54 protein-coding genes, 1 other RNA gene and 2 pseudogenes (2 of these 57 running past the window's edge) are annotated in these 55840 nt (G+C 59.3%); 27 read left to right on the top strand and 30 right to left on the bottom strand.

Going from position 1 to position 55840, the window contains the following annotated elements:
- Both QE432_RS22470 and QE432_RS22475 read right to left on the bottom strand, forming a co-directional pair.
- Nucleotides 1–587 carry the 5' portion of a TetR/AcrR family transcriptional regulator gene (locus QE432_RS22470; protein ID WP_003513063.1) on the bottom strand. It extends 67 nt beyond the left edge of the window, so only the first 587 of its 654 coding nucleotides appear in the window; its start codon is at nucleotides 585–587; its stop codon lies off the left edge, out of view.
- A 152-nt stretch (nucleotides 588–739) separates the two neighbouring features.
- Nucleotides 740–1648: an AraC family transcriptional regulator gene (locus QE432_RS22475; RefSeq protein ID WP_038491507.1), complete on the bottom strand. Its 909-nt coding sequence runs from the start codon at nucleotides 1646–1648 to the stop codon at nucleotides 740–742.
- 187 nt (nucleotides 1649–1835) lie between these two features.
- Here QE432_RS22475 and QE432_RS22480 point away from each other — a divergent pair, with 187 nt between their 5' ends.
- Nucleotides 1836–2882: an NAD(P)-dependent alcohol dehydrogenase gene (locus QE432_RS22480; RefSeq protein WP_003513067.1), complete on the top strand. Its 1047-nt coding sequence runs from the start codon at nucleotides 1836–1838 to the stop codon at nucleotides 2880–2882.
- 144 nt (nucleotides 2883–3026) lie between these two features.
- Here the strand turns inward: QE432_RS22480 and QE432_RS22485 are convergent, their stop codons facing one another.
- Nucleotides 3027–4292 (bottom strand): NAD(P)/FAD-dependent oxidoreductase, encoded by a 1266-nt coding sequence (locus tag QE432_RS22485; RefSeq protein WP_080798232.1) that lies wholly within the window; start codon nucleotides 4290–4292, stop codon nucleotides 3027–3029.
- 71 nt (nucleotides 4293–4363) lie between these two features.
- Entirely contained in the window at nucleotides 4364–5119 is a 756-nt protein-coding gene (locus QE432_RS22490; RefSeq protein ID WP_003513071.1) for a pyridoxine 5'-phosphate synthase, read from the bottom strand.
- A 233-nt stretch (nucleotides 5120–5352) separates the two neighbouring features.
- Between QE432_RS22490 and QE432_RS22495 the strand changes: the two genes are divergently transcribed.
- Nucleotides 5353–6048, top strand: coding sequence for a MerR family transcriptional regulator (locus QE432_RS22495; RefSeq protein WP_003513073.1), 696 nt, complete (start codon nucleotides 5353–5355; stop codon nucleotides 6046–6048).
- A gap of 107 nt (nucleotides 6049–6155) precedes the next feature.
- On the opposite strand, the gene QE432_RS22500 is transcribed toward QE432_RS22495, so the two are convergent.
- Entirely contained in the window at nucleotides 6156–7283 is a 1128-nt protein-coding gene (locus tag QE432_RS22500) for an ATP-dependent DNA helicase (RefSeq protein WP_003513075.1), read from the bottom strand.
- A 124-nt stretch (nucleotides 7284–7407) separates the two neighbouring features.
- On the opposite strand from QE432_RS22500, the gene QE432_RS22505 reads away from it, so the two are divergent.
- Entirely contained in the window at nucleotides 7408–8694 is a 1287-nt protein-coding gene (locus QE432_RS22505) for an SDR family oxidoreductase (RefSeq protein WP_306625792.1), read from the top strand.
- Entirely contained in the window at nucleotides 8694–9176 is a 483-nt protein-coding gene (locus QE432_RS22510; protein ID WP_003513079.1) for a DUF2269 family protein, read from the top strand. Before QE432_RS22505 ends, QE432_RS22510 begins: the two co-directional genes overlap by 1 nt.
- A 6-nt stretch (nucleotides 9177–9182) precedes the next feature.
- Here the strand turns inward: QE432_RS22510 and QE432_RS22515 are convergent, their stop codons facing one another.
- Nucleotides 9183–9665 carry an SRPBCC family protein gene (locus QE432_RS22515; protein ID WP_306625794.1) on the bottom strand — a complete coding sequence of 161 codons (483 nt, stop codon included), beginning with the start codon at nucleotides 9663–9665 and terminating at the stop codon, nucleotides 9183–9185.
- Nucleotides 9662–10021: an ArsR/SmtB family transcription factor gene (locus QE432_RS22520; RefSeq protein ID WP_025593992.1), complete on the bottom strand. Its 360-nt coding sequence runs from the start codon at nucleotides 10019–10021 to the stop codon at nucleotides 9662–9664. The genes QE432_RS22515 and QE432_RS22520 overlap by 4 nt, the downstream gene beginning before the upstream one ends.
- 133 nt (nucleotides 10022–10154) lie before the next feature.
- On the opposite strand from QE432_RS22520, the gene QE432_RS22525 reads away from it, so the two are divergent.
- From QE432_RS22525 to QE432_RS22535, 3 genes are read left to right on the top strand one after another with little or no spacing between them, the layout of a single operon-like run.
- Nucleotides 10155–10535, top strand: coding sequence for a COG4315 family predicted lipoprotein (locus tag QE432_RS22525; protein ID WP_080580913.1), 381 nt, complete (start codon nucleotides 10155–10157; stop codon nucleotides 10533–10535).
- Nucleotides 10519–11076: an RNA polymerase sigma factor gene (locus QE432_RS22530; protein WP_162693181.1), complete on the top strand. Its 558-nt coding sequence runs from the start codon at nucleotides 10519–10521 to the stop codon at nucleotides 11074–11076. Before QE432_RS22525 ends, QE432_RS22530 begins: the two co-directional genes overlap by 17 nt.
- Entirely contained in the window at nucleotides 11073–11861 is a 789-nt protein-coding gene (locus QE432_RS22535; protein ID WP_019565321.1) for an anti-sigma factor family protein, read from the top strand. The genes QE432_RS22530 and QE432_RS22535 overlap by 4 nt, the downstream gene beginning before the upstream one ends.
- A 62-nt stretch (nucleotides 11862–11923) precedes the next feature.
- Here the strand turns inward: QE432_RS22535 and QE432_RS22540 are convergent, their stop codons facing one another.
- A complete protein-coding gene (locus tag QE432_RS22540; protein WP_013636470.1) occupies nucleotides 11924–12517 on the bottom strand; it encodes a LysE family translocator in 594 nt (197 codons plus the stop codon).
- Nucleotides 12518–12679: 162 nt separating this feature from the next.
- On the opposite strand from QE432_RS22540, the gene QE432_RS22545 reads away from it, so the two are divergent.
- A complete protein-coding gene (locus QE432_RS22545; protein ID WP_306625799.1) occupies nucleotides 12680–13525 on the top strand; it encodes an aldo/keto reductase in 846 nt (281 codons plus the stop codon).
- Nucleotides 13526–13679: 154 nt separating this feature from the next.
- On the opposite strand, the gene QE432_RS22550 is transcribed toward QE432_RS22545, so the two are convergent.
- The 4 genes from QE432_RS22550 to QE432_RS22565 all read right to left on the bottom strand — a co-directional run bounded on the left by QE432_RS22550 (nucleotide 13680) and on the right by QE432_RS22565 (nucleotide 17090).
- A complete protein-coding gene (locus QE432_RS22550; RefSeq protein WP_003513094.1) occupies nucleotides 13680–14210 on the bottom strand; it encodes an SRPBCC family protein in 531 nt (176 codons plus the stop codon).
- On the bottom strand, nucleotides 14203–14571 hold the full coding sequence (locus QE432_RS22555) for an ArsR/SmtB family transcription factor (RefSeq protein WP_003513097.1): 369 nt from the start codon (nucleotides 14569–14571) through the stop codon (nucleotides 14203–14205). Before QE432_RS22555 ends, QE432_RS22550 begins: the two co-directional genes overlap by 8 nt.
- A 133-nt stretch (nucleotides 14572–14704) precedes the next feature.
- Nucleotides 14705–15277, bottom strand: a complete 573-nt coding sequence (ilvN, locus tag QE432_RS22560) for an acetolactate synthase small subunit (RefSeq protein WP_003513099.1) — start codon at nucleotides 15275–15277, stop codon at nucleotides 14705–14707.
- A 19-nt stretch (nucleotides 15278–15296) separates the two neighbouring features.
- Nucleotides 15297–17090, bottom strand: coding sequence for an acetolactate synthase 3 large subunit (locus tag QE432_RS22565; RefSeq protein ID WP_013636474.1), 1794 nt, complete (start codon nucleotides 17088–17090; stop codon nucleotides 15297–15299).
- A 381-nt stretch (nucleotides 17091–17471) separates the two neighbouring features.
- Between QE432_RS22565 and QE432_RS22570 the strand changes: the two genes are divergently transcribed.
- Nucleotides 17472–19478 carry an ATP-binding protein gene (locus QE432_RS22570; protein WP_080580898.1) on the top strand — a complete coding sequence of 669 codons (2007 nt, stop codon included), beginning with the start codon at nucleotides 17472–17474 and terminating at the stop codon, nucleotides 19476–19478.
- A gap of 9 nt (nucleotides 19479–19487) precedes the next feature.
- On the opposite strand, the gene miaA is transcribed toward QE432_RS22570, so the two are convergent.
- Nucleotides 19488–20384: a tRNA (adenosine(37)-N6)-dimethylallyltransferase MiaA gene (gene miaA, locus QE432_RS22575; RefSeq protein WP_111803734.1), complete on the bottom strand. Its 897-nt coding sequence runs from the start codon at nucleotides 20382–20384 to the stop codon at nucleotides 19488–19490.
- Between miaA and serB the strand changes: the two genes are divergently transcribed.
- Nucleotides 20383–21273, top strand: coding sequence for a phosphoserine phosphatase SerB (gene serB / locus QE432_RS22580; protein ID WP_065659214.1), 891 nt, complete (start codon nucleotides 20383–20385; stop codon nucleotides 21271–21273). The genes miaA and serB overlap by 2 nt on opposite strands.
- A pseudogene (locus tag QE432_RS22585) lies at nucleotides 21270–21843 on the top strand (GNAT family N-acetyltransferase). The gene serB and the pseudogene QE432_RS22585 overlap by 4 nt, the downstream one beginning before the upstream one ends.
- A gap of 24 nt (nucleotides 21844–21867) precedes the next feature.
- Here QE432_RS22585 and QE432_RS22590 read toward each other — a convergent pair.
- The 7 genes from QE432_RS22590 to QE432_RS22620 all read right to left on the bottom strand — a co-directional run bounded on the left by QE432_RS22590 (nucleotide 21868) and on the right by QE432_RS22620 (nucleotide 28423).
- A complete protein-coding gene (locus QE432_RS22590) occupies nucleotides 21868–22617 on the bottom strand; it encodes an SDR family oxidoreductase (RefSeq protein ID WP_111790718.1) in 750 nt (249 codons plus the stop codon).
- 89 nt (nucleotides 22618–22706) lie between these two features.
- Nucleotides 22707–24251 (bottom strand): Do family serine endopeptidase, encoded by a 1545-nt coding sequence (locus tag QE432_RS22595; RefSeq protein ID WP_003513113.1) that lies wholly within the window; start codon nucleotides 24249–24251, stop codon nucleotides 22707–22709.
- Between the two features lie 261 nt (nucleotides 24252–24512).
- Complete coding sequence (gene hflC / locus QE432_RS22600; RefSeq protein WP_003513118.1) at nucleotides 24513–25436, bottom strand: protease modulator HflC; 924 nt, start codon at nucleotides 25434–25436, stop codon at nucleotides 24513–24515.
- Nucleotide 25437: 1 nt separating this feature from the next.
- A complete protein-coding gene (gene hflK, locus QE432_RS22605) occupies nucleotides 25438–26559 on the bottom strand; it encodes an FtsH protease activity modulator HflK (protein WP_003513120.1) in 1122 nt (373 codons plus the stop codon).
- Between the two features lie 143 nt (nucleotides 26560–26702).
- Complete coding sequence (locus tag QE432_RS22610; RefSeq protein WP_019565314.1) at nucleotides 26703–27230, bottom strand: dihydrofolate reductase; 528 nt, start codon at nucleotides 27228–27230, stop codon at nucleotides 26703–26705.
- Nucleotides 27227–28021, bottom strand: a complete 795-nt coding sequence (locus tag QE432_RS22615) for a thymidylate synthase (RefSeq protein WP_065687198.1) — start codon at nucleotides 28019–28021, stop codon at nucleotides 27227–27229. The genes QE432_RS22610 and QE432_RS22615 overlap by 4 nt, the downstream gene beginning before the upstream one ends.
- 93 nt (nucleotides 28022–28114) lie before the next feature.
- Nucleotides 28115–28423, bottom strand: coding sequence for a DUF2853 family protein (locus QE432_RS22620; RefSeq protein ID WP_003513125.1), 309 nt, complete (start codon nucleotides 28421–28423; stop codon nucleotides 28115–28117).
- Nucleotides 28424–28564: 141 nt separating this feature from the next.
- Between QE432_RS22620 and ssrA the strand changes: the two genes are divergently transcribed.
- The 5 genes from ssrA (at nucleotide 28565) to QE432_RS22645 (ending at nucleotide 30819) form a co-directional block, all read left to right on the top strand.
- Nucleotides 28565–28937, top strand: a transfer-messenger RNA (tmRNA) gene (gene ssrA / locus QE432_RS22625).
- Nucleotides 28938–29166: 229 nt separating this feature from the next.
- Nucleotides 29167–29679: an SspB family protein gene (locus tag QE432_RS22630; RefSeq protein ID WP_003513127.1), complete on the top strand. Its 513-nt coding sequence runs from the start codon at nucleotides 29167–29169 to the stop codon at nucleotides 29677–29679.
- Between the two features lie 44 nt (nucleotides 29680–29723).
- A complete protein-coding gene (locus QE432_RS22635) occupies nucleotides 29724–29927 on the top strand; it encodes a DUF4169 family protein (protein ID WP_045016936.1) in 204 nt (67 codons plus the stop codon).
- A gap of 116 nt (nucleotides 29928–30043) precedes the next feature.
- Nucleotides 30044–30253: a ribbon-helix-helix domain-containing protein gene (locus QE432_RS22640; protein WP_013636481.1), complete on the top strand. Its 210-nt coding sequence runs from the start codon at nucleotides 30044–30046 to the stop codon at nucleotides 30251–30253.
- Nucleotides 30254–30489: 236 nt separating this feature from the next.
- Nucleotides 30490–30819 carry a hypothetical protein gene (locus QE432_RS22645; protein WP_065659211.1) on the top strand — a complete coding sequence of 110 codons (330 nt, stop codon included), beginning with the start codon at nucleotides 30490–30492 and terminating at the stop codon, nucleotides 30817–30819.
- 119 nt (nucleotides 30820–30938) lie between these two features.
- Here QE432_RS22645 and QE432_RS22650 read toward each other — a convergent pair whose 3' ends face one another.
- From QE432_RS22650 to QE432_RS22665, 4 genes are all read right to left on the bottom strand, one after another.
- Complete coding sequence (locus QE432_RS22650) at nucleotides 30939–34667, bottom strand: AsmA family protein (RefSeq protein WP_306625806.1); 3729 nt, start codon at nucleotides 34665–34667, stop codon at nucleotides 30939–30941.
- Between the two features lie 91 nt (nucleotides 34668–34758).
- The gene (locus QE432_RS22655; protein ID WP_113157308.1) at nucleotides 34759–36171 is read right to left on the bottom strand and encodes an FAD-binding oxidoreductase; all 1413 of its coding nucleotides are present in this window, start codon (nucleotides 36169–36171) and stop codon (nucleotides 34759–34761) included.
- 130 nt (nucleotides 36172–36301) lie between these two features.
- Nucleotides 36302–39451 (bottom strand): efflux RND transporter permease subunit, encoded by a 3150-nt coding sequence (locus QE432_RS22660; RefSeq protein ID WP_003513144.1) that lies wholly within the window; start codon nucleotides 39449–39451, stop codon nucleotides 36302–36304.
- On the bottom strand, nucleotides 39448–40614 hold the full coding sequence (locus QE432_RS22665; RefSeq protein WP_013636486.1) for an efflux RND transporter periplasmic adaptor subunit: 1167 nt from the start codon (nucleotides 40612–40614) through the stop codon (nucleotides 39448–39450). The genes QE432_RS22660 and QE432_RS22665 overlap by 4 nt, the downstream gene beginning before the upstream one ends.
- 225 nt (nucleotides 40615–40839) lie before the next feature.
- Between QE432_RS22665 and QE432_RS22670 the strand changes: the two genes are divergently transcribed.
- The 3 genes and pseudogenes from QE432_RS22670 to QE432_RS22680 all read left to right on the top strand — a co-directional run bounded on the left by QE432_RS22670 (nucleotide 40840) and on the right by QE432_RS22680 (nucleotide 44743).
- A complete protein-coding gene (locus QE432_RS22670) occupies nucleotides 40840–41250 on the top strand; it encodes a carboxymuconolactone decarboxylase family protein (protein WP_013636487.1) in 411 nt (136 codons plus the stop codon).
- Between the two features lie 101 nt (nucleotides 41251–41351).
- A complete protein-coding gene (locus QE432_RS22675; protein WP_306625809.1) occupies nucleotides 41352–43826 on the top strand; it encodes an ATP-dependent helicase in 2475 nt (824 codons plus the stop codon).
- 103 nt (nucleotides 43827–43929) lie between these two features.
- Nucleotides 43930–44743, top strand: a pseudogene (locus tag QE432_RS22680) (glycosyltransferase family 25 protein).
- A gap of 163 nt (nucleotides 44744–44906) precedes the next feature.
- Here QE432_RS22680 and betI read toward each other — a convergent pair.
- Entirely contained in the window at nucleotides 44907–45503 is a 597-nt protein-coding gene (gene betI, locus QE432_RS22685; RefSeq protein ID WP_111783548.1) for a choline-binding transcriptional repressor BetI, read from the bottom strand.
- 101 nt (nucleotides 45504–45604) lie between these two features.
- Between betI and QE432_RS22690 the strand changes: the two genes are divergently transcribed.
- From QE432_RS22690 to QE432_RS22705, 4 genes are all read left to right on the top strand, one after another.
- Entirely contained in the window at nucleotides 45605–46543 is a 939-nt protein-coding gene (locus QE432_RS22690; protein WP_003513158.1) for a choline ABC transporter substrate-binding protein, read from the top strand.
- Nucleotides 46540–47370 (top strand): alpha/beta fold hydrolase, encoded by an 831-nt coding sequence (locus tag QE432_RS22695; protein ID WP_306625813.1) that lies wholly within the window; start codon nucleotides 46540–46542, stop codon nucleotides 47368–47370. The genes QE432_RS22690 and QE432_RS22695 overlap by 4 nt, the downstream gene beginning before the upstream one ends.
- A 110-nt stretch (nucleotides 47371–47480) precedes the next feature.
- A complete protein-coding gene (locus QE432_RS22700; protein WP_162633711.1) occupies nucleotides 47481–47963 on the top strand; it encodes a DMT family transporter in 483 nt (160 codons plus the stop codon).
- Nucleotides 47960–48385 carry a DMT family transporter gene (locus tag QE432_RS22705; RefSeq protein ID WP_003513163.1) on the top strand — a complete coding sequence of 142 codons (426 nt, stop codon included), beginning with the start codon at nucleotides 47960–47962 and terminating at the stop codon, nucleotides 48383–48385. Before QE432_RS22700 ends, QE432_RS22705 begins: the two co-directional genes overlap by 4 nt.
- 52 nt (nucleotides 48386–48437) lie before the next feature.
- Here QE432_RS22705 and QE432_RS22710 read toward each other — a convergent pair whose 3' ends face one another.
- Nucleotides 48438–49724 (bottom strand): DUF2778 domain-containing protein, encoded by a 1287-nt coding sequence (locus QE432_RS22710; RefSeq protein WP_013636492.1) that lies wholly within the window; start codon nucleotides 49722–49724, stop codon nucleotides 48438–48440.
- Between the two features lie 455 nt (nucleotides 49725–50179).
- Here QE432_RS22710 and pncA point away from each other — a divergent pair, with 455 nt between their 5' ends.
- Nucleotides 50180–50806 (top strand): bifunctional nicotinamidase/pyrazinamidase, encoded by a 627-nt coding sequence (gene pncA, locus QE432_RS22715; RefSeq protein ID WP_013636493.1) that lies wholly within the window; start codon nucleotides 50180–50182, stop codon nucleotides 50804–50806.
- Between the two features lie 7 nt (nucleotides 50807–50813).
- Here the strand turns inward: pncA and QE432_RS22720 are convergent, their stop codons facing one another.
- Complete coding sequence (locus QE432_RS22720; RefSeq protein ID WP_025594024.1) at nucleotides 50814–51050, bottom strand: DUF2164 domain-containing protein; 237 nt, start codon at nucleotides 51048–51050, stop codon at nucleotides 50814–50816.
- A 181-nt stretch (nucleotides 51051–51231) separates the two neighbouring features.
- Between QE432_RS22720 and QE432_RS22725 the strand changes: the two genes are divergently transcribed.
- Nucleotides 51232–51951, top strand: a complete 720-nt coding sequence (locus tag QE432_RS22725; protein WP_306625815.1) for an AzlC family ABC transporter permease — start codon at nucleotides 51232–51234, stop codon at nucleotides 51949–51951.
- Nucleotides 51948–52262, top strand: a complete 315-nt coding sequence (locus QE432_RS22730; protein WP_003513172.1) for an AzlD family protein — start codon at nucleotides 51948–51950, stop codon at nucleotides 52260–52262. Before QE432_RS22725 ends, QE432_RS22730 begins: the two co-directional genes overlap by 4 nt.
- Here the strand turns inward: QE432_RS22730 and QE432_RS22735 are convergent.
- Nucleotides 52259–54100, bottom strand: coding sequence for an aminopeptidase P family protein (locus QE432_RS22735; RefSeq protein ID WP_306625817.1), 1842 nt, complete (start codon nucleotides 54098–54100; stop codon nucleotides 52259–52261). The two genes, QE432_RS22730 and QE432_RS22735, sit on opposite strands and share 4 nt — an antisense overlap.
- Before the next feature lie 338 nt (nucleotides 54101–54438).
- Between QE432_RS22735 and QE432_RS22740 the strand changes: the two genes are divergently transcribed.
- The gene (locus tag QE432_RS22740) at nucleotides 54439–54612 is read left to right on the top strand and encodes a hypothetical protein (RefSeq protein ID WP_003513176.1); all 174 of its coding nucleotides are present in this window, start codon (nucleotides 54439–54441) and stop codon (nucleotides 54610–54612) included.
- A 150-nt stretch (nucleotides 54613–54762) separates the two neighbouring features.
- Here the strand turns inward: QE432_RS22740 and QE432_RS22745 are convergent, their stop codons facing one another.
- Both QE432_RS22745 and sco read right to left on the bottom strand, forming a co-directional pair.
- Nucleotides 54763–55641 carry a 50S ribosomal protein L11 methyltransferase gene (locus tag QE432_RS22745; RefSeq protein WP_003513177.1) on the bottom strand — a complete coding sequence of 293 codons (879 nt, stop codon included), beginning with the start codon at nucleotides 55639–55641 and terminating at the stop codon, nucleotides 54763–54765.
- A 95-nt stretch (nucleotides 55642–55736) separates the two neighbouring features.
- Nucleotides 55737–55840, bottom strand: partial view of a cytochrome oxidase assembly protein Sco gene (gene sco / locus QE432_RS22750; RefSeq protein ID WP_003513179.1) — the 3' end only. Its footprint extends 496 nt past the window's final position; the window shows 104 of its 600 coding nt (coding positions 497–600); its start codon lies beyond the right edge, outside the window — the gene reads right to left on this strand; the stop codon is at nucleotides 55737–55739.

The raw sequence follows: 55840 nt of genomic DNA on the forward strand, positions 1-55840 counted from the left end.
ACCGCCTTCTTTGCCCGGGCGGAAAAATCCTTGTCAGGCGCCTCGCCCAGCAGCATGCGCACATGCAGATCCGAAACGATGAGGCCGTAAAAACTGCGATACGCCTCTTCGGCGTCATCGAAACGCAGGTAACCCGAACGGCGACCCGCCTCGATCAACCCGCGGGCGCGGCGGTCGATCTGGCGACGGCCACGTTCCAGAAGAAGATCGCCAAGCTTGGAACCATCACGGCTCGCCTGCCCTATCGCCAGACGGTTGAGCGCCAACGACACATCGCCCGCCAGCACATCAAGCAGATCATGTGCGAAAACCTCGAGATGATCGGCAAGCTGCGGCGCAGACACGCGGTCGCCCGCCTTCTCGAAGGTGCGAACCTTGCTCTGCTGGAAGGTGATCATCGCAGCCAGCAGGCCGTCCCGGTCGCCAAACCATTTGTAGAGGCTTTCCTTGGAACAGTTGGCCGCGCGCGCAAGACCAGAGGTCGTCAGCGCTTTCTCGCCACCCTCGACCAGAAGACGCAATGCCTGATCCAGAACGGCGTTCTGGCGCGGCGAAAATTCCTGCGCTGTGATCGGGTCGGAGGCCACTTATTTCCACTCCAGAGGCTCGATTAATGTACCGTACGGTACGGTTCGAGCGCCATTTAAGCGGAGGCAGCTTGCCCGTCAAGCGCTTTCTTCACAGTGATGTACGAATTGACGCGATGCGGCAGCAGGATGCGCCGCACCATAATGCCGCTTTATCCGGACGCGCTTATCTCACGCGAGGCGTCGACGTCGCGTGAGGGCGACATCCCGTAAAAGCGGCTGTATTCCCGGCTGAACTGCGAAGGGCTCTGGTAACCGACACGATGGCCGGCCGTGCCTGCATCCAAGCGCTCCAGCAGCATCAGCCGGCGCGCCTCATGCAGCCGCAGCTGCTTCTGGTACTGAATGGGGGTCATGGCCGTGATCGTCTTGAAATGGTGATGGAAAGACGACACGCTCATGCCGATATGCTCCGCAAGTTCCTCGATACGCAGCTGGCGCGCGAAATTCTCGCGCAGCCAGGCGATGGCGCGGGCAATCCGATTGCCGTGGCTTCCGGCAGCGACGATGTTCATCAGCTGCCCACCCGCTGGTCCCGTCAGGATTCGATAGAGGATTTCCTGCTCGATCAGCGGAGCCATGGCCGCAATATCCGCCGGGCGGTCAAGCAGGCGCATCAGCCGGATGGCCGCATCAAGCAGCTCCGGTGTGGCGGCGTTCACCACGATGCCGCGCTGGCCGCTTACCGGCTCCTGAGGCCGCTCGATCGGCATGCGGCTCATAAGGTCGAGCAGCTTTTCGCTGTCGATCGCAAGCCCGATGCAAAAATGCGGTACTTCCTCGCTCGCTTCCACCACACGCCAGGCAACCGGCAGGTCGAGCGAGGTCAGAAGATAGTCGCCGGCCCCGTAATTGATGGTGTCCGTTCCCAGCTGAACGCTTTTCGACCCCTGGATCACCATTGCCAAACAGGGACGATAGCTGCCGTGGCACGGCGCGCTGGGTGTGGACCGGCGGCTGATGCCGAGGGTTTCGATTGCCGTCTGGACCTCGCCATCGCGGGTGGCATGCCGTGCGGCGATGGAGGCGATCTCCTGATAGAGATTGAACGGCATGGTCATCTGGGAAACCCTTTAGGGAAGGAAGCAGCGTGTCTGTTTGCATTATCTAGAAAGCCGGGCCAGTTTCCGCAAATAGCCCACCGCAATTTTTTGCAGGATCGTGCAAAAAGCTCGGAGGATCGCTCTAACGCCGCGGCACCCTTCCATTGCATATTCCGCCGTCCCCAACTCCCGAAAGGATATTCAGATGGCCATTGCAAGAGGTTATGCTGCGACCGATGCGTCGAAGCCGCTTACCCCGTTCACCTTCGAACGCCGCGAGCCTAACGATGACGACGTTGTCATCGATATCAAATATGCCGGCATCTGCCACTCGGACATCCACACCGTCCGCAACGAATGGAAGAATGCCGTCTTCCCGATCGTTCCCGGCCATGAGATTGCCGGTGTCGTGAAGGCCGTCGGCTCCAAGGTCACGAAATTCAAGGTCGGCGATCATGTCGGCGTTGGCTGTTTCGTCGATTCCTGCGTCGGCTGCGCCACCCGCGACCTCGACAACGAACACTACATGCCCGGCCTCGTCCAGACCTATAACGATGTTGATCCAAATACGAAGACAGCCACCCATGGCGGTTATTCCGACTCGATCGTCGTCAAGGAAGGTTATGTCCTGTCGATCCCGGACAACCTGCCGCTCGACGCTTCCGCGCCGCTTCTATGCGCAGGCATCACGCTCTACTCGCCGCTGCGCCGCTGGAACGCCGGTCCCGGTCAGAAGGTCGCAATCGTCGGCATGGGTGGTCTTGGCCACATGGGCGTCAAGCTCGGCGCTGCCATGGGCGCGGATGTCACAGTTCTTTCCCAGACCCTGTCGAAGAAGGAAGACGGACTGAAGCTCGGCGCGAAGGAATATTACGCCACCAGCGACGCCTCGACCTTCGAAAAGCTGGCCGGCACCTTCGACCTGATCATCTGCACGGCAGGTGTCGCAATCGACTGGAACGCCTATCTCGGCCTCCTGAAGCCCAAGGGCAGCATGGTCGTGGTCGGTGCACCGGAACATGCGATCCCGGTCCACGCCTTCTCGCTCATCATCGGTGCGAAGAGCCTCTCCGGCTCGATGATCGGCTCGATCAAGGAAACCCAGGAAATGCTGGATTTCTGCGGCGAGCATGACATCGTCTCGGAGATCGAAACGATCAACATCCAGGATGTCAACGAAGCCTATGAGCGCGTGCTGAAGAGCGACGTTCGCTACCGCTTCGTCATCGACATGGCATCGCTCGACGCTTGAGCCCTGGATTGGCACAAGCTCGCCACATCCGCACTCCGTCACCCCGCACTTAATACGGCGTAACGGAGGAATGGTTTGGCGCACTGACCATAAGCAAGCGCGGGAAGCCAATGCTTCCCGCGCTTTCCTTTATCCGCCCTGCCCTCAGGCCTCGTCCTTCAACGTCTCTTTCTGGGTGATCAGCCGCGCGCTGTGCTGGCCGCTGAGGTAAATCCACAGCCAGCTCCACGCCACGGCCAGCCGCGAGCGCGTTCCGATCAGGAAATAGATATGGGCAAGCCCCCAGATCCACCATGCAAGCACGCCCTTGAGCTTGAACTTGCCGAAATCGATCACCGCCGCGCGTTTGCCGATGGTCGCCAGATTACCCTGATGGCTGTAGCGGAACGGCGCGGGCTCCGGCTCTCCGGATAGCCGCGCCTTGATGACCTTTGCCACATGGGCGCCCTGCTGCTTGGCTGCAGGCGCAATGCCCGGCACCGGTTTGCCGTTTTCCTGATTGACGGCGGCCGTATCGCCGATGACGAAGATATTGGGGTCGTCTTCCAGATTGAGATGCGGCCCGACGAGAGCGCGTCCCGCCCTGTCGGCAGCGGCATTCAGCCACTTTGCAGCGGGAGACGCCTGCACGCCGGCGGCCCAGACCACTGTGCGGCACGGATAAAAGGTCTCACCCACCGTCACGCCCTCATCGGTGCAGGCCGTCACCGGTGTGCCGAGCAGAACCTCGACGCCGAGCTTTTCAAGCGCCTGCTTGGCATAGGCCGAAAGATCGTCCGTAAAAACCGGCAGAACGCGCGGACCTGCCTCGACAAGCAGCACGCGGCTCTTTCTGGTATCCACATTGCGGAATTCCGGCGGCAGCGCCTTGTGGGCAAGCTCGGCGATCATGCCCGCCATTTCCACGCCCGTCGGGCCTGCCCCGATGATGACGAAGGTCAGTTGCGCCTGCCGTTCCTCTTCGCTGCTGGCAAGTTCCGCGCGCTCGAAAGCCAGAAGCAGGCGGCGGCGGATCGTCGTTGCATCCTCGAGCGTCTTGAGGCCGGGAGCGGCACGCTCCCATTCGTCACGGCCGAAATAGGCATGACGGGCGCCGGTGGCCAGCACCAGCGTATCGAAGCCGATGACCTGACCGGAACTCAGATGCACGGTGCGCGCGTCACGGTCTACGCCGTTCACTTCCGCAAGCAGCGTCGTCACTTCCTTGCGGTCTCGGTAAAGATGGCGGATCGGCCAGGCGATTTCGGATGTCGCAAGAGCCGTCGTCGCAACCTGATAAAGCAATGGCTGAAATAGATGATGGTTGCGGCGGTCAATCAATGTGATGCGGACAGGGGCCCCCTCCAGCCCGTGTACCATTTGTAAGCCGCCGAAGCCTCCACCCACGACGACAACGTGATGTTCTTGCATGTGTCTCTGCCTTTAAAAGCTCGCGCACGGAGCATGCGCAAGCAGATTATAGGCAAAAAAAATGACTTTGGTTATGAAATAGCCTGACCGCAGGCGCGACAAAAACGCCGGACTGTTTCAGCCATACCATATTCCAGCGCATCCGCCGTCAACCCGTGACCGATGGAGACCTCTGCGAGATAAGGTATGCGTTTCATAAGCTTGGGCAGGTTTGCTACAGTCAGGTCGTGCCCGGCATTGACGGCAAGCCCGAGCGCTGCGGCGTAATCCGCCGTCTGTCCGAGTTTTTCCAGAAGCGCGTCACCCTTTTGCGGATCGTCAAAACAGCCGCCATAGGGACCGGTATAGAGCTCGATGCGGGCAGCACCCGTCTCAGCCGCCAGCTCCACCGCTTCGCGCTCGCCGTCACCATCGGCAAAAAGCGAAACCCGCATACCGCCAGCCTTAAGGCGCCCAACGGCTTCTCTCAGGAAAACCGCGTGCTTGCGGAAATCCCAGCCATGGTCTGATGTCGCCTGCGACGGATCGTCGGGCACCAGCGTCACCTGCTCAGGCTGGGTCTGTTCGCACAGAACGAGAAAATCCTCGGTCGGATAACCTTCGATGTTGAATTCCGCGCTTGGGAAACTGTCATCGATGAGCGCACGCAGCACCGGCAAGTCCGAAAAGCGGATATGGCGCTGGTCCGGCCGAGGGTGTACAGTCAGCCCGCTAGCACCCGCAGCGAGTGCAATATGCCCGAAATGCGCGACATCCGGCCATGGGAGATCGCGACGGTTGCGCAGCATGGCAATTGCGTTCAGATTGACGGAAAGTTTTGCGGGCATGACATCGAGGCTCCGGTTCGGAATTGACATCCTGTTTCACGCAGGTTGACGCCGACCGCAAGGAGGCCGATAAAATTTTTTAAGGATACGGGAACGAAAGCAGGCAATACAGGTTACGGTTCTCATGCAGCATCGGCAAAATGTCTTGATCAGAAGACAGGTCTGCGGTGGGGAACAAGTAACGAATGCCATAAAAAGCAGGCACACTGTCAAAACGCGCGAAGGGGGAAACGATGCAGAATGGCAGGATGCCGTTTGAACACGGCGACGAGGACAAACCCAATCTAAGGATCAGCAGCTTTTTACCGGATATAAGCCTGCCCTCCTCCCTGCCCGCCGAACCGGTTCCCATCGCCGACATGGCCAACATTTTCGGCGTAACGCACCGGACCCTGCATTTCTACGAAGAAAAGGCGCTGCTGACCTCGAAACGCATTGGCCAGATGCGGGTTTATTCCCACCGCAACGTGCAACGCATGGCGGTGATAAATGTCTGTCGCGAAGTCGGCATTTCCGTCGCAGCCATTACAGACATCATGGAAAAACTTGCCCGCTCTCTCTCGCAGGAAGAAGCGGACGAGATATTCCACTCCGCGCTGCGGCAGCGAAAAAGAGAACTGACCGCGGAACGCTCCACGCTTCAGCGCCAGGCCCAGCAGATCGAGGAACTGCTCGCCACCGATAACGATACTGATGGCCTCGACGCCGCTGAGCGGGGACCGGGCAAGGATATCGCGCTGACAGACAACGAGCGAAAATGCCTGGAACTGATGGCGGAGGGGTACGCCCCGGTAAGGCTCGCGCGCGCTCTCGGCCTTTCAGGTAACGACCTCAACGAACTGGAGGCGAAGATTATCGGCAAGTTCAGTGCCAGCAACCGCTTTCAGGCGGTTGCCAAAGCGGTTCTGCTGGGTGTCATCCGCGCCTGACAAGGCATTTCCACGAAAACTTCACAGCGGTTTTCCGTCCGGACAATGCGCAGAAAAAAGAAATGGAGCATTGAAGGTGTCCCGCTATTCACCGGAAATGCTCTATCTCAGCGAACGATTGTGAGTGTTTCTGCGGCGCGGGTGATGGCGGTGTAAAGCCACCGCTCGCGCGAATCGCGGAAGGCATAGCTCTCGTCAAAGAGAACCACATTGTTCCACTGCGAACCCTGCGCCTTGTGCACGGTCAGCGCATAGCCGAAATCGAACTCGTCATAACGCTTGCGGGTGGTCCACGGAATTTCCGTTTCCACATCCTCGAAAGCCGCCTTCAGCAATTTGATCTTGGCCGCGCCGCGATCCATATCGTCGTCTTCAGGCCGGATCATCAGGTTGATGCCGGGTTTCACCGTCTCGCGCGACGAACTCATGACCTGCCAGAGAGAGCCGTTCAGCAGGCCCTTGGCCGGATCGTTCCTCAAGCAAACCAGCTTGTCGCCGGATTGCGGATAATCGGCCGTAAAGCCCTTCAGCTCGCGAAGCCGCTGGTTATAACGGCGGCGCGTGCGATTTGTGCCGACGAGCACCTGATCGGCATCGAGCACGAGCGACTGTGTCACCTCGGACTTGGAAATCACCTGCGCTGCACCGTAATCGCCACGCATGATCTCGCGGCCTTCCCGCACATCCATGGCAAGATGGATGATGGGATTGTCCTTGGCCTGCCGATGGATTTCGGAGAGCAGGTAATCCGGCTCCTGCTCCGTGAAGAAGCCACCGCCTGAAACCGGCGGCAACTGCCCGGGATCGCCGAGTACCAGGATAGGAGTGCCGAAGCTCATCAGATCCTTGCCGAGCTGCTCATCCACCATTGAACATTCATCGATGATGATGAGTGCCGCCTTGGCTAGCGGGCTCTGGCGGTTGATGGAAAACATTGGCGCGACCGAGGTCTTGCCCGTCTCCTCGTCTTCCACGGTCTCTTCGCCGCGCGGGCGGTAGATCAGCGAATGGATGGTGCGGGCATTGGTCGCCCCGCGCGAGCGCAGCACCTGCGCCGCCTTGCCGGTGAAGGCCGCAAACAGCACTTCGCCATCGACATTTTCCGCGAAATGTTTGGCAAGCGTTGTCTTGCCGGTTCCGGCATAACCGAACAACCGAAAAACCGGCGTCCGGCCTTCCTTCAGCCAGCGGGAAACAGCCTTGAGCGCTTCGTCCTGTTGCGGTGAAAATAACATGCGCCCTCATCGCAGGATTCGAGCACCGTGCGCAACAGAAAAAGAACGAAAGATGAATCACACCATCAGAATGCGGCAATAAAACACGGCTGGTTTTTAAACCATGGCGGGTATCATGCCGCGCATGAAGATATTGATTCTGGGCGCAACGGGTTTCATCGGTTCCGAAGTGATCCGCAGCCTTCACGACAAAGGTCACACGGTTACTGGGCTGGCTCGCACCATTGCGCGAGCTAAAGATAAATGGCCTTTCGCCAGCTGGGTTCCGGCCGATCTCTCGCGTATGACCAGCGCTGCCGACTGGGCGGCACTCGTTAGCGACCATGACGCCATCGTCAATTGCGCAGGTGCGCTTCAGGACGGCCTATCGGATGATCTTGCCGCGACGCAGGAAAAAGCGATGCTCGCGCTCTACCAGGCAGCGGTAAATGCGGGCGGCAAGCTGGTGATCCAGATATCGGCCCGCACTTCCGGAGCCGCTTCCCAACTGCCCTTCCTCGCAACCAAACGCCGCGCCGATGTGGCACTTGCCGCAAGCGGTCTGCGCTTTGTCATTCTCCGCCCCGCACTGGTTGTCGGCCGCAACGCCCATGGCGGCACAGCACTCGTGCGCGCGCTTGCAGGCTTCCCTTTCGCTGTGCCGCTCGTAAACGGCAAGATGCCTGTACAGACCGTCGCAGTCGAAGATGTCGCGTTGGCAGTCAGCGCGGCAATAGATGGCGAAATCCCGTCAGGTAGCGATATCGAGCTGGCAGCAAACGAAACGCTGACGTTGCAAGGCGTGGTCGCTGCGCACCGGCAATGGCTCGGCCTCACCCCTGCTCCCGCGTTAAATCTTCCGGCTGCCTTCATGCGCCCCGTCGCCCTCACGGCGGATATTGCGGGAAAGCTCGGCTGGCGGTCGCCGTTGCGCTCAACCGCCATGACGGTGATGTCGGAAGGTATCGTGACGGAGAACAGCGCGCCAAAAGCGACGACGTCGCTCAAGAGCTTGAGGGACACGCTGGCGGCTCACCCTTCCGGCGTGCAGGACCTGTGGTTTGCCAGATCATATCTGCTCAAACCCGTCCTCATTCTCTGCCTGTCGCTGTTCTGGTTATTGTCCGGCCTCGTACCGCTGCTTGATATCGACAGCTCGGCGGCGCATTTCCTGCCCTTCATGCCGCAAGTGCCGGCCGTCGCCCTCACACTCGCCACCTGCCTCATCGATATCGCCCTAGGCGTCACCGTCCTGATAAGACCGCTTGCCAGAAAAGCACTCGTCGCCATGCTCCTGGTCACCGCCGCCTATCTGACTGGTGGCAGTCTGCTGGAGCCGGGTCTGTGGCTCGATCCGCTCGGCCCCCTCGTCAAGGTCCTGCCCTCCATCGCCCTGACACTTGTCACCCTTGCCACATTGGATGAACGCTGATGACACCTGAAGACCTTCTGCGGCTCGCCCATGTCATCGGCGCAACCGTGCTGTTCGGCACCGGGGCTGGCATAGCGTTTTTCATGGTGATGGCGCGGCGGACGGCAAACCCGGCGCTGATCGCCCATGTTTCGGGCACGGTCGTCATCGCCGACACCATCTTCACCGCCACGGCGGCGATCATCCAGCCGGTCACCGGTTATTTTCTGGCGCGCATCATCGGCTGGCCGCTGAGCGAAGGCTGGATCGCCCTTTCGCTCTGCCTTTATGTCTTCACCGGCATTTTCTGGCTGCCGGTGGTGTGGATCCAGATCAAACTGCGCGACATCGCCCGCGATTGTGTCGCTGCGGACGAGGCCCTGCCGCCGCAATGGTTCCGTCTCTACCGCATCTGGTTTGCCTGCGGTTTTCCGGCTTTCTTCGCGGTTCTCGGCATCATCTGGCTGATGCTGACCAAGCCGGATATTGCCCTGTTCGGTTGATGCGCCTCAATTGATCGCCTGTCTTTCGACAAGCTGCGCCAGTTGCTCGGCAACCGTGTTCGAGCCGTCGAAAAATCCCATCTCCGCGTGCTTGTCGCGATCCCCAGGGTTTCTATGCATGGCATAGGCCACATACTCCATGCCTTCAGGATGATCGCGAAAACTCATCACCGCGGTGAGGAATGGGCGCGCGGACGGGCGAAAGCCTGCCGTCAACGCGTCGGTGAAGACCAGACGCTCCTCATGATCCACCGCCAGGAAACAACCGCTTATGTGATCGCCAAATGCCTTCCCGTCTTCGCTGTAGCGGGTCTCGAAAGCGCCGCCGGGGAAAAGCTCCATTTTCTCGACACGGCATTTGCCGGGATGCGGCACCCACCACTGTTCGAGGCTGTTTTTGTCGACCCAGGCGTTCCAGACCAGATGGCGCGGCGCCCTGATGATCCTTGAAATCTTCAGATCGAGATCGGGATTGAAAGTGTCGGTCATTTGTCATTCTCCCCTTTATCGGAGGTTCTGTCCTGTTGCGCCATGACGAACTGTTCAAGCCGGTCCGTCCGGCCTTCCCAGATGGCATGCTGTTGCGAAAGCCAGCCCTCGATCATTGAAAACCGTTGTTTCTCCAGCGAGCAGAACCGCACCCGGCCCTGCTTGCGCGTCACGATCAACCCCGCTCCTTCCAGCTGGCGGATATGTTTCATGAACGACGGCAGGGCCATGGCGAAAGGTTCGGCAAGCGTGCCGACGCTCGCATCCCCGCTGCCCAACCGCAAAAGCACGGCCCGTCGTGTCGGATCGGCAAGGGACTGGAAGATATCGTCAAGTGGCACTGAATAGTTATCCATAAGACTAACTATCACAGCGAAAAACTTAGCTCAACGGATAAGTTTAAAAATCGCACCGGCGGAGGGAATAAAGCAGTGACCTGCGGTGTCTTTTGATGTGCTGGCGGCAGAAGCCGCCCGAACCAAGGAGGATATGTCCATGAAAATCCGCTTTATCGTTCCCGCCCTCGTTCTGGCATTTGCCGGAACGGCCTATGCGGCACCCGCGGTCGAAACGGTCAAGACCGCCAAAGGCAATGTGCTTGCGGGCGAAAAAGGCATGACGCTCTACACTTTCAAGAATGACAAGAAGGGCGTATCCAATTGTTATGACAAGTGCGCCACCAACTGGCCGCCGTTCTTCGCGGCTACTGGCGACAAGGCCGAAGGCGCCTATTCCGTCGTGACGCGCAAGGACGGCAAGATGCAGTGGGCAAAGGACGGCATGCCGCTCTACTACTGGGCCAAGGACATGAAAAAAGGCGATGCAACCGGCGACGGTATGAACGGTGTATGGGATGCCGCAAAACCATGATGGCATGAATGGCAAGACGCGGGGGAGCCTCTCCCCCGCAGCCGGCTCCTTCGAGGCGGAGATGCTGGCGCTGATACCCATGCTGCGGCGTTATTCCCGCAGCCTTTCCCACTCCGACGCCGATGGCGAGGACCTTTTGCAGGACTGCGTGGAAAAGGCGCTGACCAACAAGAGGCAATGGCACGGAACGGCTTTGAAATCATGGGCTTACGCGATAATGACGAATCTTTATCGCAACCGCCACCGCGCCGCGAAACGTCACCCGTCCGAAAGTCTCGACGGCCATGAAAGCTTGGCCGTTGCCGACACACTCGGCGACACGCTGGAAAACGATAGGCTGCACGTCGCGCTCGGGCTGCTTTCGCCAGAGATGCGGGCGGTGCTGATGCTGGTGACTGTGGAAGGCTACAGCTATCAGGAGGCAGCCGAGACATTGTCGATCCCGGTGGGTACCGTCATGTCCAGACTTTCCCGCGCCCGCGAAACCCTGCGCCAGCACCTGGCGGCGGACAATATCATTCCCCTGCGGAGACCACGATGAAAAGGCCCGATGCCATTACCGAAGACGATCTGCACGCTTATGTCGATGGGCTTTTGTCCGACGACGACCGCGCGGCTGTCGAGGCCTGGCTGACCGAAAGGCCGCAGGAGCGGGAGCGTGTGGAAGACTGGAAAAAACAGGCTGAAACCCTGCGAGCCGCATTCGCCGCCTATGCCGCCGAACATCCGCACGACACCGCGATGCTTGCCGAAAGAAAACAGGCACCCGCGTGGCGGCTGAAACCGGTTCTTCTGCGAACGGCAGCTGTGTTGCTGATCTTCGCGGCAGGTGCCGCAGCCGGAAGGCTTGTGCCGCCGCCGCTCGCCACGCCGCAGGACGTGGTTCTGGCATCGCTGACGACTGACATTCCCGCGCAGGCGAAATCGGCCTATCTCATCTATGCAAGCGAGGTGCGCCACCCCGTTGAAGTTGGAGCCGAACAGCAGCAGCACCTTGCAACATGGCTCGGCAAAAGGCTCGGTTATCCCTTCGCCATCCCCGATCTTTCCAAGATCGGATTTGATCTCGTCGGCGGGCGCCTGATCCCCGTCAGCGGCAAGCCAGGGGCGATGCTGATGTATCAGGACAAGACCGGCCGCCGGGTAACGGTGCTGGTCGGCCACAACGAGGAAAACCGCACCACCAGCTTCCGCATGGCGAGCGCCGATGGCGTCGAGACCTTTTACTGGATCGACAACGAACTCGGCTATGCGGTTTCTGCCGAACTGACGCGCGCCGAGGTGCAGAAGATCGCCGAGGAATGTTACCGCCAGTTCCCTGCGTAGAATAACCTATACCCCCACCCCACATCCATGCGACAGGCACAGGGATGACGAAGGGAGAACACCTATTTCAACATCGGCCAGAGGCTGACGACGAGAAGGACGGCCATGGTGATGTTGAACCATTTGAGCCGCACGGGAACGGAAAGCCAGTCGCGCAGGGCCGAGCCGAAGCCCGCCCAGGTCGAAACGCTGGGAAGATTGACTGCGGCGAAAACCACGCCGACGATCAAAACGGTGACGAGATATTGCCGCTCATCCGTATAGGTCGCCATCGCGGTCACGGCCATTACCCAAGCCTTGGGATTGACCCACTGAAAGGCTGCGGCGGCAAGAAAGCTCATCGGCACCGATGCGGCAGCACCCTCATTCAGGCTGCGGGACGTGCCGATCTTCCACGCGATCCAGACGAGATAAAGTCCGCCCGCGAATTTCAGCACGGTATAGAGCAAGGGCACGGAGTGCAGCAGCGCGCCAAGCCCAAATCCGACGCCGATCAGCAATGACAGGAACCCCGCCCCGATGCCCAGCATATGCGGGATCGTGCGGCGGAAACCGAAATTCACGCCGGAGGCAAAAAGCATCATATTGTTCGGGCCGGGCGTAATGGAGGTTGTGAAGGCAAACAGCACCAGCGCAACGAGGGTTTCGACAGTCATGATCTCTCCTGTGAAAAGACCCTATCCGCCGAACCACCATCAAACCAGTCCGATCAACCGATAGGCGTAGTCAAATTTTTTGATGGATCGATCCTTTCCATGCCGGGTTTGAGAAGTCGGAACAAAGGGCTATTCTCCGTCAACAACCGCTGGAGCGAACCGATGTATGACGACATTCCTTCCGTCACCCTGCCATCCGGAAAAGAGATACCAGCCCTTGGCCTCGGCACCTGGAACATGGGCGAGATGAGATCATCGGCTCCGCAGGAAGTCGAGAGCATTCGCAAGGCGATCGATCTCGGCATGACGCTGATCGACACGGCCGAAATGTATGCAGACGGCCGATCCGAAGAGGTGGTGGGCACGGCGATTGCCGGCCGGCGCGACGAGGTGTTTCTGGTCAGCAAGGTCTATCCCTGGAACGCCAGCGCCCGAGGCACGATTGAGGCCTGCGAGCACAGCCTCGCAAGGCTCGGCACCGACCGGCTCGATCTCTATCTGCTGCATTGGCGTGGTGATCACCCGCTGGAAGAAACGGTGGCCGCTTTCGAAAAGCTGAAAAAAGCCGGCAAGATCGGCGACTGGGGCGTCTCGAATTTCGACACCGACGACATGGAGGAGCTTTTCGCTGTTCCCGACGGTAAGAATTGCGCCGCAAATCAGGTGCTCTACAATCTCTCCCGGCGCGGACCGGAATTTTCGCTTCTGCCCTGGTGTCAGTGGCACAGCGTGCCGCTGATGGCCTATTCACCAATCGAACAGGGGCGTATCCTCAACAACCACGAACTCATCCGCATCGCCAAGGCCTATCAGGCTACGCCTGCGCAACTGGCACTGGCCTTTCTTCTGGAAAGAGAAGGCGTTATCGCCATTCCAAAATCCGCCAGCGCCGCACGGGTGGAGGAGAACCGAGGTGCCACCGATCTCGAAATCACCGATGAGGACTGGGCCGCACTGGATGCCGCCTTCCCTCCACCGACACGCAAGACGGCGCTGGAAATGCTGTGATTTAACAAAGCATTAAGATGTTTTTCGGAATCAGGCACTCAAGCAATTGAATCGAAATGTGAGCCCTGCGAACTGATGCTTTGGGCTGCAACATTTCAATACAATAACGGCGCAGCGAACCGCGCCGTCAGTCTCCCAGACATGCTGCACCCAGTTACGGTATGCGGCGCTCATATTCCTCTTTAAGCCCCAGCCAGCTATCCCAGAAAGGCCCCGGCTCCTTTTCCTGAAGACGGGCGGCGAGAATGTCGAGATGCGCATGCCAGCCGGCGCTGACATTGAGCTTGGTCGTGCGATCCGCAAGCCGGCGGTGAACCAGTGTCAGAAGCACATCCTTGCCCAGAGCCTGAAGCTCGATCGACACCTCTGCGCTCTCACCCCAGGTGAAGACGAGGCGATGCGGCGCAACGACGGTGATGATGCGTGAGGTCATCCTGTTCTCTTCGGAAAAACCTTCCGGGCGGCTGCCCGGCGGGTCGGAAAGCTCGTCGTTGCGCCAGACGAGTTCAAATGGTGCGTCGGGCGCGAGCCGCATCTCGCCGGACGCCAGCCACCGGCGGCGAAGTTCGCTCTGTGTCAGATAGGCCCAGACCCGCTCGATTGGTCCCGGCAGGAGCCGTTCTATCTTCAGGGTTGTCGGCTCGACGAGCCGGCCATAGGCGTCAGGCATTGCAATATCAGCCATTGTCATTTCCTCCATCTGCAGGGGATTTTCCCTGATCATCCTCCCTGAGCATCTGCTCAAGAATATCGAGGCGGCTGTTCCAGAACTGCCGGTAGAAATCCAGCCATTCATGCGCCTCTGCCAACCGTTCCGGCGCAAGGCGGCAGACATGGGTACGCCCCCTTACCTCACGGCGGATAAGCCCGGCGTTTTCCAGCGCCTTGATGTGCTTGGATGCCGCAGCCAGCGATATGTCGAACGGCTCGGCCAGCTGGCTCACCGTTCGCTCGCCACGGGATAGATCGCGCAGCATCGTGCGCCGCGTCGCATCGCCAAGGGCATGAAAGACAGTGTCGAGATGTGGAACAGATAATTCAACCATGTTGTTGAATATAGGCCACCAGACTAAAAAGTCAACCATATGGTTGAATATCAATTCGCCGGAGCGCAGCCCATAAAAAAACCCGCGGCGAACCGCGGGCTTGGTATTACAAGGATATTCGAAAGGCGGAGGATCACATCCCCTGCGAACCGCGGTTCATGGCTGCGATACCCGTGCGGCAGATCTCGATCAGGCCGAGCGGTTTGATGATGGCCACGAACTGGTCGATCTTGGACGACTTGCCGGTGATTTCGAAGATGAAATGCTCGACTGTCGCGTCCACCACCTTGGCCTGAAACGCATCCGCAAGACGAAGCGTCTCGGCGCGGGCTTCACCCGAACCGGCGACCTTGATCAGCGCTACTTCACGCTCGATCGGCCGTTCCTGCCCGAGTTCGCGGGCGCGAACGGTAAGATCGAGCACCCGGTGCACAGGAACGATGCGTTCCAGCTGCGCCTTGATCTGCTCCAGCACGATCGGCGTGCCGCGCGTTACGATCGTGATGCGCGACAGATGCGCCTCATGCTCGGTTTCCGAAACCGTCAGGCTTTCGATGTTGTAACCCCGGCCGGAAAACAGGCCGATGACCCGGGCGAGAACGCCCGGCTCGTTGCTGACGAGAACCGACAGCGTGTGATTTTCGACGGCAGCCGTTTCCTTCTGGATGAAATAGGCGGAGCCGGTGGGTTGTAGGTGTGCGTTCATGTCCTTTTCCTCTCCCGGCTCAGACTAGCTGACGGCCCTTGGCATCGATGGCGTTGGCAACAGCTTCATCCGTCGCCTCATCCGGCAACAGCATCTCGTTATGGGCTTTACCAGATGGGATCATCGGGAAGCAATTGGCGAGATTGGCAACGCGGCAATCGAAGATGACCGGCCTGTTGACCGCAATCATCTCGGCGATCTTGTCGTCCAGTTCCTTCGGATCGTCGCAATACATGCCAACCGCGCCATAGGCTTCCGCCAGTTTGACGAAGTCAGGCATGGCTTCGGTATAGGAGTTGGACAGGCGGTTGCCGTGCAGCAACTGCTGCCACTGCCGCACCATGCCCATATACTGGTTGTTGAGAATGAAAATCTTCACCGGCAGACCGTACTGGATGGCGCAGGACATTTCCTGAATGCACATCTGGATCGAGGCATCACCGGCAATGTCGATAACCAGCGCTTCCGGATGCGCGACCTGAACGCCGATAGCTGCCGGCAGGCCGTATCCCATGGTACCGAGACCGCCCGAGGTCATCCAGTGGTTAGGCTCCTCGAAGCCGAAGAACTGCGCCGCCCACATCTGGTGCTGACCAACTTCGGTGGTGATGAAAGTCTCCCGCCCCTTCGATGCCTCGTAAAGACGCTGCAATGCATATTGCGGCATGATGACATCGTTGGAATTCTTGTAGGCAAAGGAGTTGCGGGCGCGCCAGCGCTCGATCTGCAGCCACCAGTCCGCGGTCTGCGCTTTTTCCGGCTTCTTCGGCAAAGCGCGCCACAGGCGAACCATATCTTCCAGAACATGGCTGACGTCGCCAATGATCGGAACGTCGACGCGCACGGTCTTGTTGATCGAGGACGGATCGATATCGACGTGAATCTTCTTGGAATTCGGCGAAAACGCATTCAGGCGTCCGGTAATACGGTCGTCGAAACGTGCGCCGATGCAGACCAGCACGTCGCAATCATGCATTGTCATATTGGCTTCGTACGAACCGTGCATGCCCAGCATGCCGAGCCAGTTCTTGCCGGAAGCCGGATAGGCGCCGAGACCCATCAGCGTCGAGGTGATCGGGAAACCGGTCAGCTCTACCAGTTCGCGCAGCAGCCGTGTCGCTTCCGGGCCGGAGTTGATGACGCCGCCACCGGTGTAGAAAACCGGCTTCTTTGCCTTAGACATCAATTCGATGGCCGCGTGAATGGCGTTGAGATCGCCCTGAACCTTCGGCTTGTAGCTCTTCTGCTGAATGGCAGCGGAAGGCGGCGTATAGGTGCCGGTGGCGAACTGGATGTCCTTCGGAATATCGACGACGACGGGGCCGGGACGACCGGTCTGTGCGATGCGGAAGGCCTCATGGATGATGCCCGCCAGTTCGTTGACGTCCTTTACCAGCCAGTTGTGCTTGGTGCAGGGGCGCGTAATGCCGACGGTATCGCATTCCTGAAATGCGTCGGAGCCGATCAGCGATGTCGGAACCTGGCCAGAAAGGCAGACGAGCGGAATGGAATCCATCAGCGCATCCTGCAGCGGGGTGACCGCATTGGTGGCGCCGGGGCCGGAGGTAACGAGCATGACACCGACCTTGCCGGTGGAGCGGGCATAACCTTCGGCAGCATGGCCGGCACCCTGCTCGTGACGTACGAGAATATGCTGAATGTCTTCCTGCTGGAAAATCTCGTCGTAGATCGGAAGCACGGCACCACCAGGATAACCGAAGATGTGCTCGACGCCGTTGTCCTTCAGCGCCTTCAGAACAATCTCCGCACCTGTCATGCTATTGCTGTTTTCCGTATTATCCTTATCCGTCATTGCCTGTTTCCATCCCGCTTTGGCTTTGGATATCGAGGAGCCCGAGGGCCTGTTTGAAGACATAAAAAAAGGCCCCTAGAGGAGCCTCGTTCAGCGCATGGGTGCTTTCGCCGGATGGTTACACCATCCTGCCCATGCGCCGTCCCACCACGATAAGTACGTTAAGATTTTTCATGGGCCGGAGTGTTAGCCAGAAAAGCGCCAGTCGTCAACGCATATTGCGGAAAAAATCGGCGTCGGCTTCTTTTATTACCCGTAAGGCGCCATGGACGAAATTTTCGAACGCAATAGATACACAGGTTGTTAAATATAATCTTTTACAATCAACGATGCAGATAATGCCCGAACCACCGCGATCATCCGCATGTACCGGGATAAGACGTGAATAGTGACGAGTTTCATAGAGCGTCCCGCATGGACGAAAACGAACGGCGATCCGGCCAGCAGCCGGCTAACCGCATGCTCGGCCGCGTCATCGCCTGTGATGGCGCCCATGCGACAATCGCCGCAGAAACGGAAATCGGCTCAACCGATGTCGCGCAGCTCTGGTCCGTCGGACGCCTGATCTCGATCGAAATGGGAACGAGCCGCGTCGCCGCACTGGTATATGCCATGCGCACGGGCGAAGAACACTGGTCGTCGGACAAGCCGAACAGGCTGCTGATCGACGTGGAACTCGTTGGCGAAGTCTACCGCACCGAAGATGGCAGCGAACGTTTTTCCACCGGCATTTCCCGTTACCCCTACCTGGGCGCGGTCGCGCATCGCATCCGCACGGGAGACCTTTCCAAGATCTATGACAGCGGCAAGCGAGACACATGCGTCATTGGTAAGCTGACGCAGGACGACACTATTGGCGCGGCCATCAACATCCAGCAGATGCTGGCGAAACATTTCGCCGTCGTCGGCTCGACGGGCGTGGGCAAAACCACCGCAGTCTCCCTTCTTCTGAACAAGGCGATCGAGACTGACCCGAAGCTGCGTGTCCTCATTCTCGATCCGCACAATGAATTTGCGGCCGCCTTTCCCGATCATTCTGTCGTCATCGACACCGACACGCTCGACCTTCCCTTCTGGCTGATGCGCCTCGAAGAATTCGCGGAAGTGATTTTCCGCGGACGCAAGCCCGTACCGGAAGAGATGGATGTCCTTCGCGACATCATTCCGGAAGCGAAAAAGGCATTTCGCGGCACAGATGGCTCCGCCGTTCGCCGCACGTCCGACAAGAGCGCGATCACGCCGGATACGCCGGTACCTTACCGCATGGCCGATATTCTCGCCCTCATCGACGAGCGCATCGGGCGGCTGGAAGGGCGCGGCGAAAAGCCGACCCTGCGCTCCCTCAAGGGCCGCATTCTCTCGGCCATCAACGATACGCGCTATAACTTCATGTTCTCCAGCAATACGATCAGCGACACCATTCTGGAAACGGTGGCGCATATCTTCCGTATTCCAGGAGAAGGTAAGCCGATTTCGGTTTTCCAGCTGTCCGGCATCCCCTCGGAAGTAGTGAACTCGGTCGTCTCCGTCCTTTGCCGTATGTCCTTCGAACTCGCGGTGCTGGCGCGCGGCTCGCTGCATATGCTTGTCGTCTGCGAAGAAGCGCACCGTTATGTTCCGGCAGACCCTGAGCGCGGATTTTTCCCGACCCGGCAGGCGATCGCGCAGATCGCCAAGGAAGGCCGCAAATACGGTATTTCGCTTGGCGTCATCAGCCAGCGTCCGAGTGAGCTGGACCAGACCATCCTGTCACAATGCTCGACCGTTTTTGCCATGCGGCTGACGAACGAGATCGACCAGAAGATCATTCTGTCAGCCGTACCGAATGCCTCAACCTCGACCACCAGTTTCCTCTCGTCCATCGGCAATGGCGAGGCAATCGCCTTTGGCGAGGCGGTGGGCGTACCGATGCGCATGCGCTTCGACCGCGTCTCCACGGCAAAATTGCCGAAGGCGAACGGCGCAGTCAGCCATACGCCCCACGAAACGCCCGATACAGTCGATCTGAACACCATCGTCAGCCGCATGCGCGCGGTAGCTAAACCGGTCATCACCGGCTTCCAGCAAAGCGTCGAAGCGGCCTTCTCCGATATGCAGGAACCGATGTCAGCTCCCAGGGAAGCGGACGACGTCGATCGCTGGAAACGCGAACTGGGGACGGCGGCGACAGAGGGATACGAACCTTACCGCCCCGACATGCTGCCCGGACGCACAACCCTCGCGCCACAGTCGCCCGCAACGGCAACGGATACCAGCGCTGTCAACGAATTGCGCAAAGTCGGCTTCCAGATGCAGGCACAGAGTGGCCCGCCTCCATCAGAGACACGCCCTTCGCTGCGGGAGAGCCTGATGAAAAAGCCGCTAGGCAGCCTTTACCGCAAGGACTGAGCGCGGCCCTTACGGCTGGATACGTGCCCAGTCCGGCCCCATCTGGTTGCGGAACCAGGTCATCTGCCGCTTGGCATATTGGCGGGTCGCGGCCGCCGATTTTTCGATGACCTCTGCCTCACTCATACCGCCAGCCAGCATATCGGCGATCTGGGAAACGCCGATCGCCTTCATCGCTGTGGCGTCAGGCGCAAGTTTCAGGGCGAGAAGAGCCTTCACCTCTTCCACAGCACCACTCTCCATCATGGTTTCGAACCGCCGATTGATGCGGTCGTGCAGCACGGGCCGTTCCGGCAGGACCACGAATTTCTCCGCTCGGTCCGGATCAACTATCATCGGACCACTGGCTTTTTGGAACTCCATGATCGACTTTCCGGTCGCCTCCATGACCTCCAGCGCCCGAACGATCCGCTGGCCGTCCCCCGGCTGAAGCCCCTGCGCCATCAAGGGATCGCACCGCGACAGTTCCGCGTGCAGGACCGTTGACCCCTCTTCGATCAGCCGGGCGCGCAGCCTCTCGCGTATGTCGTCAGGAATGGCTGGCATATCGGACAAGCCGCCCGTCAGTGCCTTGAAATAAAGCCCCGTACCGCCAACGATGACCGGAAAACGCTGCTGCCTGCGCAAATCCACAAGCAGGGCGGAAATGTCCCGCAGCCATTCACCCGTTGAGTAGGAACTGCTTGCCGGCACATGGCCGTATAGCAGATGTGGCACGCCTGCCATTTCTTCCTCGGATGGCCGGGCGGTCAGCACCCGCAGCGTGTCATAAACCTGCATGCTGTCGGCATTGATCACGACACCGTTCCGCTCCCGCGCCATACGAAGCGCAAGCGCGGACTTGCCGCTTGCCGTCGGGCCGGTTATCAGGATCGCATCAAAATTCTCATCAAGGTTTTTCATCATGGCTTTCGTTGCCACGCTTATCGCCAATCCGTCAAATCCTGTTCTGACACCGGCCCTCGGCGAAGCGGCCGCCAATGCCGTAAACGCATCCGGTCTCTACTGGCTGGCCGATGGCATCGCCTGCGATATTGCCCTGCCCTCTGGCACCGATGCCGAACAGGCACGTGACGCGATTGCCGGCGTGCTTTCGGGCCAGCCGATCGATATCGTCGTTCAGGAACAGGACAAGCGCCGCAAGAAGCTTCTGATCGCCGATATGGATTCGACCATGATCGGTCAGGAATGCATCGACGAACTGGCCGCCGAAGTAGGATTGAAGGACAAGGTTTCCACGATTACCGCTCGCGCCATGAATGGCGAAATCGCTTTTGAGCCGGCGCTCCGCGAGCGCGTGGCGCTGCTGAAGGGCCTGCCGGTCTCCGTCATCGATGACGTCATCGAAAAGCGCATCACGCTGACATCAGGCGGCAAGGAGCTGATCGCCACCATGAAGGCGAAAGGTTACTATACCGCCCTCGTTTCCGGCGGTTTCACGGTCTTCACCGGCCGGGTGGCTGCCATGCTGGGGTTTGATGAGAACCGCGCCAATCTTCTCGGCGAGGCCGATGGCCAGTTGGATGGCACCGTTGCCGAACCGATCCTCGGCAAACAGGCCAAGGTGGATGCGCTGAACGATATCGCCGCAAAGCTCGGCATCTCGCCGGACGAGGCAATGGCGGTCGGCGATGGCGCCAACGATCTCGGCATGCTGCATCTGGCCGGCGCGGGCGTTGCCCTGCACGCCAAGCCCGCCGTCGCCGCCGAGGCGCAGATGCGCATCGACCATGGCGACCTGACCGCACTCCTTTATATTCAGGGTTACCGCAAGACGGATTTTGTCGTTCCATGATCATCCGCGAAACATCAAGGCTCATTCTGCGCGAGTGGAAGGAGAGCGACCGCAATCTGTTCCGCGAAATCAACGCCGACGAAAAGGTCATGGAATTTTTTCCCTTCCGCCGCAGCCATGCGGAAGCGGATGCGGTTCTCGAAACCATCAATGGCATGATCCGCGGCAGCGGTTACGGCCTTCTACGCCATGGAACTGCGCGAAACCGGCGAGGTTATGGGATTTTGCGGCATATCGCCGGTCATGAACCTCGATCCGCCCTTCCCGCTCGGAACCATGGAAATCGGCTGGCGGCTCGCCACCCGTTTCTGGGGTCACGGCTATGTCACCGAGGCCGCGCAATCGCTGCTCGTCATGGCTTTTGACGAAAAGGAAACGCCGGAAATCGTCTCCTTTGCCGTCCATGACAACCAGCGTTCGACGCGGGTGATGGAACGTATCGGCCTCAAGCGTGACCCGTCACGAGACTTCGACCACCCGCGCGTCCCGGAAGACACCCATCCGCATCTGCGCCCGCATGTGACCTATGCGCTGACGCTCGCGGAGTGGCGGGAACGACAGGCGCAGTAGCAACCTCGCCCGCCAGTTCGGCAATTATTTCACCGCCGCATTTCCGCCGTCGGCAAACAGGGCCGATCCGGCAACAAAGCTCGACATCGGGCTGGAGAGGAAAAGGGCGGCCTGCGCCAGTTCCTCCGGTTCCGCAATGCGCTTCATCGCATGCAGCCCTGCAGCCCACTCCTTCTGGGCCGCATCTCCCGCCATCGGCGTATCGACTCCGCCGGGAAGCAGCGCATTGGCGCGAATTCCCTTGAAGGCGTAGTCGGCAGTAATGCCCTTCACCAGCCCCATCAGCGCCGCCTTGGCGGTGCCATAGGCTGCCATGCCGGGTATGCCGGCGCTGGTGCCGACGAAGCTGGAGATGAAGACGACCGAACCTCCTCCCCGCTTCAACATCGCAGGGATCTGGCTGCGCACGCCGAGAAATGCGGAAGTGAGGTTGGCGGTGATCACGTGATCCCATTCCTCTACCGAAATCTCCGCAAGCGGTTTTGTTGCCCCAACGGCACCGGCATTGTTGACGGCGATATCGAGACCGCCAAAGACGGTCATGGCCGCATCCGTCAGACGGGCATGGGTTTCCGCAACTGTGACGTCACCCACCACGGGGTGAACACGACCGCCGGCCTGGCGAATGGCGGAAGCCACGTCCTCGAGTGCCTCGGCACCACGCGCGTTGATAATGACGGCCGCGCCCTGTTCGGCAAACAGCCTTGCCGTCGCCCGGCCGATGCCGGATGACGCGCCAGTGATGATCGCAACCTTGTTTTCTAATAATTTCATATCCTTGGCCTCCTTTGGCGGAGACCGAGGAATAGAGAGCAAGCCGAACCACAGCCACCCGATTCCTGCCGAACCGGGCGAAAGAAGCTTTACTCCAGCGGCAGCGCCACGACGCGCAGATTGCCCTGGGCATCGGCAACCATCATATGCGCATTCTTGCGGCCCTCGGATTTCAGGCCGTTGACACGCACAAGCACGTCGCCCGGAACCTCCATGAAGTCCTGTCCAACCTCGACGATGACATCACCCGCCTTCATGCCCTTCTGTTCGGCCGGCGAACCCTGATCGACGCTAGCAACAAGCACGCCTTCGACGCTTTCGGCAATGCCCTTCTCCGTCCGCAACTCGTTGCTCAGCACTACGAGGTTCATGCCGAGCACGCGCTGCGGCGCTTCGCGCACCTCCGGCGTCTGGTCCTGCGCCTGATCGTCGGAACCGCCCTTGTCATCAGGCACGACCATGCCGCCGTCACCGTCCTCGGCCTGCGGATCGTCGGTTGCGGCCTTTTCATCGGGCGCATCCTGCAACTGGCCAAGCTTTACCTTGACGGTCTCTTCCTTGCCGTCACGGAAGACCACGACATCGACTTCCTTGCCGACCGGGCTTTCCGCCACGATCCTCAAGAGGTCACGCATCTCGTGAATATCCTTGCCGTCGAATTTCAGCACGATATCGCCGGCCTGGATCGGGCCGTTTTCTACCGGGCCACCCTTGGCCACGCCGGAAATCAAGGCACCCTTTGCCGCTTCCATGCCAAGGCTTGCGGCCACGTCGTCGGTAACCGGCTGGACGCGCACGCCGAGCCAGCCACGGCGGGTTTCGCCGAATTGGATGAGCTGCTCGACGATATTCTGGGCGAGTTCCGTCGGAACCGCGAAACCGATGCCAATCGAACCGCCGCTCGGCGAAATGATCGCCGTATTGATGCCGATCACCTCACCCTTCATGTTGAAGAGCGGACCGCCGGAATTGCCCTTGTTGATTGCAGCATCCGTCTGGATGAAGTTGTCATAGGGACCGGCATTGATGTTACGCCCGCGCGCGGAAACGACGCCGACGGTCAGCGATCCACCAAGGCCGAAGGGATTGCCAACGGCCATGACCCAGTCACCGATGCGCATGCTGCGCGAATCGCCGAACTTGACTGCCTTCAGCGGAGCCTTTGGCTCAACCTTCAAAACGGAAAGATCGGTCTTGGTATCAGTGCCGACCAGCGTTGCCTTCAGCTTCGAACCATTCGGGAAAATCACCTCAATGGCGTCTGCGCCCTCAATGACGTGATTGTTGGTGACGATGTAGCCAGCCGGATCGATAACGAAGCCGGATCCCAGCGAACTGACCTTGTCGCCGCCTTCCGGTTTCTGGTTGTCGAAATAATCCTTGAAGAACTCCTGGAAAGGCGAACCTTCCGGCAGTTTCGGCGGCACAGGCCCCTTGCCCTCGGTCTTGACGTTCTGCGACGTCGAAATATTCACCACCGCATCAAGAAGCGGTGCGGCAAGATCGGCGACCGATGCCGGCCCATGGCTCTGCGCCCATGCCGCAACCGGTGCCGAAAGGCTACCCGCCACAAGTGCGAAGCCCGCGACTGCGGCAATGCTGCTGCGAAAAGGCGAAAGAAGGGTCACGGCCATAAGCGTCCTCGCGTTTCAAATCGTCATTCCCTGCATATATCGTCAAAGCATAAGGCGGAATGATGAAGTGTAAAAATACCTTTTCGTGAACAGCACCGGCTGCCTTGCTCACTGCCTACAGCATCGGCGCGAAAACGGATATCCCTTTCCGGGCGCGAGACAACAGGATTTTGCCCCTTTTCGTTTTGCTGCCACTCAGCCATTCGCTCAAAAAGAAAGGGCCGGTTAAAACCGGCCCCTCCAAAATCATTCGATCCGTTATCAATTTGCCGGCGGTGCGGCAGGTGCGGCCGGAGCCGTCGATGGAGCACCGTTGATGTCGTTGAAATAACGGAAGAAGGTCGAGTCGGGAGACAGGACCAGCGTAGTGCCGGTTCCAGACAGCGCGCTGGAATAGGCCGCCATGGAACGATAGAACTCGAAGAAGCTCGGGTCGCGCTGGAAAGCTTCGCCGAAGACCCGGTTACGCTCCGCATCGCCTTCACCGCGCAGGACTTCGGACTGACGCTGGGCGTCGGATTCGAATTCCACGACCTGACGGTCGGCAATAGCGCGACGACGCTGTGCCGCCTCGTTACCGCGGGCGCGGATCAGCTCGGCTTCGGCCAGACGTTCCGACTTCATACGCTCGAAGGTCTGCTGCGAGACTTCCTGCGTGAGATCGGTGCGGCGGATACGCACATCCACGATGCTGACGCCAAGCGATTCCGCATCGGGACGCAGATCGTCACGTACTTCCTGCATCATCGATGCACGCGCATCCGAAAGCGCCGATTCGAAGCCGCGAAGACCGTAGACCCGGCGCAACGACGCGTCGAGACGAGTGCGTAGACGCGATTCCGCCGACATCTGGTCACCGGAGACCGTCTGCCGGAAGCGGCGGGCATCCGTGATGCGATAGACCACAAAGGCATCAACCTCATAGAACTTGCCGCCGGAAACCTGAACACGGATGTTGTCGTGATCGAAGCGCAGCGCCCGGTTCTCGATATATTGCACCCGATCGGCATCCATGAAGGCAAAGGGCAGCTTGAAATAGAGGCCCGGCGCCGTTTTCACGTCCTGGATCTGACCGAAGCGCACAACGATGGCCTGCTGGCGCTCGGTGACGACGAAGATCGACGAATAGGCCAGGAAAAGCACGGCGGCGAGACCGACGAGAACGGCCGTAAGACGGTTGCTCATATCAGTTGCCTCCCTGCTGTGCCGCGCCCGGATTGCCGCGCATGATCTCGTTCAGAGGCAGATAAGGCACCACACCCTGTTTTTCGTCGATGATGACCTTGTTGGAACCCTTGAGGACCTGTTCCATCGTTTCCAGGAACATGCGCTGGCGGGTCACGTCAGGTGCCGTGCGATATTGATCGTAGATGGAAATGAAGCGCTGTGCCTCACCCTCTGCCTCGTTGACGACACGAGATTTGTAGGCGTTCGCCTCTTCGATGATCTGTGCTGCCTGACCACGTGCGGCACCCAGCTTCTGGTTGGCGTACTGGTTGGCTTCCTGCACGAAGCGGTCCTCGTCCTGCTCGGCACGCTGCACTTCATCGAAGGCGTCGGCCACTTCGCGCGGCGGCGCCGCGTCTTCGATGGCGACAGCATTGATGGAGATGCCGGCCCCGTATCCGTCCATGGTGGACTGGATGATGGTGCGCACATCCGCCGCGATCGCCTGACGGTTATCACGGAAAATGTCCTGTGCGGGACGACGGCCGACGATTTCGCGCATCGCGCTTTCGGAAACCTGCTGCAAGGTCTCAGCCGGGCTATCGACGTTGAACAGGTAGGATTTCGGATCGGAAACCGTATAGAGCACCGAGAACTGCACGTTGACGATGTTCTGGTCACCGGTCAGCATCACGCCGTTCGCGGAGGAAGACGAAGCGCGCGAACCGATATTCTGCTGCTGTTCGGTCACCTTGACGATTTCAACCGTCTCGATCGGCCACAGATGGAAATGCAGGCCGGGCATCGAAATCTCATCCTTCGGACGCCCGAAACGCAGCTCCACGCCGCGCTCGTCCGGCTGGACGGTGTAGATGGACTGAATGCCGAGGAAAACCAGAACGACGAGAGCGACGATCGCAATCGCGCCGCCATTGAACCCGCCCGGCAGGACATTCTTGAAGCGGTCCTGGCTGCGCCGGATGATCTCTTCCAGATCGGGCGGGCCGCCATTGCCGCCGCCACCGCCGCGAGGCCGGTTAGGTCCCTGCCCCCATGGGCCGCCACCGCCGCCCTGGTTGTTTCCGCCACCACCGCCGCCGCCCCAAGGGCCGCCGCCGCCATTCTGATTGCTCCAGGGCATCAATACCTCTTTATAAAAGCCTCTCCCGATCCCGTTCGAAAGCGATTGCTCGCGTGCGGCGGGAATATGGACCCGTTATAAGAAGGAGAAGCGTGCGTTTCAACGCAGAGGTGGTAACTAAATACCCAATCAGGGTAAATAGTTCACTTTGACGCGGCTCTGCGCAAATAAGTGGTGAACAGAACCGGATAATTGTCCTTTTCCCCGGCGGGAACGGCATTTTCCTCGATTTTTTCAAAGACGGCGGGATCGATTTCCGGAAAAAAAGTGTCGCCATCAAGCTTTACGGCCACATGGGTGACGGAAAGTTGATCGGCAAACGGCATAGCCTGACGGTAGATTTCCCCGCCACCGGCCACGAAAACCTCGTCCACACCCAGTTCCGCAGCCTTGCTTTTGCCAAGCGCGAGTGCATCTTCAAGCGACGACACGACATCCACGCCATCGGGCCTGTAATCGGCATTGCGGCTGACGATGATGTGCGGCCGGCCCGGCAAAGGACGCTCGCCCACCGAGAGAAATGTCTTCCTGCCCATGATGAGCGGTTTGCCCATCGTCATCGCCTTGAAGCGCTTGAGGTCAGTGGAAAGCTTCCAAGGCATATCGAGGTCGCGGCCGATAACGCCGTTTTCCGACACCGCGACGATGATGGTGATGCGCGGCTCGCTCATACCGCGATCGGTGCCTTGATGCTTGAATCGGCTTCGTAGTTCTCAAGCGTAAAGTCTTCGAACTTAAAGGAGAAGAGGTCTCGTACATCCGGGTTGAGGCGCATCGTCGGCAGGGCCTTGGGGGTCCGCGTCATCTGCAATTTCGCCTGCTCGAAATGGTTGGCGTAGATATGCGCGTCACCAAGCGTATGGACGAAATCGCCGGGCTTCAGCCCCGTGACCTGCGCCACCATCAGCGTCAGAAGTGCGTAGGAAGCAATATTGAAAGGCACGCCGAGGAAAATATCGGCCGAGCGCTGGTAAAGCTGGCAGGACAGCTTTCCATCCGAAACATAGAACTGGAACAGGCAATGGCAGGGCGGCAGCGCCATCTCGTCCACCAGCGCCGGGTTCCAGGCCGAAACGATGTGGCGGCGGGAATTGGGATTGGTTTTGAGGGCCTCGATCAAAAGCGCGATCTGGTCGATGTGGCGGCCGTCGGGCGCCGGCCAGGAACGCCACTGTGCTCCGTAGACCGGACCCAGATCACCATTTTCATCGGCCCATTCGTCCCATATGGAAACGCCGTTTTCCTTGAGATAGGCGATATTGGTATCGCCCTTCAGGAACCACAGGAGTTCATGGATGATCGAGCGCAGATGCAGCTTCTTGGTGGTGAGAACCGGAAAACCCTCCGCAAGATCGAAACGCATCTGGTAACCGAAGACCGAACGCGTACCCGTGCCGGTGCGATCTCCGCGGTCGGAGCCGGTGTCCATCACATGCCGGAGAAGATCGAGATATTGTTTCATGTGTTCTGCCGCCGATTCCCTGATATCAAGGGAATATAATAACACAGGGCGACAGAACCAATCACCAGCGGGTCGCTTATCCCCGCGAAAAAATCAGAGCGACTGGAGTTTGCCCAGTTCCTTGGCCACCAGATAATAAAAGGTCACACGCGACTTGGAGCGGTCTGCGGCCATGGCCTTGGCGGTTGCATCGATCGCCTTGTCGGCGCTGTCATCGGTCACGCCAAGCTTCTTGCCGCACCAGTTCGCCTTCACACGTGCAAGCTCTTCCGGATCGGAAGCGGACACCAGCGATGAATCCCGGTTGCGCAGGGCAATGCCGAGATGTTTGACGATCTTGCCGACAATCGCTTCGTCGGCTGCTGCGTCGTATTTCTTCACATCTGCGAGATAGTCAGTCATGTCCACTCCTTCGTGTGTCCCCGGCCCGGTGTTGCTTGTGGTGACCGGTTGTAGGGAGAATGTGTCAGCAATCCCTCGTCGTCAAGAATTGTCTAAATTGTGGGCGGCAAACACGAAATCTTTTCATGGAATTGTCATCGGCCCCTTTTCTCGGCCAAGGGAAACGCCTATATGAACCTTGCCGGGGCAACCCGGCTATGGCGATAAACGGTCGGTGTAATAAACCTATTGGACCCGGGGGCGGTACCCGGCGCCTCCACCAAAAACCGGCGGCTTTTGAAGATGAAGGCCGGCTTTTGATGGGGGCGAAATAGGATCGACAAGGGCGTAAAGATCGAACTTTTGCTCGGCATGATACCGCCGTTATCGGGTCACAAGTGTAGTTGCAAATGACAACAACGCTAAGGAATACGCTCTCGCTGCCTAATGGCGGTGCGGGAATTCCGCTCTAAAGTCCTCACGGTTAGCCCCGTGAGGCGGGGTTCGGAGGTACCTGGCAACAGAAACCTCCACCTTCTCCATTTTGCCTGAATTGGTTATATGATAGCTGACTTGCACACAGCATCGGCTTTTCCGTTGCTGCCGTTCAGGACATTGCGTATACTTGGGTAATGCGTAGCCGCCAGGATCGAAATTGATCCCGGCTTGCGGATTACGCAAAGATTCAAAGTGTTACAGCGTCCTTGGCGCACTTGGTGCGCAGCGCTTTAAAAGACGTTCGAATAAGGGAAAGACAGGACCGCATGGGGCAGGATCATATCCGTTACGACATTCTCGCACAGGATGCCCTTCGCGGCGTTATTCGCAAAGTTTTGGGTGAAGTGGCCGCAACCGGCCGCCTGCCCGGCGACCACCATTTCTTCATAACATTTCTGACCGGCGCGCCCGGTGTGCGGATTTCGCAGCACCTCAAGTCCAAATATGCCGAGCAGATGACCATCGTCATCCAGCATCAGTTCTGGGACCTGAAAGTGACGGAGATCGGCTTCGAAATCGGCCTGTCTTTCTCGGATACGCCGGAAAAGCTGGTTGTTCCCTATAACGCCATCAGAGGTTTTTACGATCCTTCCGTCAATTTCGAGCTTGAGTTCGATGTGCCCCTGGCAGACGAGGAAGAGCTGGAAGAGGCCGAAATCACCGCCTATCCCGTTTCCCATGAGGCAAAGCCGGCTACAACGTCGGAGACGCCCAAGTCCGGCGAGGAAAAGAAGGAAGGCTCCGTCGTTTCTCTGGATGCCTTCCGCAAGAAGCAATAACGGCTTTTTGCCCGACCGCGCGAAGCTCAAGGAGACATATCCGCATGGCCGCCGATATCGTCAATCTGCGTCAGTTCCGGAAGCAGAAAGCCCGTAGCGAAAAAGAAAAACAGGCGGATCAGAACCGCCTGTCCTTCGGTCGCACCAAGGCGGAAAAAAACCTCACATCGGCCCTTAACGAAAAAGCCGAAAAGGCGCTCGATCAGGGGCGGCTTGAAAAGGACGATGACAGGACCGACAGGGATTGAAGAGCTGGCCTGCCCGGGCAAGCTTTCGGAAGACCGGAAAAAACACTGCTAAACAGAGGCTTGCAGGCACGACATGATTCAGATTCCCAACCGGACCAGCCGGAAAGATTGATCTGATGATCCGCAAGCACTCCACGACATTGCACGGCCACCGCACCAGCATTTCACTCGAGGATGCCTTCTGGGACGAGCTGAAAATCATCGCCGAAAAGCGCAAGATCAGTTTCGCCGCCCTGCTTGCGGAAATAGACGACAACCGGCCAGCCGACAGCAATCTGTCCTCATCCCTTCGGGTCCATGTACTGAATTGGCTGAAGAGCAAGTGAGCTTGCTGCAAGGTGGCATCGAAAGATGACACTGCAGCGGCGCGCATATGCGCCGGCTCATATCCAGCCATTCTCCGACTACAAACATTCTTGCCGAAAACTCATAATGTCGTGAAAGCATTCATTAAACATTAGCGCGCTAATTTGTACTGCAAGGCGCTTCAGTACTGCGTAGCCTTGCTTCCAGATTTGTATTTCAAGCTTTTCCTTTCCTACCGCACGCCACGAGGCGACCCATGGTTTCCGCCGTTTCGGGAACGAGCATCGCTGTTTCCGTCCTCTCCTCTTCATCCACCTCGTCTTCAAGCGTTGCCGAACTGAAATCGCAGATTGCCGAAAAGCAGTCAGAACTCGCCCAGACCTCCGAAGCGAAAGCACAGGAAGAACTGAAGAGTACTATTGCATCGCTGCAAGCGCAGCTCGAGGCACTCGAAAACAGCTCCGACAAATCGGCTTCCTCAAGCAACAGCGCGGACAAGCCCAGCCTGTCGGGGGAAAGCAGCAGGATCGGCACCAAGAATTTTGATGCCGACACGCCCTTCGGCAAGCGTGAAGCCTGGATTTAACAGGCTAACGGATAATTTTGGCAAAGCGGTCGAAGCGGCAGCTGTCCGGACCGTGTCAAAATTCGCCCTGAGACACGGGCTCTAACCTCTCCCCAAAACGCGCCGTCGTCGCGGCAAACTTACGGATTGGCCGGAGCGTTTTCGGGCGCCAGTTGCCTGATCGCATCTTCCGTTGGAGGCACCGTCAGGGCCGGCGTTGACTGCCGCTCGGGAACAGGTTGCTGCTGCTGCTGCTGCTGCTGCTGTTGCTGTTGCTGTTGCTGCAACCGCTCCTGCTGTTCCTTTTCCTGCCGCAGACGCTCCTCTGCCGCCGCCTTAAGGCGCGCCTCCTCTTCGGCCTTGGCCTTGGCTTCCGCCTCCACCCGTTCCTTTTCAGCCTGACGTTCAGCCGCCTGAGAACGATAGAGCGCCGTTTCACGACGCAGGCGCTGCTTTTCGAGAACGCTGGCCTGCATCGCCTCGACGCGACGGCGTTCCTTTTCGAAAGCCCGGAGTGACAGATAATTGCCGAGCGCCGAAACATCGGTCGTCAAAGCCGGTGCGGCGAGCGGACCGTTATAGTTGAGACGCAGCGAGGGTTCGGCGCCAGCAACCGCTTCTGTGCCGGGATTGAAGATAAGATCGAGATCGCCATTCACGGTCGATGCTGCAATATCGACCGTCGCATCTCCGGTAAGCGTCACCGGATCGATCCCGGCGCGCAAATTCTGGAAGTGCAGCGCGCCGCCATTCAGGGTGAATGGCAGGGCTACGTTGCCGAGCGGTATTTCGCCCTGCCACAGGCTCTGATCCACCAGCGGCCGAACCTTTGGCGCGTCGATCGGCTGCTGCAAGCCTTCCGCCGCCTGCAGGATCGGCGGAAAGGCACCGGGATTAAGTCCTTTGAGCACAAGCCCGCTGGCGCGCACTTCCCCGGAGCCACCTGCCGATTTCAAAATTTCACCAACGCTTTTGCCCGTCGATTCGGCGGTCAGATCGATCGCCACCCGGCCCGTCGCGACCGGGCCGTTGGCATTCGCCCACAATATCGACTCAGGATTGGCGTCGTTCACCGCAATCTTGGTGCGGAAAATGCCCGCTCCCTCGCCTGTGGACATGGCAAGCCGCCCGGTCAGCTTTCCGCCCATGAAGGTGCCGGCGATATCATCAAGCGCGAGATTGCCATCATCATGCGTGATCTTGGTCGACAGACCCGTGACCGTGCCGAAGGGACCGGCCTCGAAACTTTCCGCTTTCAGCGAGAGCGAGGCCTTGAGTTGCGGGAAAGCCGGCATGGCCAGCGGCTTGGCGTTGAGCGTGCCCGTCTCCGGGTCGATCACCGGTCCGTAGATCGCATCTCCGAGCCAGGCAAGATCGACGGTCCGAAGGGCAAGATCACCGGTGACGGAATGGGGGGCCGCGCGCTGGAACGCCAGACTGCCCGAGAAGGGGTTGCCGCCCGCCTGCCCGCCGAGGGCGGAAAACGCAATCTTCTGCGCATCCACCGCCATTTTTCCGTTCGCCTTCAGCGCCATGCCACCACCAAGCTGCGGCAGGCCAACCGCGTTCATGATGAGATAGGGCTCGATATCAGCGCTTTCGAGCGCCAGATCCGCACTACCCTCGCCGAAATTGGCGGCGGCAACGGCAAAGGATCCGATCATCGAGAAATGCGTGCGCTCCGTCGAGAAACGGATATCGGTCTGGACGGGAGAACCGAGCGTGCCGTTGAGCTTGACGGAAAGCAGCCCTTCCCCGTCGGCATCGAACGGCAGGGGATCAAGCCCTGCCTGCCCGAACAGGATCGCCGTCGACTGGTTTTTCAAAACCCCTTCCAGCGACATCGCCGTATCATCGGTGATGGACAGGAAATCCGGCATCTTGGCCACGGCCGACAGACGGCTGCCGTTGACTGTGCCGGAAACGGCGACATTGGCGCCGCCATTTTCGCTGTTGACCGAAACATCCATGGCAAGGTCGGAATTGGCGTACCACGGCGAACTCGCCGCCAGCCGGCTGAGGAACGGATGACCAGGCAATTTCTGCTGCAGCATGGCGAAGAACGGCTGCATGTCCGTCGCATGCAGGTTCACCGTACCCTTGCCCGCATATTTCAGCAACGACCCCTGCAACTGCCCTTTCGCCTTGACTTCGGCACCGGCGATATCGCCAGCCGTCATCTTTTCAAGCGAGAGAACGCCGCCCGCCATGGTGAAGGCGGTTTCCACATGATTTGCAGTCACACCGGCCATGTTGAACCGGTCGGCCTTGAACTTGGCGTCGATGCGATGGTCGAGAACAGAACTTCCGACCTGATCGCCAAGCGCCAGGCTGCCAAGCGCCTTCAGGGCGTCGAGATCGATCTCGTTACCGGCAAGATCGATCGAAAGATTGGAGGCCTTGCCGTCAGAGCGCCGTTCCAGCTTCCCCTTCAGAGAGGCGTCGCCAATGGCAAGCTCGAGATTGTCGAAACGCTGGTTCAGCGTCGTCAGCGAGACGTCGGCGGAAAAACCGGCGGCATTGAGCTGGCGGATCGCCGGATCGACAGAACCGGAAAGCCAGTTTGCCAGCCCGGATGGCTGGTTGGAGGCAACGAGCAGATTGCCGTTGAAAGCGGGACCATCCAGCAGCGTCAGGGAACCTTTGGCTTCCAGCTGCGTCCTGCCGGGCAGCGTTGCCACGGCGTTAACCACCTGCCAGCCGCTGCCATCAGGGCGCACGTCCAGCCGGATGTCACGAATGGTCGTGTCGTCGGAAACCAGCGCCGGTAGGCTGATGCTGGCCTTGCCCGGCACCGGCGGAACCGGAATGCGGGCGACCATGGCGGCAAATGCCTCGATGCGCTGGCGCACGGAAGCGGTGGGCTGGCGCGAGGTCTTGCCGGTCTGCACGACGGGCGGTGCGAAACGATTGACGTCGATCTGCTGGCCATCCGCCGTGAGCAGAAATTCCGGCTTGGCCCCGGTATCCAGCGTTGCCTCGCCGGTCACGACGTAAGGATTTTCGTTGCCACCGAGCTCCATGCGGTAGCTCGGTATGCGCACGCTTTCATTCGTCAGTTCGAAGCTGCCGCGGGTACGTGGCGACGAGAACAGCGATTGCCCGGCCTGCTGCTTCTGTTTTTGGTCTTCACGGAAACTGAAGGCGAAGGAACCGCTATAGGCGGGTTTTCCCGCAGTCGCGGCAATCGCACCGTCCAGATCGACCTCAACCGGATGTTCATCCGGCACCACGCGAATCCGCAGGCCCATGCGCCCATTGGTATAATCCGGCTCACTGCTGGACAGCGAGAACGAGCCTGGATGCCCGTCAACGGCAGCGCGCCCTTCCGCCTTCCATGGTCCGGCCAGCGAATTGGCGGACATGTCGGCGTTAAGACCCGTCACAACACGGTTGCGGCCGGATTGCTCGTCGATGAATTCGATCTGCCCGCCTTCGATCTGCACACTTTCCAGAACCACGGTGCGGGCTGGAATTTCCGCCCGGCTGCCGCGCATCCAGTCCAGAGTGCCGTCTTTCAGAAGCCGGATCTTGGCCTTGGGTTCCTCGATGCGCATGTCGAAGATACGCGCTTCACCGGAAAGGAAAGGCGCCAGCTCGGCATCCATGGAAAAACGCGCCACCTGAATGAGCGGCGATCCGTCCGCATCCGTTCCGGCGCGCACGTCATGCAGCGTCACCGAAGGGAAAGGGAGAAGCCGGGCTTCGACGCGACCGTGCACCACCACCTTCTTGCCCAGAATGCGGCTTGCCTGATCTTCGAAATCGCGGCGGAAATCCGTCCAGTCAACGAAATAGGGAATGAGCAGCGCTGAAAACAGCACCACGGCCAGCAGTCCGCCCAGAAAAACCAGAATACGCCCGAGCACTGAACTGCTTCTCCCTTCGCGAACGCTGCAAACCTATTCTTATTTGCCTTAACGGCAAGCAGCCTTTTGTACCAATCAATTGTGAGAATGATCAGACAAGACGGAACAGTTTGCCTGGATTGAAGATATTATCGGGGTCGAGCGACGTTTTGATGGCGCGCATCACATCCAGCGCATTTCCCGCCTCTTCGGCCAGAAAACTCATCTTGCCCTGGCCGATGCCGTGTTCTCCGGTGCAGGTGCCGTCCATGGCGATGGCCCGGCGATTGAGACGCGCAACGAAAGCTTCGGTTTTGGCTACACTTTCGGCATCCTTGCCATCGAACAGGATGAGTACATGGAAATTGCCGTCGCCGGCATGACCGACGATCGGCGCCAGAAAGCCGTTTTCCTTGATATCCTGCTGCGTTTCCACCACGCAGTCCGCCAGCCGCGAAATCGGCACGCAGACATCGGTGGACAAACCGTCGAGATGCGGCGCGAGCGCCCGCGAGGCCCAATAAGCGTCATGTCGGGCCTTCCACAGCTTGTTGCGCTCGGCCGCATCGCTGGTCCAGCGGAAATCGACGCTGCCGCATTCCGCCGCGATCTCTGCAAATTGCTGCGATTGCAGGGCCGCCGTCTCTTCGGTGCCGTGGAACTCCACGAACAGCGTCGGTTTTTCCGCGTAGTTCAGGCCGGAATAGGCATTGCAGGCCCGCACCTGCACTTCATCAAGCAGCTCGATGCGCGCAACCGGAACACCCATCTGGATCGTCATGATAACAGCGTCACAGGCCGCCTGAATACTGTCGAAGGTGCAGACGCCACCGGCGATCTTTTCCGGGATGCCCTGCAACCGCAGCGTAACCGAGGTCAGAACCCCAAGCGTGCCCTCGGCGCCGACGAAAAGCCGCGTCAGATCGTAACCGGCCGACGACTTGCGGGCACGGCGAGCAGTGCGGATTTCCTCACCATTGGCAACAACGGCGGTAACGGCCAGCACATTGTCCTTCATCGTGCCGTAACGCACGGCATTGGTGCCCGACGCCCGCGTCGAGGCCATGCCGCCGATAGAGGCATTGGCACCCGGATCGATCGGAAAGAACAGGCCGGTATCACGCAGATAGACGTTAAGGTCCTCGCGCGTCACACCCGGCTCCACCGTCACGTCAAGATCTTCGGCGTTTACCTCAATGATGCGATTCATCCGGCTGAAATCGATGCAGATTCCGCCATCAGGCGCATTGACCTGCCCTTCAAGCGACGACCCCGTACCGAAAGGAATGACCGGCACCTTATAGAGCGCGCAGGCTTTCACCACAGCTTTCACATCATCTGCGTTTTCGGCAAAGACGACACCATCAGGCGCCTGCAAGGTCAGATAGGTGGTGGTATGGCCATGCTGCTCGCGAAACGCCTGCCCAGTCTGGAGCTTGTCACCCAGCTGCTGCTTCAGCGCTGCAAGCACCGACGCGATGCCTTCCTCGTTGCGTTTTCCCGCGACTACATCTTTCAGCGCCATCGTCCATCTCCACCGCAAGATACCGCCGTAACGGACTCGATCCGTTACGAAATTCCGTTGGGTGGTATGGGATAAGGTTAAGGCTTTGTCCAGCATCGCGATTGCGCGGGACACATTTGGCGAGGACCGTTTATTCCGCCGCAAGCAGCTGCTTGTCCTCCTCAAGCGCCTTCCGACGCGCGGCAAGTTCCAGTTCGCGGTGGAGGCGGATTTCCTCATCGGCTTGCGGTTTGGCGAAACGGGCAATCAGCAGGTAGGAAACCGGGGTGATGTAAAGCGTCACCAGCGTCGCAAAACCCAGACCGCCAACGATGACCCAGCCGAGCGCGATGCGTGCTTCCGCCCCTGCTCCCTGCGCCAGCACCAGCGGCACGCCGCCCAAAATGGTCGCGATCATTGTCATCATCACCGGTCGCAGGCGGATGCTGGTGGCTTTTTCGATGGCTTCGCGCACGGTGGCGCCCTGGTCACGCAGATGGTTGGCGAATTCCACGATGAGAATGCCGTTCTTCGCCATCACGCCCACCAGAAGCACAAGGCCGATCTGGCTATAAACGTTGAGGCTCGATCCGGTGACGAGCAGCGCGATGACGGCGCAGGCAAGACCGAGCGGCACCGTCGACATGATGATGATCGAACTCAGGACACTTTCGAACTGCGCGGCCAGGACCAGGAAGATGATGGCGATGGCAAAACCGAAGGTCAGCAGCATGCCGCTCGAATTCTCCTCAAGCGTCGCCGCCTCGCCGAGCGGCAGAAGGCGGGCGCCGGGCGGCAGGAGGGATTGTGATAGCTCGTTCACCTTTTCCAAAGCCTGACCGAGCGAAACGCCGTCCTTGAGATTGGCGGTAAAGCCGACGGAGGGAAGCTGCTGCTCGCGGTTCAGCTGCGGCGCCACCGCATTTTCCTTCAGGGTGGCAATGACCGACATCGGCACGATCTTGCCGTCACCCGTTTTCAGGAAGACGTTTTCGAGATCGGTCGGGTCGTTGATCGGCCGGGTGGAGGACAGCAGCCGGACCGGGATTGCATCCCCATCCACGAAGACGTCGACAACCGAACGTCCTTCCAGCAGCGATTGCATGGCGCGTGACAGGCCGGTGATATCAATGCCTAGATCGGAGGCGCGCTCACGGTCGATGGATACGGATAGCTGCGCCTGGTTGGGCTCGTTGTCCAAACGCGGCGTTTCGAACAGGCCGCTTTCCTCCATGGAAAGCAGTAGCTTCTGCGTCGCAGCCGTCAGTGCCTGATAATTGCTGCCGACCATTGCCATCTGCAGGCCGTTGCCCGCACCGCGAATGCGCAGGCTGTTCGGCTGCATGGCGTTGCCGCGCAGCGCCGGCACCTTGTTGGCGGCAGCGGTAACATCGGCGGCAATCTGGTTCTGCGTGCGGTCGCGATCAGCCCACGGCGCCAGCGTCAGCACCAGAAAACCGGTGTTGGAGGAACCGTTCATGCCGGTGATGGAGTAAATATTGCGGATTTCGCCACTGTCGCGCAGCGGCTGGAGATTTTCTTCGATCCGCTGCAACTGGTCGCGCGTATAGTCGAGGCTGACACCCTGCGGCGCCGTCACACGCATCATCACCGAGGCGCGGTCCTCGCGCGGCGTCAGTTCGTTCTGGATCATGCCGAAGGCAATCCAAGACAGGCCCGAAAAGACGAGCGCAACGATGATGACGATGAGCGGGTTGTTGAGGCAGGCGGAAAGCGTCTTCTTGTAGGTGGAGGCAAAGACATTGCCGAACCACGCCAGCGGTCCCGTGGGTTCCTTCAATCCGTCTTTCAGCATCCGCGAAGCGAGCATCGGACAAAGCGTCAGGGCCACGATGGAGGAAAGACCGACAGCGAAAGCTAGAACGAAACCGAATTCACGGAAAAGGCCACCCAGCTGGCCCGGCAGGAAGGAGAGCGGAATGAACACTGCGGCAAGTGTCGCCGTCGTCGCAATCACCGCGAAGAACACTTCCTGCGTGCCGAGAACAGCGGCAGCGCGCGGCCCCATGCCCTCCGCACGGCGGCGCACGATATTTTCCAGCACCACGATCGCATCATCGACCACCAGACCCGTCGCCAGAACGATGGCGAGCAGCGTAAGGATGTTGATCGAGAATCCGACCATGTAGATGGCGATGATCGTGCCGATCAAAGCCACCGGCATGGTGATCGCCGGAATGAGGGTTGCCCGCCAGTCACGCAGGAACAGGTAGAGCACCACAACAACGATGAGCGCGGAAAGACCAAGCGCCAGTTCCACCTCGTGCAACGCGCCTTCAATGAAGACGGCGTCGTCACTGGTCACCACGATGCGCGTACCCTGCGGCAGGTTGGCCGACATGGCCTCGACGGCAGCCTTCACGCCGGTGGAGATATTGAGCGTATTGGACTGCGCCTGCCGGATGACGCCGAGACCCACGCCCTGCACACCATTGGACCGCAGCGAGGTGGATTCGTCATCCGCACCCAGCATCACGGTTGCCACATCGCGCAGGCGGATATTGTCCTTGATCAGAAGGTTGGAAAAATCCTCAGGCTTCGTGAGGCTCGCGGTCGCGCGCACGACGATGTCCTGCGTCGAACTTTTCAGCGATCCCGCCGGCACATCCAGCGCGGCACTGGCCAGCGCGGTGGAAATATCCGTCACCGTCAGACCACGGCTGGCAAGTGCGGCCTGATTGAGATCGACACGGAAGACTTTTTCCTGATCGCCGTAAAGCTCCACATCCGCCACGCCATCGACGGCGGCAAGGCGGTCGATGACTTCGTCATCCACCAGCTTGGTCAGATCTTCCATGCTGAGCGTGGACGAAGTGACGGCAAGACGCATGATCGGCTGGCTGTCGGAATCCGCCTTGATGATCTGCGGCTCGTCGGCATCATCAGGCAACTGGTTGGTTACGCGGCCAATGGCATCGCGCACATCGTTTGCGGCAACGGCCATATCGACATTGTCGCCGAATTCCATCGTTACGCGGCTGGTGCCGAATTGCGAATTAGAGGAGATGGACTTGACGCCACTGACGCGCGCAACAGCCCCCTCGATGGTCTGCGTCACTTCCTGATCGATGGTTTCAGGCGCCGCGCCTTCATAGGTTGTCCTGACGCTGATGGACGGCCGGTCCACATCCGGCAACTCGCGCACCTCAACGCCAACCAGCGCGGCAAGGCCGGCAACCACAAGCAACGTATTGAGAACCGCTGCCAGAATGGGCCGGCGAACGAACAGTGCGGTGAAGGCGAGCTTGGAATCCTGACCCGAAGGCGACTGAGTCGTCATTGGCTAGCAACCTCCTCGGGCTTCGGCTGGCTTGCGACACGGACGGCACCACCTTCCCGCACCCGCTGCAATCCTTCGGTCACGACCTGATCGCCTTCCGCCAGTTCCGCTTTCACGAGAACGGCGTCGGGGTTACGCTGCACGATCTGCACACGCACCTTGGCCGATTTATTGTCGGTCACGCGCCAGACATAGGAACCTTCGGCATCCCACTGCACGGCCAGCGGATCGACGGAGGCATAGGTCTCTCCGGCAAAACGCATGGTAACGCCGAAGGACATACCGGCCCGAAGCTCATCCTTGTCGTTAGCAAACCGTGCCCGGATGCGGATGGTACGGCTTGCGGCGTCGACACGGTTGTCGACGGCCTCGACCTCACCCTTGAACGTCTCGCCGGGGCGTGAAATCGAGGTGGCCTCTACAGGCATTCCGACGGTAATTGCAGTGACGAACCGTTCCGGCGCCCAGAAATTGACCAGAATTTGAGAACGGTCATCAATGCCGACGATCGTTGATTGCGTGGTGACATTGTCGCCGATATTGGCGGCCACGATCCCGACAACACCCTCAATCGGTGCGACGATGTCGCGGCGCCTGAGGTTCAGCTCGGCGGTGCTCAGTGCAAGCTTGGCGGCTTCCTCGGCAATCTGCGCATCCAGCACATCAAGGCGGGATACGGATTTCAGGTTACTGTAGGAACTCGATTTTTCGACGGCGCTGCGTAGCGCAACCTGCGCCTTGTCCCGCTCGATCACCTGCTCCTCGTCATCGAGCCGCGCGAGCACCTGCCCCTTTACGACGCGGGCGCCGGATGAAATGCGGATTTCCGAAAGCGTGCCTGATGTCTGCGGCATGACGACGACCGACTGGATGGCCTCGCCACTGCCGATGGCGTTCAGCCTGTCATTGACCGTGCCCTGCTTGACCGGGGCCATCGCCACCAGGGTCGCATTGCCATCGCGGCGTGCGGCGCCGGCATTTTGGCCGGATGACGAACCGGGTGTTCTGGCACCGGATGCGGCAACCTCGACCGCGCCAACAGGTGTTTTGCCGATGCCGATACCCGCGAGCAGATTCCGCGCTTCGGGTGAATAAAGCCCCCAAAGACAGAGTCCTGCTCCCGCCACAGCAAGACAGACACCCACCTGTTTCCACACCCGCATACAATTCTCCGATTATCCGCACAGCATAAACCCGCCCCGAAAAGAGCTTTTCGGAACGGTAGAAGTATTCCCGCATGCCTTAACGAAGGCAACGCACAAATCCGTTCCTTACATAATTGTAATTTGTGATGAATTGTCGTCGAAAGCGCACTGACGGCCATTTCTGTCGCAAACATTCGCCAATCCGGTAATCTGCAGCTGAAATAGCCATGACCGGAGGAATGCATGAGCACCGTAACGAAAGCCGAAAATCCTGAAGCAAACCCGCGCGTCAAGGCTGTGTTCGACGATATCCGCACAACGCGGAAATCGGATTTCATCAACAATATGTGGCTCTACCTCGCCTTCGACCCCGATCTTCTGGAAAAGACCTGGGCCGAGGTCAAGGCGGTGATGGCCACACCTTCAGCGCTCGATCCGCTGGTGAAGGAAATGCTTTATATCGCCGTTTCCGTCACCAATGGCTGCTCCTACTGCGCCCACTCCCATACCGCGGCTGCAAAAGCCAAGGGCATGACGGGCGAACAGCATGCCGATCTCATGCGGGTCATCGCCGTTGCCGCCAAGACCAACCAACTGGCCGTGGCGCTGCAATTGCCGGTGGACGCGGCTTTTGATGCCGACAGGCGGGCCTGAGACGAAAAAACGTCTTGGAATAGGCGTTTTGACTGATGATACCGGAATAAAAGCAGAACACGGTTCTAGCCTTTATATCCCGAATCACTACATTGGGCCGCATGAGCAACAGTTTTGACGATATGCCGTTCTTCGACGAAGAACCTGAGGCGCCGCGCAAGGCGACGAACAATGCCGATGCAGGCAACGCCGGCGGGCTTGGCATTGCCGCGCGCGCCATGGCGGCACGCGATCAGGCCCGGCCCACGCCCGACTATCTTTCCGGCCTCAACCCGGAGCAGCGCGAAGCCGTGGAGACACTGGACGGCGCGGTTCTGGTGCTTGCGGGCGCCGGCACCGGCAAGACCCGCGTTCTCACCACCCGCATCGCCCATATTCTGGCGACCGGACGCGCCTATCCCAGCCAGATTCTGGCCGTGACCTTCACCAACAAGGCCGCCCGCGAGATGAAGGAACGTATTGGCGTTCTGGTCGGCGGCGCGGTTGAGGGCATGCCCTGGCTCGGCACTTTCCACTCCATCGGTGTAAAGCTCTTGCGTCGCCATGCCGAACTCATCGGCCTGAAGTCTGATTTCACCATTCTCGACACCGACGATGTGGTGCGGCTGATCAAACAGCTTATCCAGGCCGAAGGTCTTGATGACAAGCGCTGGCCGGCCAAACAATTCGCCGGCATGATTGACGGCTGGAAGAACAAGGGGCTGACGCCGCCGGATATTCCCGAAGGCGATTCCCGCGCCTTTGCCAATGGCAAGGGCCGCGAACTTTACACGGCCTATCAGAACCGGCTGAAAACGCTGAACGCCTGCGATTTCGGCGATCTTCTGCTGCACCCCATCAGCATCTTCCGCCGCAATCCCGATATTCTGAAGGAGTACCACCAGAAATTCCGCTACATTCTGGTGGACGAGTATCAGGACACCAATACGGCGCAATATATGTGGCTCAGGCTTCTTGCCCAGCGCCCCAAAGGCGAGCCGCAAAACGTCTGCTGCGTCGGCGACGATGACCAGTCGATCTATGGCTGGCGCGGCGCCGAAGTGGACAACATCCTGCGCTTCGACAAGGATTTTCCCGGTGCCAAGGTCATCAAGCTGGAGCGCAACTACCGCTCCACCGGGCATATTCTGGGCACCGCCGGCCATCTGATCGCCCATAATGAAGGGCGTCTCGGCAAGACCCTGTTCACCGAGCGCAGCAGCCCCGACGATGAGAAGGTCGTGGTGCATGCGGCCTGGGATTCCGAAGAGGAAGCCCGCGCCGTCGGTGAAGAAATCGAGCAGCTTCAGCGCAAGAACCACAAGCTGAACGACATGGCCATTCTCGTTCGCGCCTCCTTCCAGATGCGCGAGTTCGAAGACCGTTTCGTCACGCTTGGCCTCAATTACCGCGTCATCGGCGGTCCGCGCTTCTACGAGCGTCTCGAAATCCGCGATGCCATGGCCTATTTTCGCCTTGTCTGCCAGCCGGCCGACGATCTGGCCTTCGAGCGCATCGTCAACACCCCCAAGCGCGGCCTGGGCGACACGACCATCCGCAATCTGCATGATTACGCCCGCGCCCGCGACATTCCGATGCTGGCGGCAGCGACCGACATCATCGAGACCGACGAGCTGAAACCGAAAGCGCGCAAGGCGCTGTTCGACGTGGTGCAGGATTTCCGCCGCTGGCAGGGGCTTCTGGAAAACACCGAACACACCACGCTTGCCGAGCAGATCCTGGACGAAAGCGGCTATACTGCCATGTGGCAGGCCGACAAGACGGCGGAGGCGCCCGGCCGACTGGAAAACCTGAAGGAACTCATCCGCTCGATGGAGGCCTTCGAGAGCCTGCGCGGTTTCCTCGAGCATGTCGCGCTCGTCATGGATGCCGAGCAGAACGAAAATCTAGATGCCGTCTCCATCATGACGCTGCATTCCGCCAAGGGGCTGGAATTCGACACCGTCTTCCTTCCCGGTTGGGAAGAAGGTCTGTTCCCGCACCAGCGGGCGCTGGACGAAGGCGGCCGCTCCGGTCTGGAGGAAGAACGTCGTCTAGCCTACGTCGGCATCACCCGCGCCAAGAAGCTATGCCATATCTGGTTCGTATCGAACCGGCGTATCCATGGCCTGTGGCAATCCACCCTGCCCTCGCGTTTTCTCGATGAACTGCCGCCAGCGCACGTGGATGTCGCGGCATCCGACAGCAATTACGGTGGTTACGGCGGACGCGGCGGTTATGGCCAGTCCCGTTTCGACAAGGCGGAACCCTTCGCTAACAACTACTCCACCCCCGGCTGGAAACGTGCCCAGGCCAACAAGTCCGACGCGACCCGCGATAACTGGGGCACACGCTCCGGCCATGCGGTAGAGCGGATTGGTTATGGTGAAAGCGGGCCCCGCGCCCGCACGATCGACGGCGAACTGGTGGCCAAATCGGTTGCCGACACACCGTCGAAATTCGTGGTCGGAGACCGCGTTTTCCATATCAAATTCGGCAATGGCAACATCTCCGCCATCGAGGGTAACAAATTGACCATCGATTTTGACCGCGCCGGACAAAAGCGTGTGCTGGATGGATTTGTGGAAAAGGTTTGATTCGACAACTATGAGTGTGCGAATGCAGTTTTTTCCATAGCCCCCGTCACGCCGTTGCAATAAAGGAGTTGCAACAAGGTGCAGAAACCGGGCGAGGACTGCTTTGCATATTTTACCGAAAAGCGGCGCGCAAGCTTGCCGTTTTCCTGATCAATATGGACAGCGCCACCAAGCGCCTCGAGGACATGAACGCACGCCTCGACGCCATCGGGCTGAAGGCAGAGCGGGTCCCGGGCGTCAATGGCCGTGAGCTGAATTATCCTATCCCGGAATTCAGCGAGCTTTCCTACATGCTCATGCATGGCCGCCGCACCTCGCCGCCGGAAATCGGCTGCTATCTCAGCCATGTCGCCTGTGCCAACAGGTTCATGGGCAGCGATGCCGATATCGCGCTCATTCTTGAAGACGATGTCGTCTTCGAAAAGGATTTCCTGGAAGCAATCGACGAGGCGATAGTGAATGGAAGCGACTGGGATCTGCTTCGGCTGACCACGGTCAGCAACGGTCGCAAGTTTCCGTTCCGCAAGCTCGTTGGCGGGCGCTCACTCGCAATTGCGTTGACGCGGGAAAAGGGTTCGGGCGCATATCTCGTCAACCGCCGCGCCGGCAAATGGATCTCGAAGCTGATCCCCATGCGGCTTGCCTACGATATTGCCTTCGACCTGGAATATCTCGCTGGCCTGAAGGCAGCCTTCATTTACCCACTCTGCGCCACGCAGGATGCGGACGGGGAAAGCCAGATCCAGAACAATCTGCGGATATACCGTCTGCCCCGCTGGCGCTACTTCACCGTGCTGCCCTACCGCGCTTTTCTGGAAACCAGCCGTTTCCTCATGCGCAGCCTCCGGTTTGCCGTTGCCAAGCTGACCGTTGCGCTGGAGCGCGGCAAGGGCAAGACCGTTCCCACCGGCAATTGACTGCGCTGGCCTACACTTCGCCGGGCGTGAACCCAACCAGGTAGACCGCGGCGATCACAGCTGCGAGAGTGAAAATCGAAATGACGAAAATCGTCATCCGGTTCAAGGGTTTGCGCGTCGTTTTCTTCATGGTGGAATAATGCGAAGCGCGCGTACTGGTTCCCTACGGATTGTCAGCTTTTGCGTGCGGTAACCTGTGAGACAGGTAATCCCGCATCTGCTCCATTGCCTCCTCGCGCGTCAGACCGCCGGACTGCAATCCTGAGCGCAACCAGAGGCCGTCGATAAGCGAAGTGATCCCGAGCGCGACAGTTGCGCAGTCTTGCCTCGGCACGAGATGCACCAAAGCCGACAAAAGATTGGAGCGCATCCGCGCATGGATCACCTTCTGGATCCTGGCGAGCTGCGGCTCGCGCGGAACCTCGGCGCAAAGCGATAGCCAGGCGTGGCAGATCGAGGGCTGAAAGAAGCTCTCGTCGAAATTCGCCTCGATAATCGCATCGAGCCGCTCACGCGGACTGACCGCCCGATTGAGGCGCGCCACCACGGCCTCCTTCAGCTTCACATTGGCTTCGCGCATCGCGTGCTCGAACAGTTCCTGCTTGTTGGCGAAATAATGCAGCACGATGCCTTTTGAGGCGCCTGCCTGCGCCGCCACCCTTTCAAGCGTGGCACCCGCCATTCCCTCACGCTGAAGAACTTCGAATGCAGCCCGCCTCAGCTCCGCCCGGCGAATATCGCTTATCTTGGTCAGTCGCATCTTTGTCTCCTTGCGTGAGCAATATTGACAAATTTTCCGTAAAGATCAATTATTGTCCCACCGGTCAATCTAATGACCCAATAGACAAAAAAGGTGGAACAATGAAAAAATGGGCAGGTGTTTTTTCGGCCGCGATGGTTTTGACGACCGTCGGCACTTCCGCGCTCGCATCGGATGCTGAAACTTGCAAGGTTGTGCGACTGGCCGAGCCGGGCTGGAACGATCTTGCTTTCACCACCGGCATCGCCATGTCGCTGTTGAAATCACTGGGATATGAGCCGCAAAGCCAGCTTCTTGGGATCGACGTCATCTACACGAGCCTAAAGAGCAAGGATCTCGACGTCTTTCTGGGCTATTGGAACCCGGCAATGGTGAACTACTACAAGCCTTACAAGGAAGACGGATCGGTCGAAAAAGTCCGAACCAATCTTGTAGGCGCCAAATACACTTTCGCGGTTCCGACCTATGTTTGGGATGCCGGCGTCAGGGATTTCTCCGACCTGCAAAAATTCGCGGACAAGTTCGACAGCAAGCTCTACGGCATCGAACCGGGCTCCAACCAGTTGATGCTGGATGCCGTCAACGATCCGGCACTGGGACTGCACAATTGGGAAGTGGTCGAGTCCAGCGAACAGGGCATGCTTTCGCAGGTAACCCGTTTCGCCCGCAACAAGTCTTTCATTGTTTTCCAGGGGTGGGCGCCGCACCCGATGAACAGCAAATTCGACATCAAGTACCTGACGGGCGGCGATAAATTTTACGGGCCCGATTTCGGCGCTGCAACAGTCGATACGCAGGTACGCAAAGGCTACCTGCAGGAATGCCCGAATGTGGCGAAGCTGCTCGACAATCTCGCATTCGACGTGGAGTACGAGAACAAGGGCATGGACTATATCATGAACGGTGGAATGTCCCCGGAAGACGCGGCAAGGCAGGCGATCAAGGATGAGCCGCAACGACTGGACGCCTGGCTGAAGGGCGTATCGACGTTCGACGGGCAAGATGGTCTCACTGCCGTAAAGGCGGGGATCGGCCTGTGACGGCAATATTGCAGGATGATTGGGAGAAGCGGAAGCAATATGTAGAATTGCCCCGCGGTCGCCAGCTGGCTTTCATCGACACCGGCGGTCCGGGCCCAGTCCTGCTGATGCTGCATGGTTTTTCGGACACCAGCCGCAGCTTCTCCATGCTGGAGCCTTTTTTCAGCGAATACAGGCTCATCGTTCCTGACCTGCCCGGACACGGGGTTTCCTCGGCGGGACAGAGCCTGCATGTCGCTGATTTCGCCGTAACGGTCGATCGGTTTCTAACGCTCCTGGGTATTTCACGGCTGTTTCTGCTCGGCCACTCCATGGGTGCGATGACCACTATCGAACTTGCCGCCCGGCGAGGCGACACGATCCGGGCTCTTGCCCTCATCTCGGCAACGCTTGAGCCGGATTTTGGCGCGGAAAGCCAGTTGACCAGAGATATTCTCGCACTTCGGGACCCAATCGGACCCAATAGCGGCTTTCTGCGCGGCTGGTATTCGTGCAGTCAGCCAGTCGACGATGATTTTTTGTCGAAAATGAAACAGGATGCCGCCAACATGCCGGCTGCCATCTGGCATGGCGTCGTTGAGCGCTTTGCGGATACAAACCTGCATCACAGCGCGTCCAGAATAAAAAAACCGGTACTGTGCCTCGCCGGTTTCGAAGACCCCCTTTTCGGCGCGTCGCATCGTCGAAAATTGGCCGCCGCCTTTCCCGATGCTCAAACCGTTACGCTCGATGGGCATGGCCACAATCCGCATTGGGAAAACCCGAAGGGCGTATCCACGCTGATCGCCGATTTTTTCGCAGATGTTATGTCAGACTGCGCTAAGTAAGAGGGTGGAGTGCGCTGGTTGCACATGTTTCTGGAAACAACTGACAAATCGATTTCGATTCAGGTGCCGATGTTGTAACGCTTCGCTGAATAATCATATTTTGGCTGGCCATGACAGAAACGACCCTTCCCCGCCTGAACCCGTTGCACCTTGCCGCCGCCTTCGCAAGCGGCTGTCTTCTGACATTGATGGTGCATTTCAACGGCCAGCTTGCGCATTACGGTAACGCACTTTTCTCCTCCTGGACTGCACACGGCACCGGCACGGTGGCGGCGCTGATCTATCTCGCGATCATGCGCCCGAAGACGGAGGCGGGTGCGCTGGCCAAACCGAAGGCGCCGCTCTGGGCCTATTGCGGTGGGGTGATTGGTGCGGCCATCGTCATACTCACGTCCACCGCCGTCAATTCGCCGCTTGCCCTCTCCGGCACCATCGCGCTCGGGTTGGGCGGACAGGTGATCTTCAGCCTTCTGGCCGATTTCTTCGGCCTGTTTGGCCTGCCCAAACGGCGGCCGGATTTGCGTGACATGGCGGCGGTGGCACTGATTCTCTGTGGCAGCGCACTTATTATCCTTGTCGGGAGAACGGCATGATCGTCTGGATAGCCATGGCGTTTACCGGCGGCGTCTTTGTGGCACTAAGCCGTCAGGTCAACGGCCGCCTCAGCCTGTCGAACTCACCGCTGATCGCCTCGTTCTGGAACCATATCGTCGGTTTCGGGGTATTGACCGTCATCGGCCTCATCGTCGGCGGCCTCATTCCGCCAGGCGCGGCCGACGCGCCGTGGCTTGCCTTTATCGGTGGCCCCATCGGTGTTGTCTTCATCGCTTCGGGAAGCTGGCTCATCCCCCGCATCGGCGCGGTCAATACCGCACTTCTCGTCATCAGCGGCCAGATGGTCTCAAGCGTCGTGCTCGACTTTTTCAGCGATCAGCCGCCGAAACTCTGGGCGAGCGCACTCGGCATTCTGCTGATTCTCGCCGGCATGGTGCTGACCCAGCGACGCGGCCGCTAGGGCATTTCTCCGGTAAAAATGTGCAGCGGTTTTACGTCCGGGAAAGCGTAAATCAGGTATCGCTGTCGCGTGAGAACATGCTGAGCAGGGTCTTGCCGCCACTCTTGCCACCGCTGCTTGCGAGCGTCGGGCGACCACCATTCAGCTTCGGCACCACGACCATGCGTTTGACTTCGCCACGTTTGAAGGCCGCAAGGAACCGGGAGTAATCCCGGAACACAACGCAGCCATTCGATTCACCGCGTTTCGCCAGCATATAGGTGTGGGCGAGAAGACCGTCGCGGCCATGCGGATTGACGCCATTTTCCGGTGTCAGACGGATTGCTTCGACGCCATGGAACCGCGCCTCGCGCATCGTCAGACGATAGCTGGAGGGCGGCGTCGAGCCGCGCATTCTCACATGAACATAGTCGGGGTTGTCGCGCATCTTGCCGATGCCCGAATGTGCCTCGAGCTTCTCGCCGTTCGGCATATGAACCAGGCCGGAGGAAATATCGTAGATCGCCGTGCCGTTGCCGCGATCCGGCCACGGAACCGCATCCATCTTGCTCGGCTCGCGCACCGGATTATCAGGTTTTGCAAAGGCGAGCATGCCGGCCGTGCCCTGCCGCGGCTGCTGGGGTGCACGCGCAGGCACCGGCGCATCGAAAGCAGGTGCGGAAGCAACGGCTGCCGGGTGTTCATCGGTCTTCGCTAGAACGGCGGGGCGGGGTGATGGCTCCACCGTTTCGGCAGCCGCAACCTCGGGCCGGAAGCTTGGCAAAGGGACGTCGTCCGGAAGCAGGCTGCTCGCCTCTTCCTCGATCTGCGGGCGCCCTAATGCCACTTCAAATGCCGGATGTTGCGATGCGGCGCTCTGATAGGCGACCTCTGTGGTGCGTCCAAGCGCCGAATCGACAATGGCGGAGGGCCGCAGCGCTGCAAGTTCCTTGACTGTCGCCTGCCCCTTCGCGTTCGCAGCCGCGCCAAAACGCTCGCGGAACTCCTTCTCGCCAATTTCGGGCATGATGCCGGCAAGGCGAACCGCCTTCTGCGGGCCATGGCTGTGGTCGCTCAGACGGGAAAATTTGCGGACGTGGATATCGCGTGCGGCTGCGCCGGAAATCGCAGCCTCGCCAGACTCCAGCCTCGCCACCAGCGTCTTCTCAAACTGCCCGACACCATGCGATGCGGCCGCCATCGTGTGAAGCGAGGCGAAGGCAGCAAAGGCGAACAGACCGGCAAAGGCACCACCGCCAAGCAGAGCGGACATTCGGCCAAGAGAAAAGGATTTGCCTCTCTTGAGGCAAGACGAACCGGCAAGACCGGCGCCATTATAAGCCGCAGCAGAATACGCCATGATACTCGTTACTCGAACCGTTCACGCACACCCGGGCAAAGCCGGAGGGATTTTGGGGCATCCGAACAGCGGGTGGACACCCGGCCGATTTCGGAACTGACTGGTTCGAAGCATGACGAATTATGGTAACCAAAGTGTTTACGAGTCCCTGCAAAAATAATTCGTTAAGGTCTGCGCATTATCGGGCGAAGGCAAAACAATGACTTGCGCGGGCTGGGCATGCATCTGCATCGCCTTTTCCCGGAAAATGCCCCGCAGGGCGTCATCGGCCTTTAAAGTTTACGTCGCCGCATCGTCAGGTAAATTCCGACTTTGCCGGAAATTTGCTGTAAATGCGGCAGGACTGCGACGGAGCAAATCTATGCCATCAGCCGTCAAGCACATACAAAGCTGGTAAGGGCACTTGATCCGTTGCTGCCGGCTTGGCATCCTGCCGGAAATAAGGGAGGCAAATCATGAAGGCGCTGCTGCTCATCGATATCCAGAACGGCTTTTGTCCGGGCGGCAATCTGGCTGTCGCCGATGGCGACCGGATCGTGCCCGTCGCCAATGCCCTGATCGACAATGGCGGTTACGATCTGATCGTCGCCTCGCAGGATTGGCACCCGGAAAATCACGGCAGCTTTGCCTCGCAGCATGTCGGCAAGAAGCCGTTCGATATGGGTGAACTCTCCGGCAAACCGCAGATGATGTGGCCCGACCATTGCGTGCAGGGCACGCCGGATGCGGAATTCCATCCCGACCTCAAGACGGAGGCTTTCGACTATATCCAGCAGAAAGGCGAAAATCCCGCCGTCGACAGCTATTCCGCCTTTCGCGACAATGATCAGGGGGCAACGACAGGTCTTGCCGATTATCTGACGCGCCAAGGCGTAACCCAGCTCGACATATGCGGGCTCGCCACCGATTATTGCGTCAGTTTCTCGGTGCTCGATGCCCTCGACATGCTGCCTGGCGTCAAGGTCCGTTTCATCGAGGATGCCAGCCGCGGCATCGATCCCCAAGGTATACAGGCGTCGATTGCGGCCATGCGGGAAAAAGGCGCCACCATCCTCAAAAGCCGCGACATTTTGCGCGACTGAGGGCCGGTCATCGCAGCCTCGGCTTCTCCAGCACGTCGATATCGCCTGCCGCATCCTCCAAACGCCGAAGGATCGCGGCATGCGCATCCTTGAGCCCCTGATTGTAGAAGACATATCCGACTTCTTCGGCCAGAAAGTCGACGAAGATTTCCGCCTGCAGCAAGCCGATCTCGGTTTCGGTCTCCCGGGCCAGATACTCCCGAACACGCGCGGCCAGCACGGCCCTTTCCTGCTTCTCCAGCATTGATCCTCCATTATTCAATCGTTTGGGCGGGGAGCAAAAACCGGGTGAGGCCTTCCGTCCGACGTCGCGTATCGGCGCTACCGTAACGGAAGCTTCAAGGGAATCAATCGATCCATTCATGCAATTTGTTTGCCAGCCGGCCGGGACGGCGATAGAGCGGCGGGCAAGGAGTTCCTGAACAATGTCCAATGCAGATTTCCGCGAAGGCCTCAAAAGCGGCTTTCCGATCGCCCTTTCCGCCGCTCCCTTCGGCGCGCTGTTCGGCGCGGTCGCGGTCGATAACGGGCTGAGCGTCGCCGAAGCGACGATCATGAGCGGCACCGTCTATGCCGGTGCCAGCCAGCTGGTCGGCATCGAATTATTCGGCCAGAAGGTAGCCCCCTGGCTGATCGTTCTATCGGTCTTTGCCGTCAATTTTCGCCATATTCTCTATTCGGCCGCCATTGCCAGAATGATAAGCAACTGGACTTTCCTGCAAAAGGCCATCGGGTTCTTCGTACTGGTGGATCCACAATTCGCCGAGTCGGTCAGGAAATACGAAAACACCGGCGTGGTCGGTTTCGCCTGGTACATGGGCTTCGCCACGCCGATCTATATTCTGTGGCTGGTGATGACGATTGTCGGCGCATCGCTCGGCAATCTCGTCGGCGACCCGAAAGCCATCGGCCTTGATGTGCTGTTGCCGATCTATTTCATGGGCATGGTTTTGAGCTTCCGCCAGCGGGAGAATTTTTACCCGGTGATGCTGGCAAGCGCTCTTGGCGCAACCGTTGCCTATCACATCGTCGGCTCGCCCTGGCATGTCAGCCTCGGCGCGCTTGCCGGCATTCTCGTCGCAGTCGTCTATCCGCCGAAACCAACCGGCGAGGCCAATTCCGAAAGCAAGGTGGAAACGCCATGAGCGATCTGCTGCACGCCGACACGCTGATCCTGATCGCGCTCGCCACCGTCGCCACCTATCTTACCCGCATCGGCGGTTATGTTCTGATGACGCGGATGAAATCCATCCCGCCGCGCATGGAGGCGGGATTGAACGCCGTTCCCGTGGCGGTTTTGACGACCCTTGTCGCACCCGCCTTTTTTGAAGGCGGATACGAGGTGAAGATCGCCATGGTGGCCGCTCTTCTGGTCTGCCTGCGTTTCCCCGGCCTGACGATGCTGGCCATTGGCTGGGCCATCGTCGTCGCCATCAGGCACTTTTCTATCCTTTAAGCGTTCCGCGCCAGAGGCTGCGTGGCCGCAACAAGCCACACCTTCACCTCTTCATCCGCGATCAAAGGCGAGAGCTTTTCCAGAACGCCGACGTGATAGGCATTCAGCCAGTCCAGTTCGTCGTCGGTCAAAAGTGCCGTGATGACCAGCCTGCGATCGATAGGGCACCAGGTCAGGGTCTCAAAGGACAACATCGGCTGATCGCCGCCCGCGACTTCCGCCGCCTCGCGCACATAGATCAGGTTTTCGATGCGGATGCCAAAAGCGCCGGGGCGGTAATAACCGGGCTCATTCGACAGAATCATGCCCGGCAGAAGTTCCTGCGTCGAAAGCCGAGAGATACGCTGCGGCCCCTCATGCACCGAAAGATAGGAGCCGACGCCGTGGCCGGTGCCATGAGCATAATCCGCACCGGCCTTCCACAGCGCGATACGCGCCAGGGGATCGAGATCGCAACCACGCGTTCCCTTGGGAAACCGTGCGTCGCTGATGGCGATCACGCCCTTCAGCACCAGCGTGAAGAAACGCCGCTGATCTTCCGGGACATTGCCGATTGCCACGGTGCGGGTGATGTCAGTGGTGCCGTTGACATATTGCGCGCCGGAATCGACGAGGAACATCTCACCATCGCCAAGTGTCCGGTCCGTATCGGTGGTGACGCGATAATGGATGATGGCGGCATGTTCGCCCGCGCCCGAAATCGTATCGAAAGACACGTCCTTCAGAGGATTCTGGAGAGACTGCCCCACCTTGGCGCGCGCAGCCTCCAGCGCCTTCACGGCCGCGATTTCGGTAACGCTGCCCGGTTGCTGACGATCCAGCCAGCACAGATATTCAACCATAGCCGCGCCGTCCTGCACATGTGCCGCTGCCGAGCCGGCAAGCTCCGCCGCGTTCTTGCACGCGCGCGGCAAGCGGACGGGATCGGCCTCCTCGATCAAGGTGCCACCCGCCGCCGTAATCGCCCCTGTCAGCGCCACAGGCGTCAGATCGGCGTCCACCATGACGCGGCCCTTGGCGCTGGCAATGGCGTGCAGACGATCGGCGATATTCGATGGCGGCAATTGCGTCGCCAGCTGTGCCAGATAGGCCTCGGCCTCGATACCGGTCTTGCGTTTGTCGAGAAAAATATCAGCCTTGCCATCCGCATAGATGATGGCGCGGGCAAGCGGATGCGGCGTGTGCGGCACATCGTTGCCGCGAATATTGAAAATCCAGGCAATGGAAGACGGATCTGTCACCAGCAGGGCATCGGCTCCCTTGGCCGACACCGTCTCTGCCAGCGAGGCGATCTTTTCCTTCGCCAGCTTGCCGGTGAAGGCTTCCGGCTGGATGACGACAGGCTCCAGCGGTTCGGACGGGCGGTCGTGCCACAGGGCATCGAGTGGGTTGTTTTCGAGCAGGACGACGGAACCGCCCTTCCCCGCAAGCGCCTTTTCCAGCCGCTTCAATTCAGCGCCGGTATGCAGCCACGGATCGATCCCGAGCCGAAAGCCCGCAGCCCCGTGCTCCGACAACCAGACGGAAGGCGGGGCACCGACCAGATCACCACCGCTGAACACCGATTGATCGACCTGCGACTTCAACTGCGTGGTATAGCGACCATCGACAAACACCACCGCCTCTGCGCGCGTTACCAGCGCAATGCCGGCAGAGCCGGTAAATCCGGTCAGCCATGACAGACGCTCAGATGATTCAGGTACATATTCGCCCTGATATTCATCGGCACGCGGCACCAGGAAACCATCGATACCAAGGGCGTCGAAACTGGCACGCAGCGCCTCGACGCGGGCCTTGCCGAATTGCGGCGCGGATTTGTTTTCGAAGGTCTGGAACATGGGCATCTTTCGGGAACTGTCATGAGGAAAGCTGGTCGATAACGCCGTCAAATCATTGGCGCGCAACGACAATGCCATGCCGGCAAACCCGGTTTCAAGCCATATGTGCCATCAACCATTACGACAGGCACGTGCGCTGCCATTTACCCCAAAGGCCGAGACAAGACGCCGCTTAATTGAGCAATTTTCCCAAAATAAGTAATATTGAAAAGCCGAAGACATGTGAAAAACGCATACCTACCTTGAAGCAAGACCCCTAACCAAACAAAAACACATCGCTTATCTTCAAGCCAACACAGCGAGAGACACACTCTCCTGGCAAACAAGGATTTGAAGCAATGGCAAAATCTTTCCTCCGCACCGCTTTCGATCGCGTCATTGAAGCACGCGAGCGTCAGGTCAGCCGCCATGTCAACGCAGCCCTGCTTAACCTCGACGACAAGTCGCTCGAAGCGCTCGGCATGAACCGCGCCGAACTTCGCCGCACCGCAAAGTCCAGCTACGTATTCTGATCACTTCGGGCGCGGCGATCCTCCCTCCACCGCGCAGGAACAGGAATACGTCGACCCGCTTGAGCGATTCTCCTCCAATATGCTCGCGGGTTTTCAGGCGGCGCGAAAGCGCCGCCTTTTCTTTGTCCGGAAACGAATGCTGCTAAAGCGTCAGTCCTTGCGCAGATGCAGCGTGACCCAGCCATTGCGCCAGATGGTGCGGACGTGGGAGAGCCGCGCGCCATTATAGGCCGCAAGCACCTTCCAGCGCTGCGATGCGAGAATCCCCGAAAGAATGACGGTGCCGCCCGGCGCCAGATGCGTGACAAGCTGCGGCGCCATCTTGATGAGCGGCCGCGCCAGAATATTGGCGATGATGAGATCGAACGGGCCGTATTTGCGGAAAGCGTCGGAGTGGAAGCCCGGAGCGGTTTCAAGCGCTAGCCCGGAGACGATGCCGTTCAGCCGCACATTCTCCCTGGCCACGCGCACCGCGATGGGATCAATGTCCGTTGCGAGTACCGGAATATGGCGCATCTTGCGCACGGCAATTGCCAATACACCGCTGCCGGTGCCGAGATCGAGCGCATTGCGCACGGTCCGCGCCCGCAGAACATCCTCGATCATCTCAAGGCAGCCCGCTGTCGTGCCATGATGGCCGGTGCCGAAAGCCTGACCGGCCTCGATCTCGATGGCCAGATCGTTGGGCTTGATCTTATCGCGATCATGCGCGCCGTGAACGATGAAGCGCCCTGCCCGTACCGGTTTCAACCCCTCAAGCGACTTGGCGATCCAGTCGATGTCGGGAACGATCTCCTTTTCGATGGCGAGGCCGGGAAAGGCGGGAGCCAGCAAGGTGTCGATGCGCTCGCGGAATTCGTCTTCCTGCTCGGCCATCAGGTAAACCGAAGCTTCCCAGATGTCGCGTTTCTCATCCACCTCGGTGGTGGCGATCGCGACATCCTCCTCGCCGAAATAGTCCGACATGAGATCGAGGATTTCACCGGCCTTGATTTCGGTCGTGGTGACGTAAAGTCGGATTTCGCTCACGGCAGGCTGCTTTCTCTAGCTAAGGTTCTTAAGGCTTGCATTTGCCACAAAACCTCCACCAGTCCAATAAGCCAGGCACAATTATGCCGTCTCGTTCAGCCCTTCAGCAGATTCTGGAGCTTCTGCTCGGCAACATCGGGGTTCTCGCCATAGGCGATGGTGCCGGAAAAACGACCATTGGCGTCAAGCAGGATGACGG

This window comes from Agrobacterium sp. SORGH_AS_0745 (genome assembly GCF_030818995.1).
In the GTDB taxonomy this organism is placed as follows: Bacteria; Pseudomonadota; Alphaproteobacteria; order Rhizobiales; family Rhizobiaceae; genus Agrobacterium; species Agrobacterium tumefaciens.

Excerpts from the sequence above, each read along its gene's own strand:
- QE432_RS22475 (WP_038491507.1), bottom strand. The coding sequence starts at position 1,648 with ATGACCATGCCGTTCAATCTCTATCAGGAGATCGCCTCCATCGCCGCA.
- QE432_RS22480 (WP_003513067.1), top strand. The coding sequence starts at position 1,836 with ATGGCCATTGCAAGAGGTTATGCTGCGACCGATGCGTCGAAGCCGCTT.
- QE432_RS22485 (WP_080798232.1), bottom strand. The coding sequence starts at position 4,292 with ATGCAAGAACATCACGTTGTCGTCGTGGGTGGAGGCTTCGGCGGCTTA.
- QE432_RS22490 (WP_003513071.1), bottom strand. The coding sequence starts at position 5,119 with ATGCCCGCAAAACTTTCCGTCAATCTGAACGCAATTGCCATGCTGCGC.
- QE432_RS22495 (WP_003513073.1), top strand. The coding sequence starts at position 5,353 with ATGCAGAATGGCAGGATGCCGTTTGAACACGGCGACGAGGACAAACCC.
- QE432_RS22500 (WP_003513075.1), bottom strand. The coding sequence starts at position 7,283 with ATGTTATTTTCACCGCAACAGGACGAAGCGCTCAAGGCTGTTTCCCGC.
- QE432_RS22505 (WP_306625792.1), top strand. The coding sequence starts at position 7,408 with ATGAAGATATTGATTCTGGGCGCAACGGGTTTCATCGGTTCCGAAGTG.
- QE432_RS22510 (WP_003513079.1), top strand. The coding sequence starts at position 8,694 with ATGACACCTGAAGACCTTCTGCGGCTCGCCCATGTCATCGGCGCAACC.
- QE432_RS22515 (WP_306625794.1), bottom strand. The coding sequence starts at position 9,665 with ATGACCGACACTTTCAATCCCGATCTCGATCTGAAGATTTCAAGGATC.
- QE432_RS22520 (WP_025593992.1), bottom strand. The coding sequence starts at position 10,021 with ATGGATAACTATTCAGTGCCACTTGACGATATCTTCCAGTCCCTTGCC.
- QE432_RS22525 (WP_080580913.1), top strand. The coding sequence starts at position 10,155 with ATGTCCATGAAAATCCGCTTTATCGTTCCCGCCCTCGTTCTGGCATTT.
- QE432_RS22530 (WP_162693181.1), top strand. The coding sequence starts at position 10,519 with ATGCCGCAAAACCATGATGGCATGAATGGCAAGACGCGGGGGAGCCTC.
- QE432_RS22535 (WP_019565321.1), top strand. The coding sequence starts at position 11,073 with ATGAAAAGGCCCGATGCCATTACCGAAGACGATCTGCACGCTTATGTC.
- QE432_RS22540 (WP_013636470.1), bottom strand. The coding sequence starts at position 12,517 with ATGACTGTCGAAACCCTCGTTGCGCTGGTGCTGTTTGCCTTCACAACC.
- QE432_RS22545 (WP_306625799.1), top strand. The coding sequence starts at position 12,680 with ATGTATGACGACATTCCTTCCGTCACCCTGCCATCCGGAAAAGAGATA.
- QE432_RS22550 (WP_003513094.1), bottom strand. The coding sequence starts at position 14,210 with ATGGCTGATATTGCAATGCCTGACGCCTATGGCCGGCTCGTCGAGCCG.
- QE432_RS22555 (WP_003513097.1), bottom strand. The coding sequence starts at position 14,571 with ATGGTTGAATTATCTGTTCCACATCTCGACACTGTCTTTCATGCCCTT.
- ilvN (WP_003513099.1), bottom strand. The coding sequence starts at position 15,277 with ATGAACGCACACCTACAACCCACCGGCTCCGCCTATTTCATCCAGAAG.
- QE432_RS22565 (WP_013636474.1), bottom strand. The coding sequence starts at position 17,090 with ATGACGGATAAGGATAATACGGAAAACAGCAATAGCATGACAGGTGCG.
- serB (WP_065659214.1), top strand. The coding sequence starts at position 20,383 with ATGGCTTTCGTTGCCACGCTTATCGCCAATCCGTCAAATCCTGTTCTG.
- miaA (WP_111803734.1), bottom strand. The coding sequence starts at position 20,384 with ATGATGAAAAACCTTGATGAGAATTTTGATGCGATCCTGATAACCGGC.
- QE432_RS22590 (WP_111790718.1), bottom strand. The coding sequence starts at position 22,617 with ATGAAATTATTAGAAAACAAGGTTGCGATCATCACTGGCGCGTCATCC.
- QE432_RS22595 (WP_003513113.1), bottom strand. The coding sequence starts at position 24,251 with ATGGCCGTGACCCTTCTTTCGCCTTTTCGCAGCAGCATTGCCGCAGTC.
- hflC (WP_003513118.1), bottom strand. The coding sequence starts at position 25,436 with ATGAGCAACCGTCTTACGGCCGTTCTCGTCGGTCTCGCCGCCGTGCTT.
- hflK (WP_003513120.1), bottom strand. The coding sequence starts at position 26,559 with ATGCCCTGGAGCAATCAGAATGGCGGCGGCGGCCCTTGGGGCGGCGGC.
- QE432_RS22610 (WP_019565314.1), bottom strand. The coding sequence starts at position 27,230 with ATGAGCGAGCCGCGCATCACCATCATCGTCGCGGTGTCGGAAAACGGC.
- QE432_RS22615 (WP_065687198.1), bottom strand. The coding sequence starts at position 28,021 with ATGAAACAATATCTCGATCTTCTCCGGCATGTGATGGACACCGGCTCC.
- QE432_RS22620 (WP_003513125.1), bottom strand. The coding sequence starts at position 28,423 with ATGACTGACTATCTCGCAGATGTGAAGAAATACGACGCAGCAGCCGAC.
- QE432_RS22630 (WP_003513127.1), top strand. The coding sequence starts at position 29,167 with ATGGGGCAGGATCATATCCGTTACGACATTCTCGCACAGGATGCCCTT.
- QE432_RS22635 (WP_045016936.1), top strand. The coding sequence starts at position 29,724 with ATGGCCGCCGATATCGTCAATCTGCGTCAGTTCCGGAAGCAGAAAGCC.
- QE432_RS22640 (WP_013636481.1), top strand. The coding sequence starts at position 30,044 with ATGATCCGCAAGCACTCCACGACATTGCACGGCCACCGCACCAGCATT.
- QE432_RS22645 (WP_065659211.1), top strand. The coding sequence starts at position 30,490 with ATGGTTTCCGCCGTTTCGGGAACGAGCATCGCTGTTTCCGTCCTCTCC.
- QE432_RS22655 (WP_113157308.1), bottom strand. The coding sequence starts at position 36,171 with ATGGCGCTGAAAGATGTAGTCGCGGGAAAACGCAACGAGGAAGGCATC.
- QE432_RS22660 (WP_003513144.1), bottom strand. The coding sequence starts at position 39,451 with ATGACGACTCAGTCGCCTTCGGGTCAGGATTCCAAGCTCGCCTTCACC.
- QE432_RS22665 (WP_013636486.1), bottom strand. The coding sequence starts at position 40,614 with ATGCGGGTGTGGAAACAGGTGGGTGTCTGTCTTGCTGTGGCGGGAGCA.
- QE432_RS22670 (WP_013636487.1), top strand. The coding sequence starts at position 40,840 with ATGAGCACCGTAACGAAAGCCGAAAATCCTGAAGCAAACCCGCGCGTC.
- QE432_RS22675 (WP_306625809.1), top strand. The coding sequence starts at position 41,352 with ATGAGCAACAGTTTTGACGATATGCCGTTCTTCGACGAAGAACCTGAG.
- betI (WP_111783548.1), bottom strand. The coding sequence starts at position 45,503 with ATGCGACTGACCAAGATAAGCGATATTCGCCGGGCGGAGCTGAGGCGG.
- QE432_RS22690 (WP_003513158.1), top strand. The coding sequence starts at position 45,605 with ATGAAAAAATGGGCAGGTGTTTTTTCGGCCGCGATGGTTTTGACGACC.
- QE432_RS22700 (WP_162633711.1), top strand. The coding sequence starts at position 47,481 with ATGACAGAAACGACCCTTCCCCGCCTGAACCCGTTGCACCTTGCCGCC.
- QE432_RS22705 (WP_003513163.1), top strand. The coding sequence starts at position 47,960 with ATGATCGTCTGGATAGCCATGGCGTTTACCGGCGGCGTCTTTGTGGCA.
- QE432_RS22710 (WP_013636492.1), bottom strand. The coding sequence starts at position 49,724 with ATGGCGTATTCTGCTGCGGCTTATAATGGCGCCGGTCTTGCCGGTTCG.
- pncA (WP_013636493.1), top strand. The coding sequence starts at position 50,180 with ATGAAGGCGCTGCTGCTCATCGATATCCAGAACGGCTTTTGTCCGGGC.
- QE432_RS22720 (WP_025594024.1), bottom strand. The coding sequence starts at position 51,050 with ATGCTGGAGAAGCAGGAAAGGGCCGTGCTGGCCGCGCGTGTTCGGGAG.
- QE432_RS22725 (WP_306625815.1), top strand. The coding sequence starts at position 51,232 with ATGTCCAATGCAGATTTCCGCGAAGGCCTCAAAAGCGGCTTTCCGATC.
- QE432_RS22730 (WP_003513172.1), top strand. The coding sequence starts at position 51,948 with ATGAGCGATCTGCTGCACGCCGACACGCTGATCCTGATCGCGCTCGCC.
- QE432_RS22735 (WP_306625817.1), bottom strand. The coding sequence starts at position 54,100 with ATGTTCCAGACCTTCGAAAACAAATCCGCGCCGCAATTCGGCAAGGCC.
- QE432_RS22740 (WP_003513176.1), top strand. The coding sequence starts at position 54,439 with ATGGCAAAATCTTTCCTCCGCACCGCTTTCGATCGCGTCATTGAAGCA.